This window comes from Bacillus sp. PK6-013, assembly GCF_054161445.1.
In genome coordinates, this window is the sequence record NZ_CP096417.1 from 4,055,504 (window position 1) to 4,113,174 (window position 57,671).

The window sequence follows — 57,671 nt, forward strand, 5'->3', positions numbered from 1 at the left end:
TCAGATCAAGCATTTCTGTTAAGTCCGCCATTGCCGCTTCGGAAATTTTCACCCTGTTGGATTGCTGGTACTCGCCAAGCTCAACCAAGTTTTCAAAGTGATCGCCGATTCTTTCAATGTCTCTGACTGTGTCCATTAACATATGATGTTCTTCAGATTCTTGTTCAGAAAGAGTGGTCGCTGACAGTTCGATCAAATAATCAGTAATCTTTCTGTCCAAATTGTTGATCGCATCTTCTATTTGAAAAGCGCTTTGCGCATGTTTTGCCTGTTTTGTATTAAAAAACTCTTTTGTTTCCTCAAGTCCCTTTACCGCAAATTCACCCATGCGCAATACTTCTTCTTTTACCTGACCCAGCGCAATTGAAGGAGACTGCTGAATGAACAGCGGATCCAGATGTGTTGCTTTATAGTCCACAACCGAATCTTTGCCCGGAATCAGCTTCGTAACGATCAAAGCCAATATGCCGACAAACGGAAGCTGAATCAGCGTATTCGACGTATTAAAGATCCCGTGGGCAAACGCAATCACCATCTTAGGGTCCAGCCCTAAAGAGGATTGAAGCGTTAAAATCAAAGCTGTGAACGGCTTCAGCAAGATCAGGAAGATAACTGTCCCAATCAGGTTGAATAATACGTGAACGGCCGCGGCCCGTTTGGCTGCAACGGAGGCGCCAAGAGATGCCAGTACGGCGGTAATCGTCGTACCGATATTGTCTCCAAATAATACAGGCAGAGCGCCGTTGAGATCTATTAATGAATCGGCAAACAGCCCTTGCAGGATCCCGATCGTTGCACTTGAGCTTTGGACGAGAACGGTGAAAAGGGTGCCGACAATCACACCGAGAACTGGATTCGCACTCATGCTGACTGTTAAATCATGAAAAGCTTCAACCGTCCGAAGCGGCTTCATCCCGCTGCTCATTAACTCCAAGCCATAGAAAAGTGCACCAAATCCAAACAGAATTTGTCCGATGTTCTGGAGCTTTTTGTTTTTAAAGAAAAACAGCAAAAATGAACCAATGGCGATGATCGGAAGCGCATATGCCCCAACGTCAAAGCCGATAATAAAGGCTGTGGCCGTCGTTCCGATGTTCGCACCCATAATGACGCCGATCGCCTGGCGGAGGGTCATAAAGCCGGCGCTGACAAGACCGACAGTAATAACGGTGGTGCCGGAACTGCTTTGAATTAAAACCGTGACAATCATACCTGCCAAAACACCCATCAGAGGGTTGCTTGTAAAACGATCTAAAATGTCTCTCAGCTTATCTCCGGCTGATTTTTGGAGTCCTTCTCCCATAAACTTAATACCGAGAAGAAAAATCCCGAGACCTCCAATGAATTCAAAAAGCAATTTCTGCACATCTATTTCCAAAGTCGTTGCCCCCCTAATTCGACATAAATCTACAAACCAAACACTATGATTATGATGGAGATTAAAGCCTATGTAAACGATTCAAATCGAAAATTTACAATAACTTAACATTGCCGGCTGATGATTTACATTCCCTTAACATTGCCTGTACTGATCGCAAATATACCCTATTCCAACAGGCAAAAATCCCGAACTTTTTCATGGGTTAAACCGTATTTAAAACTAAAGGAGAGATCACATATGCCAAACAGAGCTAACGGTACTCACATTAAAATTAAAAAGACAAAAGGGGAACGGGTTTGGAACGCATTTGGCTATTTCTTTTACCTGGGATCAATTATCTTTTTGGCCGCTGTCTGGGGAGCACTCCCCGAAAAAGTGCCTGCACATTACAACGCACTCGGTGAAGTCGATCGCTGGGGATCAAAATGGGAGCTTTTGATATTGCCGGGAATCGGATTACTTATCCTTCTGTTCATGCAATTCTTAGAAAAGCACCCTGAGATTCACAACCATCCAAAGCGTCTGAATGAATCAAATGCTGAAGACTTCTACCTGCTCAGCCGAAAGTTGATCAACCGCTTAAAAAATGCATGTTTAATCATTTTTTCTCTCATATTAATGGAATCTGTGTCAATTGCTTTAGATTGGGGAAGCGGATTTGGCGGATGGTTTCTTCCGGTTGCCTTACTCGGCACCGCCATGCTTGTGGCCGTAAGTTTAATACAGCAAAAAAAGATCAAATAACGGTCAAGGTGCATATTTGTAAAGATACAAAATGGTCGTCCCCGACGAATTTTTATTGTTAGTCGAAACGGAGGTATTCGATGTTCGAAGCAATTATTCTATTTATTTTAGGGGTCTCGGTTCTCGCAGCCGGCTTTTTATCTTTAAAAAGGGAGCTGTCAACTGAATCTGTTTCTATATCTTCCACTGATGAAGCTAAATCCGAATTTAAAAAAATGTTAGATGATCACGGCTGGTTTTACCTGACCGGTATCGCCCTTTTCATGCAATTTATATTTCGCGGATTTCACTTTACATTTGAACACTTTTTTTACGCCTTCATCATTAGCTCTGGAATCCAGTCGATTTTTACTTATTTAATAAAAAGAATTTGGGCTATAAGGTATGCGCGGTGATTGTGGTGAGTTTTTTAGTTATCTATCTTTAAAAAAAGAATGATGAACACTGGAATCTTGTTCATCACTCTTTCGAATGCCGTTAATTATTTCGCTTCTGAGATTTTTGCAACAATTTGAGCCAATCCTTCTTTAATTGGAGTGAGCGGACGGCCGAGCACTTTTTCAAAATCATCGCTTTCGACTTCAAGTGTGCCTTCACGAATGCCTTTTTGGATTTCGACAACCATCGGAATCAGAAAATCCGGCACACCCGCATTTTTCATGATATCGCGATAGGCAGCATCGTCAACATGCTGGACGGGTACTTCTTTGCCCAATACTTCTCCAAGGGCTGAAGCGATTTCTTCCTGAGTTAATAGTTTGCCTGAAAGTTCGTAGACGGTGTTTTCATGGCCTTCGCCGGACAGAACCGCCGCCGCTGCATCCGCGTAATCCTGCTGCAGCGCCCAGCCCACCTTGCCGTTCTCTGCTGACGTCACCCAAGGGGCTCCCGCCAAAACACCTTGAATACTCGACATTTCATTTTCCAAGTACCAGTTATTGCGCAAGAAGGAGTATGGAATCCCCGTTTTCAAAATCGCTTCTTCAGTTGCTTTGTGAGTCGGCGCAAGGAAGTTTTTGCTTTCGCGGGCATTCGCAATACTCGTATAAGCGATAAACCGAACTCCCGCGCGTTCTGCGGCGGCTACCGCATTGCCGTGCTGACGGATTCTCGTCTCATTGTCTCCATCGGCAGAGATGATCAGCAGACGGTCAACGCCTTGAAATGCGGATGCCAATGTTTCCGGGCGGTCAAAATCCCCTTGACGCACATCGACTCCTCGCGCCTGCAGCGCTTCCGCTTTTTCCGGATTGCGCACGCTGACCGCCAGCTGATCCGCCGGTACAGTTTCCAGCAGTTTTTTCACAACTTTCGATCCTAATTTTCCAGTTGCTCCTGTTACTAACATTTTCATAATCAAATTCCTCCTAATGTTTTAATGTCGAACTGTAACAAAAAACGTTACACTTGATGTAACTATCATAATTACAAATAGACTGATTGTCAACAGGAATGTCTTTCACTTGGCTAAAAAAATAAAAGTAGACGACATACGCCCTCCTGGCTCTCTTGTCAATATGGAAATAATAGAGTAAGATGTTATCATTGATTTTGGTCGACCAGATACCGTCGACCCTCAGATGATGCGAAATCAGTTATTCATAAAGGGGAAGAAGCAACATGTTGATTGTGTTGGTTATGTTTTTATTAGGTCTTGTGCTTGGCTTTGTCGGGGCCGGCGGAGCCGGATTCGTCATCGCACTGTTAACGATGATGTTTCACATTCCGATTCATACAGCATTGGGAACATCTCTGGCCGGTATGGCTTTTACGAGCTTATCAGGAACGTACAGCCACTTTCGCGAAGGAAATATCAAGCTGAAAATCGGCTTAACCGTCGGCTGTTTTGCTGCAATAGGATCCTTTGCAGGAGCTAAGCTGACTTCTCTGATACCTTCAAGTTCATTGCACTATATGACCGCAGGAATGTTATTCTTATCGGCCATTCTGATTTTAATCAGATTATTCTTTTTGCAAGAAAAAGAAGCTGACCAGGGAACGAACCTTGCCTTTTGGATCAAGGCCAGTTTATTGGGAATCGTAGCCGGCATCCTGTCCGGAACGTTCGGAATCGGCTCGGCGCCTTTTATTCAAATCGGGTTGATGATGATGCTGAATCTGTCTATTCGCCATTCCGTAGGAACGACGATGCTCGTCATTATTCCGCTCTCGTTAGGCGGTGGGGCGGGCTATATTTCAGAAGGCTTCGTCGATTATGTTCTGTTGGTCAAAATCTTGATCGGTACGATGTGCGGCGCATATGTCGGAGCTAAATTCACCAATGTCCTGCCGAAAGTCGTCTTGAAATCGGGTTTATTTTTAACTCCCGCCGTTTCAGGGTTCATTCTCTTATTTTAATTAACTTGGAATGGCTATAGCGGGAGATCACGAAGGAACCTGTGGTAAAATACGAAATGAAAACGAATACGAGGATGAGAAGCGTGATTGAAAAACCAAAACCGTTTTATGAACAATCCTACCATGCGATTAAGCGAATGATATTTGAAGGGAAATTAAAGCCCGGTGAACGAATCGCCGAAGCGAAGTTAGCTAAGGAGCTCGGCGTCAGCAAAAGCCCTTTAAGAGAAGCGATCAGAGTTCTGGAAAAAGAGGGGCTCATCGTCATCGACTCAAGAGTGAAGGTCTATCAGCCGACAATCAAGGACGTTGAAGAAATCTATTTTTGCAGAACGGCGCTTGAATCATTCGCTGCGGGATTGACGGCAAGAATTGCAACGGCAGAGGAACTGAAAACGATTGAAGACGTTTTGCAAAAAACGGAGGAAGCCATCCTTCAATCCAAGGATCAAAACACAATTATCCAATTAAATGATACATTTCACGACTTAATTATCCAATATACACGAAACAGTCTATTGCGGAAGCAGCTCAACGATTTGGAAGGATTAATTTATTATTTCCGCATTTTGAATTTTGAAGGAGAAAAACGGGCTGAAGCCATTTTGGAGCAGCATCGGGAAATTTTCCGCCATATGAAACAAAGAGACGACGAGCAGGCATCAAAAGCGATGATTCGCCACCTTAAGCTTGATCTTGACCACTTAGTCGAAGTACTGTCTCACCGCGGGGAAAAATGATAAAGAGGGCTGCCTGTCTTAAGGCGCCCTCTCCTTTTTTTAATAGAAAGAAACAAATTCATTAACCGGCTTGCGATATCCTCTCAAGCGTCGGCTGCTTTCTTTTTCTTTGCCGATCGTAATCATGAGGACGATTTCATGTGTATCCGGGATCTCTAGCAACTCGCGGACCTGATCGCTGTCAAATCCGATCATTGGGCATGTGTCCCACCCCCGGTTTTTGGCGGCAAGCATAAACATCATCGCAGAAAGAGAAGCATTGCGAATCGCTTCTTCCTTCATGAATGGCTCCCCGCGCGTCTCGTAAAATTGGGTATTGTTTTCAACCATTTCCTGCAGCTCAAAGTCCTTAATAATTCCTAAATCCCTCATGCCTTCGTTGATTTTTTCCGTTTGCCGGTAGGCGTAGCGGTCTCCCGTCACTAAAATCACGGCAGAGGCTGAATGCACTTTATATTGGCCGCTCGCAGCTTCCCTGATTTTTTCTTTTAAATCCTTCTCCAATACCACTTTATACTCTGCGTGCTGCAAATTGAACGCTGAAGGCGCTAGCTTGATATCCTCAAAGATAGGCTCCAAATCTTTCACCGTAATTTGAACATCTTCCAGAAAATTATTTGCAGAGTGACGCGTTTCGATAAGCTCGTTAAATTCCATTTTCAAAAAACTCCATTCATCTATCCTTTTGCATCAATATCCTTACTTTTATGATCGGCGATAAGCTACCTATTGTTTAGCGACGCTCACATGAACCAAAGAGAACGCGGCGTGGTGTCGGGCTTCTGTCGATAGACATGCTCAAATGTCTTGTGACCGGCGTCATAGCAGCTTCTGTCACCACATTATTTTTTTCCTTCGAACCTTCTATACTCAGCAATCAACCATGATACGCCAAAATCAAAATGCTATAATTGAGAAAAAATGTGAAAGAAAGCAGCGTGTGAACTATGAAACTATCCTTTTTGCCCAGTAACACTTTTATCGATCCGAACGGACAGAATATTAAGGAAATATCGATTCTTGTTGATCAAATCGTCAAATTTGTCATTGAGCACGCAAGCAACGCCGGAAATCACCGCACTTTGCCTTCTCCGGAATCATCACATTACTGCGATATACCCGAGACCGGAATCGAATTAGAAGAGCTCTTAAAAAAGTTGCAGGCGATTGTAAAAAACTCCATGAATCCTCTAGGCCCAAATTATATGGGGCATATGGATTCCATACCGACTCTAATGTCTTGTCTGGGCGAATTCGTCAGCACTTCAATCAATAACAATATGCTGAGCCTTGAAATGTCGCCTGTCTTTTCGAAGATGGAAGTACAGCTTTTGGGCACCATTGCCCGTATGTTTGGATATGACGACAACTCAGGGGGTGTGATGACAAGCGGCGGAAGCCTCGCGAATCTTCAAGCGCTCGCAGCAGCGCGAAACAATCAATTGAAGGTAAAGGAATCGGGGTTATTCGGTCTTTCCGGACAGCCGGTCATCTTTGCTTCAGACGTCAGCCATACTTCCCTGCATAAAGCAGCGATGCTGTTGGGACTGGGTACCTCCAGCGTAATCCCGGTGAAAAGCAGCAGCGATTCGAAAATGGATCTTGACGATTTAAGAAAGAAAATCAAGCAGGCAAAAAATGAAGGCAAGATTCCTTTTGCAATTGCAGCCACGGCCGGAACGACAGTCACAGGAAGCATCGATCCCATTCGATCGATCGCTGACATCGCAAAGGAAAACGGATTATGGCTGCATGTCGACGCGGCATACGGAGGAGCACTCATTTTTTCAGAAGCTTACCGCGATAAGCTGAACGGAATCGAAATGGCAGATTCCATCACATTCAATCCGCAAAAATGGATGTACATTGCGAAGACTTGTGCAATGGTTTTATTCAAAAATCACGGCGTTTTGGAAACCGATTTTCGCATTTCCGCCCCTTATATGAATGAAACAGCCTTTGCTAACTTGGGCGAAATCAGTGTTCAGGGCACGCGGCATGCGGATATCCTAAAGTTATATTTATCGCTTCAGCACATTGGATTAAAAGGCTACAGGGAGCTGTTGCATGAAAGCCTCGCATTAAAAGACGAGTTTACCAAGCAGGTGAAACAGCGCCATTATCTCGAACTGTCCAGCGAGCCGGATACAAACGTTATCTGCTTTAGAGGCATCCCGCATCACCTTGATGAAGCTCAATGGGATAACTGGAATCTCGAATTGCAGCAGTTTTTGTTGAATGAAGAAAACGTCTTCTTTTCATTGCCTGCATATAGGGGAAACCGCTGGCTCCGTGCCGTTTTGTTAAATCCTTTTATCTCTAATACCCTTATTCAAAGGGTCTTTGAAAAAATTGATCAGTTTTATGATCAGGAGATATCGTGTTAAATGAATAAACAGACTTTGAAAAGGAGGAGAAATATGACAAAGAAAATTGGCACAGAAGAAGCCATTCAAAGATGGAATCGATTTGCCGATGCTTATGCTGCCAATCATACCGAACTTGGAGACATCCACAAAGAAGTGTTTTTAAATCCTGCTATTTTTTCTCTCATTGAAACGGTAAAGAATCAACGTGTGCTCGATGCCGGGTGCGGTGAAGGGTATTTCAGCAGGCTGCTGGCCAAGGCCGGAGCCAATGTAACGGCTGTTGATTACTCAACGAGAATGATCAACATTGCCAAGGAAAGAACGCCGGATGATTTGCCGATTGAGTATCAGCACGGGAACTGTGAAGATCTGAATATGTTGGAAGACAAAAGCTTTGATTTAATTATATCGAATATGGTCATGCAAGACCTTGCGGATTATGAAAAAGCGTTTCAGGAAATGCATCGGCTGCTGACAGACCGCGGATTTTTTATTTTTTCAATTTTGCATCCCTGCTTCATTACGCCGGAAAGCGGCTGGGAAAAAACAAAAGACGGAAAAAAACTGCATTGGAATGTAGACCGGTATTTTTATGAAGGTACATACGAACAAAAGCTTGGCGATCGGGAGAATATGCTGTTCTTCCATAGAACCTTGACGAGCTATATTAACACTTTGATGAAAACGGGCTTCATGCTCGAAAGCATAGTAGAACCAAAGCCATCAGAAGAAATACTGAAAAAATATCCGTCATTTGCAGAAGATTTCAGATGTCCTGATTTTATCGTTTTTAAATTAAAAAAACGTTAAAAGCAAGAATTTGAAACAAGAACGATTATAAGGAAAAAGTATTTATTTATTTTTCTTTTGCAAACTTCAAAAACAAGAAAAATATAACGATTACGATGCAATAATTCAATGGATTTTTAAAAATATTCATATTTAATGATATTTGCAACAAAATCCACAATATAAAAATTACGATTATAGAAGGTAATATTAACTTATTCATATGGAATCACCTTTATATATATCAGATTAAAATAACGAGGGATTTCTCTTTCCCTCGTTATTTTTTTAAACAGTTAATCAAAGCAAGATGCTGCAGCACCAGTCAATCCTCCACCGACGCCACCAACAATAGTTCCTACAAGGCCTGCACTAACCGTTCCAACAATCGGTATCGTTACAGTACCAACAGCTGCTCCTGCTAATCCCCCTGTACCTGCGCCTGTAACAGCTCCTCCAGATGTTCCAAGTACACATTTTGCAACTGATTGTGTTCTGAACATATTGCTGCTATTTCTTTTTATCACCTTTACTAATAGTCCATTATCGTTTTTTTCATATTCTAAATCTACCGGATTATCATTTTTGTCGACAGTACGACTTGGCAATGTCTCTTTTTTGCCAGTGATACTATCAATTACGGTTACATCACCATTTGAATTCATAACAACTTCAGAATGATAAAATGTTAATTCAAGTTCACTGTCATTCATTTTTTTAATTGTTCCTAAACTTTTAGATTCTTCAGCATTAGCCTCAGAAACTGAATTCATAGATAAAATAAATAATAGAGTGAAAGCTGCTAAAAATGTTACCAATTTTTTCATAAAGAAGCTCCTTCCCAATGTCCAAAGCATAAATTAACGTAAAAATTAAATAGCTTCCATGGGATTTCAAAAGAAAACTACAAAAATGAACCCTTTTTATTACTATTTGGTGTTAAATTCCTCTAATGAAGTCTTTATTTCTATTTTTATAGAGGAGCCTATTCTCCCTTTGTTATACCAAAATTCCCCTCTATTAAAAATCAAAAATTCGCCATCTCGTCATATTCCATACATTTAAGGCAAGAACGGGATTCCGTTGACCAAGTCTGGAGCTTCTGTAACAGCTGTCGATGAGTTACCGGGAATAGAAAGGCACGCCAAATGATTTGCCGATTGAGTATCAGGATGGGCGCTGTGAAGACTTGAATATTAAAATAAGCATGACGAGCGATATCAACACTTTGATGAAACCAGGCTTCATGCTGTAAGGCTTAATAGAACCAAAGCCAGCAGAAGAGATGCTGAAAAAAATTCGTCATTTGCAGAAGATTTCAGATGTCCTGATTTTATCGTTTTTAAATTGCAAAAGAGCTGAAGCGGAGCTGTTGCCAGTTTCGGCAACGGCCCTCAAACATTTTTTGATGAGAAGGAATTCTAATTAAGGATGGCCTGCCGCGGTTTCATTAAATGTCTTTTCTAAGTGGATGCATTTTCTACAAAACAAAGAATCGCCCTTAGAAATTAAGGCTGTAGATGAAGAATTATGATTTGATGTAGTTATGCTCGTTTTCGCTGCTCGTATGAAAAACAGGGATTATTTTTGAAAAAATGTGTTAAGTTAAATATAAACTAATTATAGAAAGAAGGTGATCCCATGCCCACTAACAATAAACCCAATAGATTAATCGCTGAGAAATCTCCATATTTACTTCAACACGCTCACAATCCTGTGGACTGGTTCCCTTGGGGAGAAGAAGCATTTGATAAAGCGAAACGCGAGAACAAGCCTGTACTCGTATCTATTGGGTATAGCTAGTTTGGTTACTCTAATGCACATGTCATTGGTGCCATGTCATGGCTCATGAAAGCTTCGAAGATGAAGAAGTTGCGAAGCTCCTGAATGAAAAATTCGTCTCTATTAAAGTGGACCGCGAGGAGCGGCCTGATGTGGATTCAATTTATATGACGATCTGCCAGATGATGACGGGGCAGGGCGGCTGGCCGCTGAATGTGTTTTTAACGCCTGATCAGAAGCCGTTTTATGCGGGTACATATTTTCCGAAGACGAGCCGGTTTAACCGGCCGGGGTTTGTTGAGGTGGTGAAGCAGCTTTCCGATACCTTCGCGAAAAACCGGGAACATGTTGAGGATATTGCCGAAAAAGCCGCCAACAACCTGAGAATCAAAGCGAAAAGCGATGCCGGCGATTCGCTCGGCGAAGACATGTTGAGGCGGACGTATCAACAGCTGATCAACAGCTTCGATGCGGCATACGGCGGTTTCGGAAGCGCACCCAAATTTCCGATCCCCCATATGCTGGCATTTCTGCTTCGCTATCATCAATACAGCGGCGAGGAGAACGCGCTGTACAGCGTGACGAAAACGTTGGACAGCATGGCGAACGGCGGCATTTACGATCATGTCGGCTACGGGTTCGCCCGCTATTCGACAGACGACGAATGGCTCGTTCCCCACTTTGAAAAAATGCTTTACGATAATGCTTTATTGCTGATCGCATATACTGAAGCCTATCAAATCACGAAAAACGAACGGTATAAACAGATTTCCGAGCAGATCATCACATTTGTCCGCCGCGAAATGACCGATGACAAAGGCGCTTTTTATTCAGCGCTTGATGCCGACACAGAAGGCGTGGAAGGCAAATATTATGTGTGGTCAAAAGACGAAGTCCTCGAAACGCTCGGGGATGAACTAGGCGAATTGTATTGCGCTGTTTACAACATCACGCAAGAAGGGAATTTTGAAGGCCACAATATCCCAAACTTGATCTACACCAGGCTGGAAAACATCAAGGATGAATTCGCGCTGACAGATGAAGAGCTTCAGAACAAGCTTGAAGAAGCGAGAATAAAACTTTTTGAAAAACGGCAGGAAAGAACGTATCCCCATGTCGACGACAAAGTGCTGACATCTTGGAACGCTCTGATGATCGCGGCTCTTGCCAAAGCGGCGAAAGTCTACAATGCGCCCGAATACTTGGAGATGGCGCGAGCTGCAGTCGCGTTCATCGAGAATAAATTGATTCAAGACGGACGCGTCATGGTCCGCTACCGTGACGGCGAGGTGAAACATAAAGGGTTTATCGATGACTACGCCGTCCTGCTGTGGGCCTACATCGAATTGTATGAAGCATCACTTGATTTAACCGATTTGCGAAAAGCCAAAAAGCTCGCAGAGGACATGACGGGGCTGTTCTGGGATGAAGAGCACGGGGGTTTTTATTTTACGGGAAACGATGCCGAGGCTTTGATCGTGCGGGATAAAGAAGTATACGACGGCGCCCTCCCGTCCGGAAACGGCGTCCTGGCCGTGCAGCTGTCCCGGCTTGGTCGGTTGACCGGCGATTTAACGCTCCATGATCAAGCGGCAAAAATGTTTTCTGCATTCAATGGAGATGTCTCCGCTTATCCGAGCGGCCATACAAACTTTCTCCAAGGCCTGTTGAGCCATGTCATGCCGCAAAAAGAAATCGTTGTGCTCGGAAAGCGCCATGACCCGGACAGACAGAAGATCGTAAGCACTTTGCAGCAGGCTTTCCAGCCGAATTACGCCGTCCTCGCCGCAGAATCGCCTGACGATTTCAAAGGGATTGCCGATTTTGCGGCCGAATACAAAGCAGTCGATAACAAAACGACTGTCTATATTTGTGAAAACTTCGCCTGCAGACAGCCGACGACGAATATAGACGAAGCGCTCGATCAGTTGGTTTAAACGGATGCCATCATGGGAATAACATCTGCAAACACCTAATCAGAAAGGGGTTATGACCATGAAGCAAAAGAATCTGATCTCAGGTCTCGCCGTTGCCGCCGGAGTCACCGCATATATGCTCAAAGACGAAACAAGAAGACAAAAACTGAAATCGTACTTGCAAAGCGTCAAAGAAAAGATCCCTTACTTTTCGGAAAAACACAACGTAGATTCATTCCCGGTTGAAAAAGCAGGCCATCCGTCTCCGCATGATATCGAAGATAACAAAATGGTATCGGAAGGATCCATGTACCCTGTTCAATACTACGATGAAAAGAAAAAATAGCGATGCATGAGCTGTCATATTTATGGCAGCTTTTCTGCTGCCGTTGTAAAAACTGCAAGCGGATGATAGATATCAAAATCCAAAAATAAAAGCCGCCCGTCGGCAGCCTCTTCAAACCTTATATTTTATTTTCATAGCAATAATGATTGACAAGCTCTTCAATTAAATCATGTTCTGGAAACTCTCCGTGAAACTCAAAGGGAATCTCCTCGACAAACCGGCCGCGCCGGTATACATGGATGGCGCCGTTTTGTCTGGTCACGCTGTATTCCGGTTCAAACGTGTATCCGTTCCGCTCTATTGCACCCATTGTTCATGCCCGCCTTTCAAAACAACAGTTCATACACTTCGTTTAATTCTCTTGTTCGTTTATGGTCCTGTTCATTCAGCGCATATTTCATCTCATGTTCAAGCACTTGATTCAGAAATTCCATTTCCCGCTCCTCCAAGTGCTCGACAAACTCTTCTTCATTGGCATATCGCCCGGAAACGATTTTTCTGTAAATGTTTTGTCCTATGCCGTGTTCAAGGTGATTCGACAGTGACTCACGGAGGTAGCCCAATGTTGTGTCCATGATTCAATCTCCTTTTTTACCTTATAGGTTGGGTGAATTCTTGATGATTCATGCATGAGCGGCCTAAATTTTCAATAAGAAAAAGGCGATACACCATGATGCTGTGCAGATAAAAACTTTCTCCTTCCCAGATGGTAGGCACCTAGAGCGAAGAAGACTGAACACGCAGCAATGAGAAAGATGGCTTTTCCCCCGTACAAGGCAAGCATCATTCCCCCCAGCCAAGGCCCTAAAAATTCACCGATGTTGTATAAGTTTTGCATGCCGTAATACGCGCCCTTCATATGATCCGGAGCAAGCTCGTCCAAAAGGACATTCATTGAAGGAAAACATAAAATTTCGCCGATTGTCAGAACAAACATCGAAAGCATAAAAACAATCCAGCCATTTGCGACAGAAAAACCGACATTCCCCAACATGCAAAAAACGGTTCCAATTGATATTGTTGTTAAGGATTTATACTTCTCAAATAAACGGGTGAGCGGCACTTGTAAAAGGATGACCGTCACTGCGTTTAACGTAATTAAAGTCGAAAATATTTTAACTCCGTTTGCAAAGTCGTTATTTAAATACTGCAGCAAGGTACTTTCCATTTGCGAATAGCTGAATAAAAAAAGGATGCCGCCGGCTATGTAAAATCGAAGAGCCTTGTCTTGCTTTAACGTTTTTAAAACGGAACCTGCCTGAATTTTTTCAGAAGCGGTTTTTGTCTCTTTCACCGTGATCAGCCGAATCATCATCAAGCTTAAAAGTGCAGCATAGCCAAAATAGACAAGCCCTGTGATGATAAACGGCGTTCCGGTTTTGGCAAGACCGAAATAAGTGCCCAATAAAGGTCCGACAGCGGCTCCAATATTAATGGCCAAATACCGCAAAGAGAAAATGCGGAATCTCATCTCCCGTTCCGATAACTCAGCCATCAAAGCCTTTGACACAGGTTCAAAACACGAATGGCAAAGCCCGCTTAAAATATTTAGCAATAAAAACCACATGAAATCATGGACAAGTCCAAAAAGAATGAATACAAAGCTCCAAATGAAAATGGATGAAAGCATCACTTTTTTTCTGCCGATTTTATCTGAAAGCGCTCCCCCGACTACCCCTCCTACAGTGCTTGAAAAATAGCCGAAACCGATCACAAGCCCGATGGTTCCAAAATCGGATCCCGTTTTCATATGAAGATAGAGTGCCAAAAACGGGGTTGTCATCGACTTAGCCGCCTTTGTGACAAGCGTGCCTATCAGCAAAAATCGGATCAACGGGTGAAGGCGGCTGAATACTTTAAATTGCGCAAACATCCGAAGTCTTTTCCCATTCGGTATGATCATAAAACCACGTTGCAAGCCAGCTGATGCGGCCGCTTAATTCGGCTTCTGTGTGCCCGGTAATCAAACAGCCTGCAATTGCGTCTACACTGGAAGACGAGCCGTGGAACCTGTCTCCGGCTTGAGCGAAAATATTTTGTTGCGCTAGCCAGTCTGTAGCTGGTGCCGGCTTGATTTCTTTCAGCACGCCGTCTTTTGGTGGAATCAACAGCCAGCCGCTTAGGCGGCGCGGATTGTTGTTCACCGCCGGAATATGAAAGTCCAGGCCGCATTGCGCTTTAACACACGCTTCATTGATATCAAAGCCGAAAGTCTGCGCAGTAGCTTCACGGACCATAGCGCCGCCGGTTCTGCTGGCCACTTCACAAAACACCAGTTCATCATCCGGTGTATGAAACACTTCAGCATGGAATGTTGTAATATCCGGAACAGGAAGGGCAGCAAGCGCTTTTTGAACAAAATCAATCAACCGACGGGTGAGCGGATTTTCCCGTTCAAGCTGGAGGCTGCCTAAAAACTGTTGTTCCTGAAAAGCCAGACATCCGTTGATATAACGCGACGGCCAGCTGAGGACAGTCTCTCCATCAAGGATCAGACCGTCTATATGATACATATCCCCTTCGATAAACGACTCAACCTCCAGATGATCAGGAAGACCTTTCGAAAGAAAATTCCACACGTCCTGCCGATGCCTTAAAACGGTTGTATCAACAGACCCCGATCCGCAAATAGGCTTAACGACCACAGGAAAACCGAAAGTTTGAACAAACGTATATAAGTCGGCCGCCGAGTCGATTTTCTTAAAGTCCGGAACCTTTACACCGGATTTTCTGACCTGCTCTTTCATTAATATTTTGTTGCGGAACAACAGAGCGCTTTCGTAAGACTGCCCTTTTATACCCAAAAGCGACCTCAGCTTCCCCGCCCTCAACATATCAAATTCTGATGATGCAATAATCGTTTTAAAGTGATACGTTTCATTCAGCTCCAAAGCACGCATCTCGATGCATCCATTAACCGGATAATCGTCAAACGCTTCGATCACATCATAATTTCTGCATTCATCCGCACGATCGGTTGAAGTCAGCATGGCCACCGGTTCGTTCAATTCCTCCAGCCATACATCATACGGAGACTTGCAATAAGCTGTTTTATTTAGGATAAGCGTACTCATAGCCGTTTCTCCTTTCTTGTAAAACATGTTGTTCAACTTTATAATAGTAAAAGTATTTAGATAACTCTAATATATCTTTATTTGATATTGATAACTTTTATTTATAAATAGAGGTGTGAAATATGAATCTTCATGCACTGCGATTGTTCTATTCGGTCGCGGAAACAGGCAGCGTCACCCAAGCTGCCAAACAGCTAAACATCAGCCAGCCTGCCGTCACCTCCCAAATTAAGAAATTAGAACGCGAGATCGACTGTACCTTATTCGTTCCTAAAGGCAGGGGGATTCTGCTGACACAGTCCGGCGCAAAGCTTGCAAAACAGGCAAAGCGGCTGTTTTCACTTGAAAAAGAAATTGAATTGTACGTGGAACAGTTAAGGGAAGGGTCAATTGGAAAACTGCGTATTGCCGCCACCTTCCTCCCCGCCAATTATTTGCTGCCAAGATGGCTCAGCCGCTATAAACAGCAATTTCCCAAGACAGAAGTTGAAATCACGACAACGAACTTTCAAAAAGCTTGTGAACAGCTGATCAACTATGAAGCGGACATTGGCCTGATCGGCGGGACAACGGAATTCGATACTTTCATAAAAGGGACGCTGCTTTTAGAAGATGACATGCTGTTTGTCGTCAATAAAAATCATAGGCTTGCATCACAGTACACCACATTGGAAGAAGTGGTGAAAGAACCGTTTATCTTTCGTGAAGAAGGAAGTCTTTCCCGGGAGAAATTAATTTCTTTATGCACATTGCATCATGTCGACAAACCCAGAATAGGTATACAAATAAACGGATTGAATGAAACGATCAGAACGGTTATGGAAGGTTATGGAGTCGCTTTCACATCCTCTCTTGAAGTAAACGAATATATTGACCGGGGAGATATAGCGCGGGTTCATGTCGAACAAGTCGATTTAAAAAATCCTATTTCATTATGCATTAGAAGAGATGATCACCTTGCTCCTTCCGCCAGCAACTTTATTCAAATGATTCAAACGGCTTCGTATAGGCCTTAGCCGGCAAATGAAGAAACGGGTTAAAGCGCTTTAAAGGAGAGGATCATAAACAAAAAAAGCTCTCGCAAAAAGCGAGAGCTTTCTTTATGATTTGATCCAGTCAAGCATCACGTTCACGATCTCCTCCTGCTGTTTAACAGCTGGGATCTTCGCGGGACGATCCCCCCTTTGTTCGCCGTACATACCAAATTGGGCGTGGTTTCCCCCTTTGATTTCCTCAAACACTGTTGTATCAGGCAGGTTCTTTCTGGAGGCTGCTGTTTTTTCTTGAGTTGAAAGGCCATCGCGTTCACCTGATATAGAAAGAACACGGTACGGCGCACTTTTTATCGATTGTGAATCAGAAGGATAGGAGGCGAGAAAATAAAGCCCGTCAATCTTATCTGGATGCTTTTTGGCGTACATGGCTGCTGCCGCACCTCCTAAAGAATGTCCCCCGAGATACCAATGATCAATATTACTGTTATCTTTTATCATTCTTTCTGCTTGATTCGGATTGAATATGGCCAAAGAAAAAGGCATGCGCGGGATAAAGACACTGTAACCATTTTGTTTCAGCTTTTCGCCGATGTAAGCATAAGCAAGCGGTTCAACTTTTGCCCCAGGATATAAAATGATCCCGGTATTTGCCCCATCCGCTTGAAAAGTGTAAACACCGTTTTTACTTTCGACTTGATCAAGGTTGATCATCTTTTTGAGTTTGTTTGATGGTTCATATGTAAAACGGCTCCACACAAAAAACGCGCTGAATAACAGAACAAAAACTGCGACTAACGAAAAAACCGCAGTTTTCAAAACCTTTCTTCGTTGCATGTTTCACCAGTCTTCCTCTGCTTTGTTTTAATTTAGCTCCCGGAAAATCCACCGCAACTCGGCCGTCGGAAGTTCAGCTTCCGCATCCTCCCTGTTGCAGTTTGCATACAAAGGTAATGGAAAACCGATTTACTCGTATCGGCAGCAATCAGGCCGAAGGTACTTTTCCATGATTTAAAATGTGCTGGAGTTCATTAAGCCTTTGAATTTGATAAGTCGGCTCAATGTCCGTATGATTCGCTGACATGTCTGGATTCATCCAGCATGTATCCAATCCGGCCAGCCGCCCCCCTTTTATGTCCGCTGTCAATGAATCCCCGATGATCAGCCCTTGATCGGCAGAAAAATGAGGAATTCGTTCAAAAACGTAATCAAAGTATTCTTTCATCGGTTTTTGAAAACCGGTGTCCTCTGAAACAAAAATCCCTTTAAACATCGGGTATAATCCCGAAGCTTGCAGACGCTTATACTGCGTTTTTGAAATACCGTTCGTCACGATATATAAATCATATTGATCCTGCAGGCTTTCAATTAATTCAAAAGCACCGTCTATCAGTTGATGCCCTTCTTCAAGGAAGCTGCGATACTTCTCCTCAAGCAAAACGCCGTCAGCCTCTAGACCATATTCTTTGAATAAAAGGGAAAAACGCGTATTGACCACTTGGCCGCGGTCTATCTCCCCTTTTTCAAACGCCCTCCATAAACCTTGATTGATACGTCTATAATTCGCTTCTATTTCAGCTGTTAAAGGAATTTGCTGTTCCTGAAAAAGCTTCCGCAGTGCTGACTTTTCCGCTGCACCGAAGTCTAATAGTGTGTCATCCACATCAAAAAATAAAGTACGATAATTTTTCACAGATGTTCCTCCATTTAGCTTTTTAACAGTCGATCTTGCTGTCCTCTATGGCCTCAAGCTCGTTTTTCAGCAAGCTCATCGTCTCTGCCTTTTCATTTTCTGTCTTCACCGGGATCGTCTCGTCATATCGGTGCAGCTCCGCTATGATGCTGGCGAGCTTCTTCGCGCAGCCTTTGCCGAGCGGCCGGCCACCAATGGTTTCCCCGGCGATGTATTCATAAAGCACATAAACCGCATCATCATCTTCGCACTTGTATTCTCCATTTGTTGTTAAAAGCGGCACAGGCAGCTTCCCGCTGAGAGCGGTGCGGTCACTCAGCCACCTGAGAACAGGCATATAATCATCAATCAGAGCCGTCCATTTCGCTGTCGATGCCCTATTTTTATCATACACTTTTAGAAAGAAAGCGGCTTTTCCATCGGTTACTTGATAAGCGAGTGCTGTCCATCCCCCTTGCTCGGGAGAAATGTTCACACTGTCGATTCCATAATGCTCCTTCAATATTTTTTTAAGACTGAACATGGCGTTCACCTCCGCAAAAAACACACTCCCGGCTCACCTGCCGGGAGTGCGGCCATCATCTGATTAGTCAATTACCTTTGCATCAGGCTTCAGCTGCTGAACGCGTCTCACGTACTGTTTGACTTTCTCGGCTTCTGCGAAAAGATATTGTTCAGCCAGATGTTCAGCGACTGCTGCCGCTGTCTCTTCAAACAGATCCCACATCTTAAACAAACTGTTCCATACACGCTCATAATCAGCTGGCGGATACGTCTCCAAAAGCCTTTCCCACGTATTTCGATCAACATAGCGATCAAGAAACTTTGCATTCTTGCCTATGCTCAGCGAAAAGCCCGTTTCAAAACCGACCTTCCATTCGAGCATTTTCAGCAGCATGGCCCTGACGAGGTTTAAATGATCGAGTGCATAAAGAATTTCCTGCCGCCACAACCCTTTGGCCACATATGTCGACGTCCACCAAAATTCATTGCAGCAGTCGGCGAAGCATTGCGGGGACGGTTTTTGCACCCAATATTCCCGATCCGTCGGCGGCGGGATAACGGGCAGGTCCTGATCCTTATCGAGCAGGATCACGGTTAATCCGTCTTCCCGGCAGTATTCCAGCTTTTCTTCAAGAGGCACAAGAATCAAATCAATGCGGCTGCCGTCAGTAAATAACATCAAATAAGAAAAGCGGTTGCCAAGCTCATTCGGAAACAGCTCCATCGCTTCCGGCGTCTGCATGATGATCCGCTCCCCAAAAACGTCAACCCAGCCCGGCTCATCAAGAAAAGACTGCATATCTGTTACAACATAGACCATATCATAATCGCGAAAAGGGTCTTTCGGAACATTCGGATTCGTCCGCGAACCGTTCATACCGACCGCTCTAACGCGGTCGTCCTCCCGTGCGACCTTCAGCACCAAATCGATGATTTCCTGCTCTGTACGCATGTATATCAACCTCCTCTTTTTAATGGTTATAGAAAAACTTGATGAGGAGGTCCGCGATTACGCGGTTATATGAAATGCTCAGGAAACGTCGTCATCAATATACCCTCCCTCTTTTAACGAATGGCTTTCAGATCGTCTTCAAGGCGATCCAGCTGTGAAGAAAAGCCTTCGGCCATCCCTTTATCATGATTTGTTGAAGATCTTCCTCTCAAGAAACTGTGAACGCGTTACCAGTTTACCTTTGGAGTTCTTCATATTTCTCCTCAACCACCATCTCCGGTATCTCGGGAACAGGATTCCCTTCCTCATCTGCCGAACATATCTTTTCATGGATGTCCTGATAAACGCCTTTACCAAAAGTTAATACGTCCATGAAATTACCCTGGGTCTGACTTGTGCACTCCATGCAATAATCCCATTTACCATTGAAAACCAAAAAAACAGCTTTCAGTTTTCCTCCCTTTGGCCGCCACCAGCAATTTAATATAACGAAAAAGTTCTTTTCCCAACAAAAAATTCCTATAAGCAGAGATCTTCACCTTAGAGGTTATGCTTAACCCGTCAACATCCTATTCAACATTAACAACTGCTGGGGTTACTTTTTTAAAGAATAAAACTCCGTCATACTGTTGAACCGGCTTGAAAGAAATACGCAAGCCTCCTCCCTCAAAAGCCTTCCACTTTTTTTCCCCCCACTTTGAAGCACATGGTATAAAAAAATTGGGATGGGGTGAATTGCTGAGCAGCCACTCCATGTGCTTTTTGTTAACTTTTTTGATAGGATGATCGCCTCCTTGGTTGTCACCCATTCTTCCTTCTCCCGCGTAAAGACCAATAACAAAACTGTCCTCTTTCATAAATTCCGGAAGGTTTTCTACAAATGATCGATATGGTGAAAACCGATTGACGCTGCTTTGTTTTTTGATGTGAAGGTTGTGAGCCCAAATGATAAATTTCTCATCAGGATAAACATGCTGAGATAAAAATTCAAGATTCTTCGCCATTAATTCATCACGATATTCAAACAATTTTGAAAAAGCTTTTGTAAAATTCGCCTTAAAATAATTGAGTCTGTTTTTCATCGTCTGTAACACGACATCACGAAGCATAGCAGAGGGGAAAGTCTGTTTTTCAAGCTCCCTTATCAGTCCTTGGCCTATTCTTTCAATTTCTTCTACTGTTTTCCTAAAACGCCGCTTTAACATATAATCTTTATCGAGCATCTCATTTGTACGCGTATCAAATGTTACAAACGTTTTCCTGAGATCCCCTGTCAAATGCGAACGCATGTAGGAGGAAAAGTGCTTATCCATGCTCTGCTGAACATCAACGCCTGTTAAATGCAAAGGCTGCCGCTGTTGAGTTTCCTTCATATACTCAAACAAATCAAGCATAAATTCGTTTTGCCAAACTTTCCCGATGGAACCGGACATATTTTCTTTGGCACTAAGTTCTTCTGTAAGATAATTTCCTATGCTGCAATCTCCCAATTCACTTTCGAAAGCAAGAATACGAAATCCTAATTCCTGATGCAGATATTTGATCAAGCTTGCCTTCGCCTCAATATATTCTTTGACGCAATGGCTGCTTTCACCAAGAAATACAAATCTTTTATTTCGCAATATCTCTTTTAAGGAGCCGAATTTGTAACCATCAATCCCCCCAATATTAATCGACTCATCTCTTATTTCATCAAATAAATCATTCACTGTTTTAGCCTCCTCCCACAATCGCTTGGTCATTGTTTGAATTGTACAATTTGGTGTAAAACCCTTGGTTGCGAATCAATTGTAAATGGTTGCCCATCTCTTGAATCTCTCCGTCTTTTAGCACTAATATGAGATCTGCATCCTTAATCGTACTTAGCCTGTGAGCTATGACAATGCGCGTGCACTGATTGAACATCTAAATGAACCGGCCGAAAAAAGGTGTGAAAACCCTGCGCCAGCAAATGTTTTATTTACGAATCTTGACCAGCTGCCGCTCCTCAAAATAAAACATGCCTGCAATTTCATCGATGTATTTCTTTTTATCCAGCTTGACATGCTTGCCCAGCTGAAGAGCCTTTAGATCAATAAAAAAGTCTAAGCGGTCGTCTTTTTCTCTGTCTTCCTCACCGTCCCAGCAAGAGTAAACTTCAATATCTTCGCCATCGGCAATATTTGAATTGATATAGCTGAATAGCGCTCGTATACCATTTCCGGGTCTATGCAAACAGCCGGTTGCCTCATACACAAACGGCTTGCTGAATTTTGTTTTGATCATTTCGTACCCTTGATCAAGCTCATCGACGCTAATCAAACCTTCTTCTGTTTGATCCAGGAAACTCCCCAGCGGAAGCTCCTGATCGGCTGCAATAAAATGATGGAGTGTCAACTGTCTTCCCTCTTCTTTCCGGTATAAAAAAGAACCCTATTAAAGGGTTCTTCAAATCGCTCATTTTTCCTGCTCAGCAGTTATTTCCGTCAAGGTCGCACTGCAAGCCGTCAACAGGTTTTTGTTTGCTTTCTTTTTCGATCACCTGTTCAAACACTTCCCTCGCAGCGGCCCCGGCGATCCGTTCATTGCCAATGATAAATGTCGGAACGGCCGCAATGCCTGCTTCTTCGTAAGCGTGTTGGAGCGCCTTCCGCTGCACGTCCTGATATGTTCTGGAGCTTAAAGCTTCTTTAAAAGCCTGCTCATCCAGTCCGGCTTCTTTAGCCAGCGCTGTTAATACGTCGATGTCGCCAATATTTTGATCTTCCTGGAAAAAGGCTTGATAAACCCGGTCATTGTACGCTTTCGCTTTACCGTGTTCTTTTGCAAAGTGATAGCCTTCATGAGCCAAATCTGTATAAGGATGCGGTGAGACGTTTGGCAGCTTCATGTTGACGCCCCAAGCCTCGATTCGCGGCTTAATGGCGCCGTCCCACATTGCCAATTTTGATGGATCATTTAACGGATCAAGCTGCTCCGATGGGCGCGGCCTCAGTTCGAATGGCAGCCACTCGACTTCCACATCTTTGCCTTCGATCGCTTTTTCGAATTGGTCTTTTCCGAGAAAACAGAATGGACAGACATAATCGGAATATACTTTAATATTTATCGTCATGTTTTTCTTCCTTTCTTATCATTCAATCAACTTTATGTAACAATAATAGTAACAATAATAGTTACAATTATCTCTCCTGTCAATCTTTTTAGCATGAAGTTAAAATCGGCAATGATCGGGAACTTTCTGCTGTTTATATCGTAATATGATGAGTTACAGCTTGCGCCATCCACTTCTTTGACATTATATCGATAAGGAGTTTATCAAATGAAAACAGAAAGCAACAATAGCATGAAACCGTTTTTCACCATGATTCTCACATCCGGCGTCCCCAGGCTGGCTTTAACCGTCGGTTTGGCCGCAAGCCTCGTCACAACATTGGTCGGCCTGTCCATTCCACTGTTGACAAGGGAAATGGTTGACGGCTTTTCCGTCAATTCGATCAATCTGGCCTTAGCGGGAATCCTTGCGCTCGTTTTTATTGTTCAAGCGGTCTGCGACGGGTTTTCGACCTATTTTCTTTCCTATGCCGGGCAAAAAGTGGTCGCTTCCCTGCGCGAGCGCATGTGGTTCAAGCTGCTGCGCCTGCCTGTCCGCTACTTTGACGAAAAGACGAGCGGTGAAACCGTCAGCCGTGTTGTCAATGACACCGGCATTGTTGAAAGCTTGATTTCCGACCATTTTCCGCAGTTTGTTTCCGGCATCATCACCATTGTCGGATCGGTGATCATTTTGCTGATCATGGATTGGAAAATGACACTGCTCATGCTGATCTCCGTTCCGATCACGAGCTTCATCATGATCCCGCTCGGCATGAAAATGCAGCGCATCTCCAAAACGCTGCAGGATGAAACAGCTTCCTTCACCGGACATGTCCAGCAGACATTAAGCGAAATCAGATTAATGAAAGCATCAAACGCCGAGCATACAGAAAAAATGAAAGGGTTATCAGGCATTTCGAAGCTCTTTCAATACGGACTCAAGGAAGCCCGTATATTTGCGCTTGTCTCCCCGTTTATGCACCTTGTCATTATGATTGTGATCGTCGCCATCATCGGCTACGGCGGCATCCGCGTCTCTGAGGGGACGATGTCGGCAGGTTCACTGATCGCCTTTTTGCTTTATCTGTTTCAAATCATCTTCCCGATCACATCGTTCACAATGTTTTTCACTCAGCTGCAAAAAGCAAAAGGGGCAACAGAGCGGATCATCGAGATTTTGCATACTGAAGAGGAAGAGGGCCAGGAAGGACTTGAAATGGACATCTCCAATCTGCCGATACGCGTCGAGAATGTATCTTTCTCTTATGGCGATGACGAGCCTGTCTTGCGGGAGGTATCTTTTGACGTCGATCCCGGGCAGATGATTGCATTTGTCGGTCCGAGCGGCGGCGGAAAAACGACGATGTTCGGCCTCTTGGAACGATTTTACGAACCGGACTCAGGGGTCATTAATATCGGGGAAACACCGGTCAACAAGCTGTCGATGAAATCGTGGCGCAGCCAGATCGGCTACGTATCTCAAGACAGCCCGATGATGTCCGGCACCATCCGTGAGAACTTATGCTATGGCTTGGACTACGCCGACAGCATTGACGATCCAGAACTGTGGAAAGTCGCGGAAATGGCTTATGCCGACACATTTATTAAACAATTTCCAGAGCAGCTTGATACGGAAGTCGGCGAACGCGGCGTCAAGCTGTCCGGCGGACAAAGACAGCGGATCGCCATCGCTCGCGCCTTTCTGCGTGACCCAAAAATTTTAATGATGGACGAAGCGACAGCCAGCCTCGACAGCCAATCAGAAGCCATCGTCCAGCAGGCGCTTGCCCGCCTCATGGAAGGCCGTACCACCTTCGTCATCGCCCACCGGCTATCGACAATCGTGAACGCGGACCAAATTATATTTATCGAAAAAGGCGAGATCACAGGGCGGGGGCGGCACCACGAGCTGATTGCTTCGCATGCGCTGTATCGTGAGTTTGCTGAGCGGCAGCTGACATAGTCTCAAAAATATAAAAGGGTGTCCCGAACGAGGATTCGGGACACTTTAAAATTAAAATTTCACACAAAAACTGTCAAGTATTCTCTTTTAGTCATTAAAATGAACTTATCTTTTGTATTATCCCTTTCTCGATAGAATCGGTAATTCTACCAGTACCTCCCCAGAGTTGTTGGCATTATTTCTAAGCTTCATTCTTCCATTATGCTGCTTGATTACCTTTTCGGTAAACGTTAATCCTAATCCATAATGGCTGTTATTAGTCCGTCCAAAGTTTTCAGTGTAAAAAAGCTCAGTACCTTTTTTTAGAGCTTCTTCCGAAAAACCTGGTCCTTGATCGATGATAACAAATTGAATACGGTCTTTATCCTGCTTGACGATCATTTGCACTTTTTCATGCGGCGGCGTTCTTTCTATTCCGTTTAATACAATATTATTTATTGCTCGAATAAGCAGGATTACGTCTATATAAAGGCTAGTAGCCTCTTTATGTGTCCAATCTTCGACAATGATATTATTACCCAAGCTTTTAACTTCGGCTTCCAGCTTGCACAAGAAATCGGTTACAGATACTTCTTCCATATTCGTATTGTCTTGTTTGTTGTCCAGGTTGATATCGATAACTTCCTGAATGTATCCTTCAATCTGCTGTATAGAATTCATAATGTCGCTAAAATTTTCCTTAGCATCCTCATCTCCCATTGTCTCCAAAAGTTCTATATTCCCTTTTATCACAGTCAGTGGAATTTTTATATCGTGGATTAAATAACTGATCTGTTCTGACTTTGAATTGGTAATCTCAATTTCCTTCTGAATGGATTTAACAAGTGCTTCCGATAAACTCTCCATTGCGCCCATTACATCTTTGTACTCATTAAATCGAACTCGCGGAAATTCGATATTTAAGTCTCTTTCTTTTATTTTACGGGCTACTTGGATAAGCTTTTGGTTTTCTTGGACAATAATTCGAGAAAAACTTCTTATATTCCAAACTAAATAAACACAATAAATTAAAATTGAAAAAACTGATATCCATACGCCAGGGTTCGGAAATACCTTTCTTAATTCAATATTTGCAAACTGGATTTTCAAGCTATAATGAATCAAAATGCTTTCATATCGACTGTCATATCTTATAAAAGAGCTCATTCTATCCTTACTAGGATGCAGATAAGCTTCTATTGATCTTTGTTTATTTCTGGAACTCATATTACTCTTTACAATTTTGTTTGTTTGCTTATTAAAAATAGTATAATCCAGTTCTGGAGGAATGATGCTGGGATCAATATAATTGGCATTTTCAACTTTACTCTGTATTTTTTCCGCTTTTTTTATCGGTTCATTTGCCGGAAGGAAAAAATGATGATTAATTCCCCAAGTCACGAATCCAATATTCAGGGTCAAAATAAACAAACCTGCAAAACCTAATTTTGTAATCCATTTAATAAAATAAACCGATAACGTATTCTTTATTCCCATATATACCCTACACCCCAGACCGTACTGATAGGGGCTAAATTGAACTGGGCAATTTTTTTCCTTATCACTCTGATATGTTCAACAACCGTTGAAATTTGAGAATCGCTTTCTATTGAATAGACAGACTCATAAATATCTTCTTTGGAAAAGATTTTCCCCTTGTGTAATGCGAGCAGTTCACAAATTTTGTATTGAGTTTTAGTAAAGTTTACTTCCTCCCCTTTCACCATTACTTTTTTTGCTTCCAAATCAATAAGGATGTCACCATCGATAAATACACTTTTTGTATCCTTTTTCGGCCTTGCTTCCCGCCTTAAATGGGCCTCAATACGTGCATTCACTTCATGAATGCTGAATGGCTTTACAATATAATCATCTCCGCCAATGGATAAACCTTTAATTATTGAAGATTCATCACTTTTGGCAGTCATAAAGATGATCGGTATATCAATTAAAGATCTAATCTTCTCACATATTTTAAATCCATCTTCATCTGGCATCATGACATCTAATAAAATGAGATTATATTTATTTAACTCCTCTATCGTGATATCTTTAATACTTTGCAAAGTTGTAACCTCATGTTTTTTTATACTCAACATTTTCCTGACCAGTCTTAGAATTGCAGCGTCATCATCAACCGCCAAGATTTTGGCCAAATTGAACCACCCTTTAATCGTTTGTTTTTTTTCCGGACCACCTATTTATCCAAACGATACTTAGAAGAATTATTCCTGTTGTCATAATTAAAAAAGAATAACCTCCCATTACAAGTGTAGAATTTCCAACCGGTTTTACACCTGTCATTTTCAAATAATCCATTACATATTCACCGAATCGGTTCGCCCAAGCCCAAGGCAGGAGCCACCAGATTTTATCTCCTATTGTGGTCAAGCACAGAGCTGCGATAATCACTCCTCCAAACCCACATATACTGCACATTCCTATCCCATAATTATAACCAACGAATTGATAGAAGAAATATTGAAAGATGGAAGTTCCTGCAAAAATTATACCTGTTAAATAGTAGAGAGTAAAGTTAACTTCACCTACTCCAATCAGGTGCTTCAGAGCTAGGGTATAGATTGATATCGTTAAAAACATCGCAGCAAAATAAGAGAATATCATCATTGTTGTTTGACTTGTGAATGAAACGGTTCTGCTCTGAATTAATCCAAGTATATTTTGAAAATGGCCTGCCTCGTTTTCAGAATCGGCCACCAGACCACAAATAATCGAAATGATGACCGGTGTACCTACTCCTATTAATTCGAAAAAAATGATATAGCTTGCTTCCGGACCTACGGGTACATTCCTGAATAAGAAGTACATCACCAAAACACCAGATAAAACGAGCGGAATGCTTAAGTGTAATAATGAAAATATACTTCGCTTTCTTTTTTTACATTCGCCAAGAAAACATCTATAAAATTGCAGCATTATTTCACCTCAAGTTTATTAAAAGACCTAACAGTAATCAATGTCAGTATGAAAAAAAATGTAAGGCTTAAAACAAGAGCAGTCGGAATAACTGAATAGCTCAGAAGTTCATCATTTTGCGGCAAAGGGATTCCATTAGAGTGTAGCTTCGTTAAAGGCATTTGCACTCTTAAATGCCAGCTGTATGGAACAAACCACCAATCTCCCGTAGGAGCAAAAACTGAACCTAAATTTAAATTAAGCATGCTATTTAACAGTAAGGTGATAAAAAGATTCGTTTTTCTAGAAAGCCACAAGCAAAACGGGATCTGCCATAGTGAAGCTATAAACATTAAGGTAACCGCTAAAATACAAGAAGAAAGTGAAACCAAATATGGACTTGTATTAACCAGCAAACTTGTTAGGATTATAAAAATTATTAACAGAAGAGACCCTAGCCCCATTAATCCAGTTGTAAATAAAACTCTGCTTATTTCCTTTTTTTGAAGATCTATTGGTAAGCCAATAATCGTTTTAAAATTCGTCGATTTTTTTTCGAGATTATTTAAAAGCCCAGTGGAAAGGGCTACGAACACGGATAGCCATAATATTCCCCAATGATTAATGATCGTTTCTACACTCAGCCTTACGATATCCGGGCCGCCTAGAAAATTAAAACCTAGTGCAAGAATGGAACATATTAGGGGTATCACCAACAACATTTTTCTAATCATTGTTCTTTTTGTTTTTATCATTTCTGATTTTAAATATAAATACATTCGGTAACCTCCTATTGGGCTCTATGCTTTCGTACAACATCTGTAAATAGATTTTCTAAGTTATCATATGAATGATATTTACCTTCATAACCGAGTATTCCATTGCTGATAATGCCGATATCATCAGCTAAATGTTCAACTTCCGATAACAAGTGGCTGGATAAAAGAACGGTCATTCCCTGCTTCGGAAATGAAGCCATCAATTCTCTTAATTCTTGAATCCCAATAGGATCCAATCCATTAGTAGGCTCATCTAAAATTAATAGCTTGGGACGATTCAAAATGGCAAGGGCAATGCCAAGTCGTTGTTTCATTCCCATAGAAAAATTCATCACTTTTTTACTTCCCGTATTTGTTAACCCAACAACTTGAAGAACCTCCTGAATTCGCTCTTTTGGCAGGCCAAGAATCGTATTTATCACCTCAAGATTTTCTATAGCAGTTAAATTCCCATAAAGCGGAGCATTTTCAATTAAAGATCCGATATAAATCAAATCTTTCCTTGTCCACTGATTTCCATTGAAAATTACCTCTCCTGATGTTTGTTTGAGCAAACCGGATATTATTTTTAGCGTCGTTGACTTACCTGCCCCGTTGGGACCCAAAAGGCCGTAAACAGTGTTCTTTCTTACATTAATTGATACACCGTTTAAAATGGTCGATTTTTTGTATTTTTTGGTTAAGTGCCTCGTTTGCAAGATATACTCATTATTCATCTTCAAATAACTCCTTTTCGTCTTTATAAATGGAGTTTAGCAATTAAAAATCAAGACTCTTCCAACATTAAAAAAATGGTTAAACCAATTGTTCAACCATCTGTCTGAGTTGTTCTATTCGTCAGAAAAAAGCCGACTCTATGTTTCTGTTTTCCACACAATCAATTAAAATAAAATGTAATTCAAACCATACGCTTCATTACTCCAAAATCTTTTATTTTAAATTGTTTAAGGAGGTCATCCACATGAACTTTCAGCTTGATGAAGCAATCGAAATCCTCGAACGCACGCCGGAAACGCTGAGTCAGTTGCTGACTAGATTATCGCGTGAGTGGATCAGCAGTGATGAAGGCGAGGGTACCTGGAACGCCTTTGATGTCGTGGGACATTTAATCGAAGGTGAAAAAAACAATTGGATTCCGCGGATCGAGATGATCCTGACAAAAGGAGAAACGGAAACATTTCCGCCCTTCGACCGCGTCGGGCAGATGCAGCAAAACGCCGGGAAGACCATTGAGCAATTACTTGGCGAGTTTGCGGCGCTCCGCCGGGAGAACCTGAAGACATTACGGCAACTCGTTGATTCAGAAACCGACTTCGAACAAACGGGAGTGCACCCCGAATTTGGAATCGTCAAGCTTAGAGAACAGATCTCGACATGGGTGGCCCACGACCTCACTCACATCTCGCAAATCGCAAGGGTGCTGGCAAAGCGGTATCAGGACGATGTCGGACCTTGGAAGGCTTATTTGCGGATTTTGGCGGACTAACAAAAACATCCGCTCGCGTCTGTAACGAGCGGATGTCAGATTTTTCGATTTGTCGGGCTGCAAGAAGCAAATGAAACCATTGAATCTTCAGAAGCAAATCAAGGCAGAGTATTATTGATTGATTTCTTTTAAATGTGGCGCTTTCTGTTTAAAATGAGACGTCATCAAAGCAGCGACAATCGCGATCATAACCCCCAATGCACCAATCCAGGTGATCGAAGCCAATGATACGTTCTCTACAAAAATCCCCCCTGCTCCTGCACCTACAGCCATGGCAAATTGCATCATCGACTGATTGATGCCAAGCAATACACCTGATAATTCCGGTTCGATTGTAGCCAGATGATATTGCTGTGTCGGGCCGGTAGACCATGCGGCAAACGACCATAGAATGAGAATCACCAACACACCGATATAGGAATGGGTGACAAGCGACAGCAAAATCAGTGTGATGACATGTAATGTCATCCCGCCGACGAGTGTAAAGGGCACTCCCCACTTATCTGTGCTGTATCCTCCAAACTTCGATCCAACCAAGCTGGCGATGCCAAAAATCAGCAGAACGCCGCTCAGCAAATGGCTGCTTATCCCTAAAACGGTCAGGAGATATGGTGATAAATAAGTATAAGCAACGGAATACCCCCCGAGCCAGAAAAAAGTGATCGATAACCCCATCGCAACTTTTCGCTTCTTCAAAAGGGAAAGCTGTTGACGTATAGGTACGGGCTTATCTCCTTCCGTATGCGGAATCATAAAGGAAATAATGATCATTGCGATGAATCCCAATAGAGCAATTCCGCCAAATACAGATTTCCAGCCCAACGTCTCCGCTGTCATTCTTCCGAGTGGAACACCAATGATGAGGGAAGCGGTAAATCCCATGACGACAGTAGCAATCGCACTGCCCTGCTTACCTTCAGGCGCGATCTTGGCGGCAATCGTCAATGCGGTTACAACAACCATACCTGCCCCCATCGCCATTATGACCCGTGCTGCAATAAACCATCCATAACCAGGCAGGACAAAGGCGAGGATATTTCCAACCACAAATAAACCGAGTGCATAAATCATGATTTTCCGTCTATCCATGCTTGCGGTCAGCGCCATGAGAATCGGTGTGAAAATAGCATATACAAGTGAAAAGATCGTAATCAGCTGGCCCGCAGCAGCTAATGTGATCCCAAGTGTATGAGCAATCTGATCCAAAATACCGGAAATGATGTACTCTGAGGTTCCTACCAGGAAGCTCACAATGGCTAAAATATAAATTTTCCAGGTGTTAGACATCAATGTTCACTCCTTCATCATTACGAATCAACATATCGCGAAATATCGATATTTTGATTTAAAAAAATAAACACATCGCAATATGTCGATGTATAGGGCGTAAAAATAAACACCTTGAGATGTTTATTTTTATCATCATATCTCTGTTTTCAGAAAGTCAGCAAGTTTTTCAATGGCCTCTTCGTCTCTTTTGTAGTACGTATACTTTCCGATTCGTTCCGCCTTAATCAGGCCGGCTCTTAAAAGGATGGTAAGATATTGCGAAGCCGTTGATTGCGTCATTTTCAATTTGTCAGTGATTTGGCTGACACAGACCCCGATTGTGTTCATATCAATCCCTTCATGGGGTGTAAAATGACGATCAGGCTCCTTCAGCCATTGCAAAATCTGCAGCCTTGATTCATTTGATAACGCCTTGAAAATTTCAATTGGTTCCATATCAATCATTATATCTTCATATCGCAAATTGTCAATATGTTTTACGCCGAAGAATTCGGTTGTTCCTGGTGGTGGCCGCGAACACAAGGAAACAAGCCTTCACGCGCATTTTTTTATAAGTACAAGTTGTATATTCGCAGTTATGGGAATAACAGTATAGCTGGTTATGGTGTGCGTTCGGCTTCAATGATAAGTTCCACAGGCTTCGTGGAAAGACCCCATTTCGCCGTGCTAAACATAACACAGTATAGCATTATTTTTGTGTTACCTGGAGTTTAGCTGAGAAATTGGGCTTTTTACATCCTGTTGAAAGAGTTCTAAGTGAGTTGCTTAAACGAATCTCGGGACTTAAATCGTGTTGCACACCCGATATTTCTGTGGATTTACCGACTTCTCAACTCTATTCATTACAGCAGGTTGGCCTTTCCCTTTTCTACCTCCCACGTATTGTCTAGCATATAGCCTCCAGAAAACAAAAAATATCTATCTACCCATCCTTTCATGGGTAGATATTTTGCAAAAATTTTTGTTAACCTACAATAAAGTTGTTAATTTTTTTGTGACCGGTAATTGTATATTATATCATTTCTAATAAGCAAATCATTTATTATTAACCTTTTCTCTAAGAAAAGTCTCAAGAATTGTCGAACTAGGATGACTTGATAGGGATACTAACTTATTTGCCATAGCTACAGGGAAAAGAGCATTATCATACATATCACATTTAAGGTCAGGCAAATGCGATAATATATTATCAATATTTATATAAAAGTGTTTTTCTGGATTTATATATACTTCTGATGAGGTTGTAGGGATTGTTATAACAAACATTTGATCCAAATCCGTTCTGTATATAATTTTCCCACTATAATAAGAGGTTCCAGCATAAGGCTGATCATTATCTACAGAAGGTAAAATGTTCCCATAAATATAATCATTACCCAGAAGTAAACATTCTCCCTTACCAAGCTTTCCCCTTATTTGGTCTGCATGTTCCACAAAGACACCGCTTTTTTCAACACCAACAAGATTAATCGCTACTCCCTCATCTAACAAAAAGATAAATAAATCTCTGAATAGCTTATGCATCCTCGCTGTTTGTCCAAAAAAGCCTAAAGGACCATCTTTGATGAACATTGTTTCTCTTAACAGTAACTTATTTTTATAATAAATTGTTCGTATTAAGTCTATTATTACAAATTGTTCTAACAGATTAGTGACATAACCTAAAATTCCACCTGCACCTAACTCATTATCTATTGCTTCATGTAAACGGAAAACATCTACTAAATATATTTCTGCTCCGCAGTTACAAAGAAATGTATAATCTTTGCTCATATTTTCTTTTTTTAGTAAAATATTTTTTTCCCCACATTCAGGGCAACTAGATAAAGAATAACTTTTAAAGTGGGCATCACCTTTTTTGGTTTTATACTCTGAAAAAACTAACCAACTTAAGGTCTTCATAAAGTTACTAGTTTTTTCATTTTCCTCTTTAGGCTTTTTCATGAAAAAATCATACAATGTTTTCCTAATAGAGTTTATTAAATTCTTCTCTTTTTTATACGTTACATATCTTGTAGGTAAAGCTAATTTAATTCTCTCTATGTTTTTTAATTTTTGCATATCGGCTGGCTTTATAAATGCTTGTTGTTCGATTTGTTTTAAATCCTCAATTTTAAACATCAAGGCCCCAAATTGAAAAAATGAAACAGTAGCAGAAGGGAAATTTTTATTAGTAGAAACAGTGTCGTATCCTCCATCAACTGCTACAATATATTTAATAGTTGTCTCATTTAATGAAACTTTCAACATGTTTTCTTTAGGAAGTTCTATTACTGCTCCTTCTTTTGGAAAATTACAATCTGTTAAATATTCGTTCATCTCAGAGTCATTAATTAACATTGTATGTGCTGACTTACTTGCATACTCATTTGGTTTTCTACCATACCTACTTGAATAGCTCATCTAATTATTTCCCTTCCGCTGAAAATCTATCAATTTGAACTGGAACAACAAAGGAACTTGAATAGGTTTTTACTCTTACAAACCCTTTATCATTAGATGCACTAAATCGAACCAATGCATCTGAAAAATCCTCGAAATCGTAGTACTTTCGTAGTTCTTGTATTTCGTCTTTATTATTTAAATGAGCGATAAACCAGTTTTGGGTATTCTTTAAAATATTTGAGCTTATTGAACTTACTTCCTGAGTAGCATAAACTAAAGCTAAATTAAGTTTTGCACCTTCTTTTGCAATACGATTATATATTTGACTTAAATCTTTGTTTTCTTTTTTAGGGAATAAATTGTGTGCCTCTTCAAAGTAAAACTGAATAAAATTATTTGGTTTATTTTCTATAAACCTTCTCATTGAGTCTTGAAATACTTTTTGACATAGTCTCTCAGAATAAAGACGTTGTATGTCAGGATGTCCCTGAGACAAGTCTACAATAACTATTTTACCTTTTCTTAAACAATTCAATATATTTGATTCGAAAGCCTCTTCCTGTTGGTTAGTATGTAAATCTCGCATTGATCTTAATTTGATAAAACCACTTAAAGATGGTTGTTTTTGTGTTTCTTTGAATCTTGTTAACATTACTAACATAGCCTTTAAATCATCATCGGCCCACTCATGTCCCTTTTTCTTTTTATAATCGTCAAAAAATTCATTCGAGGAGTATTCCCTCCATATAGTGGTGAACCACTGTTTTGCCTGTTCTATAGTAATTCCTTTAGACGGATCAATACTTCCATCCTCTTTGACTAATTTATTTAATTCAACATGTCCTTGAAACTTTATTTTTCTCATAGTGTCTGAAGGTTCAAATCCTGCTGCAGATAAACAACATAAGTATGCTGCAAGAACACGTTCCGCTCTGGTTTTTCCTGATCTATCTAAATTGGTTATCTCTTCATTATCCATAAGTTCAACTGAAGTAAAATTTCGTACATAGTCACTGGTTTCCTCTATTAATCCTGCTTTAATTAATTCAAAGCCAGACTTAACTTCATTAAAAAAATTCACCTTTAACACTTTAAATTCAGGTTTTTCAAGAACACTATATCTTACTACATCTTTTTTGAATTTTTCGTATATAGCAGTTCCTTCATCCTGCATATTCAGATTTGCATACTCACCATTTATATCAAAAATTATTTGTCCTACAGGATATTGGGGTAAACCATTATCAGTAAATGGATCCTGAGCAATGAAAGTTTCTAGGGAGTGAGGTGCTTTGTTACTTAACTCCACGGTTGCTTCAATTATTTTTTTTACCGTATTTGACTTTCCGGTTCTTGTCATACCAAAAAGAGCTGTTCTTTTTCCTAAGAAGTCTTGAGAAGTTACATAAACTGGAACATCATCTTCATATTGTTGATATCTTGCACTTGAACTATAACGTACTTTCCCAAACTTAACATCAGTTTCATTTTTTGATAAATAACCATCAGATTTAAAATTAATTATTGCTTCTAAAATTTCAGAGGTAGGTTTAAATACACTATAATTATTAGGGGCAAAGAAATTTTCTACATCTGCTCCAAAACAAGTTCTCCCATCTTCATCCCTATAAAATGTCCCCAATATCCTACATTCAATACCGGAAAAACTAAACTCAAATCTAGTAAATTGGTCCAAACTATTATTAACACCTGATGTAGCCAAATCATCTTTATAATACTCGACCATAGAACTAACTATGTCATTGTCAGTTGGTAGTTTTATCGGATTTAAAACCCTTAACAATAATGCTTCTTGTACGCTTTTTTCATTTTCATAAAAAGCTAATAAAAAGGAACCTTGAGCAATTCCTTTTACATTTTGTTTCCATGCATCACATGTTAAAATTCCTATTTTTTCGTAATTTAAATAGAAAGGCCTACCTATATAATTATTTTTTTGTTTATTCAATACAAAGATATCGGTACTAGTTAACTGATCAAAAACATCCATACTCACGCAAATTTCACCCCTAATTTAATAAAAGTTAGTCCTGCTATTTTAAATGTAAAACTTAACTAAACATGGATAAACCCATGACTCTCTGAATAATATAGTGATGTAGATTCCCACTCTTTCTAACCACATGTCTCCACAAAATCTTCTTTCGTAGCTCTTTCTTCCATAAGACGCTCTTTTAATCTATACTCCCTCTATATATCCATTAGAGATAAATGGAGAAATTCAAAATCTTTTTTCAACGTTTGAATGCCTTCACTAACTTTTTGAACGCTAATAGACTCGCTCAAACCATTTATCAAGAGTTCATATACTTATGTTTTGCCCGATAATCAAACGAACACCCAATACACCTGATCAATAAGTAAAAGCGATCCACTACGATTCGTTTGAAGCTTCTTTCTACATATATCCCCTTTGAAATTCATCAGTTACGATCGCAAGAGAAAGCACTTTTCTTACAGGGTTGTTTGCATCATCAAACTACCAGTATCTGCAAATGCTTCTCTGAACTCAACGTCAAAGCATTAGTTGCAACATAACCGTATTGGCGTTGGTATCGATCAACAAATGAGAGCATCTCAAAAAAGGAATAAGCACCCATCGTACATCGTGATACCTTCTCATTCTTAACTTTATACGCACCTTGAATGGATTGTCAACCGTTTCCATGAATGCGTTTGGTTTTCATTTGACACTTTGGATAAGATGTTGTGTACGTTCCTTCGTATTAACTCAAACCAAAAGCTGTCCTAACTGATAGAATGAATTCATACCTTTATCCTCTTCTTCTGAGGGTCTTTTATATGGTACTCAAGGTTAATAAAGAGTGAGGAGGAGCCACGGCATTCAGTATATAGCCTAAAGCTCTTCTTTATTCTGAAAAATTATTAAATAGTGTACTTCCCTAATATTTCCTTCGATCTTAAACTAAATTTGAGATTTGGTCTATTACCTTTATACAGGATTAGAATTCTGTCTATTTTTGTTGCATTACCTTGAGTATTTCCCCATATTCTAGTTACCTTATCTTTAGAAGGTAAATGATCTTCCACTATCCCAAAAAGTTTCAAATCTGTTTTTTCTTTCACTTGTTCCCATACATATTCCGCTAATTTAAGAGGCTCTTTTTTCGGTTTAGCTACATCACCAATTACAAAACAAGCTACACCAGCATCACATAGTACTTTTGAACATTGATAGATAATATCATTCATAAAGTTAACATAACCATCCAAAGTATGGTTATCATCTAGTTTAAGATTTTTATCAATCTGCTTAATATTTTCGCCTAGTAACCATAAGCGTATCCAATTAAATGTTCCATAATTAACAACTTGAAGATATGGTGGAGATGTAAATACCATTTTCACATTTTTATTTGTAATATATTCATTATCTATTTGTGAAAAATATTTAGCATTCTCTAAGTATGCGTATCCACTTGTAGCTGGTTTTTGATCTTTAAACATTCTATTAACCTTGTTCAACAATTGATCAAAAACATTTACTCTTGGTTTTATTAAACCATTTTCCTCAATAAATTTCTTTACATAATTTGGCGACATCGAAAAAGTATTTGGCATGCTTATCGAAAGATAACTTGTACCCGACTTATTAAATTTTCCATGCATGATTCCCATAATTGTTGCTAAAATAAATCTATCTACGTCTGAAATATTTTCTTTCCAGTTAGCAAATTTATTCTTTAAGTATACCAACTGTGGTAATGTTATTTCTTCATGGTATAGCATTTTTATTTCGTCTGGTACATTTGTTATATCGGGTTCTGTATACTCTCGCCGAAGCTCTTCAATTCTGTTTATCACCTCTCCAAACGAAGGTGCCAATAATTTTGCACTTGTTAATAAATAAGCTAGCGGATTTAGGTCTACACCAATCCCAATTCTCCCTGAAACAATTGCCTCTAAAGGAGCCGTACCACGTCCAGAAAATGGATCAAGTACAACGTCTCCCTCATCTGTAAATTGCTCAATAAAATACCTAGGTACACCAGGCGGAAACATTGCCAAATAAGAACACATAGGATGAAAACTATGACCCCATCTTTTAGGCATATCACGCCAAGTATAGACCATTTTCTTTCTTTTTTTCTCTTCTTTCAATATTGCTGCCATTAAATCCACCTCATACTAGATATTTTGTACCTATTCAAGCTTACTGTCAATGTCGATTTTATTAAAAAAAGTAATCACATCCAATTTTTGTAGCTACTATTTTTCTTTTTGAGTTACCTAACAAAAGTAGCATGTGATTTATTTTTTTAACAGTTTGTTTGGATGAATAGTAATTATCCCTTTATTGTTTAACTCTTCTCTATTCCTTAATGCTTATCTCCGTTTTTAAAGCTATTTTATTTCATGTTTCCTTACTGCTTCCCACAAGCTTTATGTAAATTGAGTTTCTCTAATACAATATTTTTCTCTACATTAAAACCTTCAAATCCCCTGTCTGCCAGTAATAATTAAAGGTCGGATAATAAATGATGTTCACGTTTTATTTTGCCCGATATCTCGATGAGCTAGAAAATGTAACGTTACATCTTGGAACGTTACCCAAGACTTATTATTGCCTATTTCTCCTTGGCCATGACCTTCTTTATTATACCGAGGTTATTTTCTTTCAGTCCAACCTGTTTGGTGGCATAACTACTTTTCCGAATTTATCAATTGAATACTCAAAAATTAAATTCACATAAGATTTTTTCTTGATGTTATTCCCGGTGTCATGAATTCTTCTCCAGTTAATTCGGATGCTATTTCATCAATAAATTGCTTTGAGGCATTTTTAATAAACTCTGACAATAGCCAGTTATGTTGACTATTTAAATGTTTAGAAAGAATCACGGGTTCATACCTAGATAACTCACTTAATCTATGCATTGCTGCAAAATTTAAAATCATTGAATTTCGTGGAATAATTCCATCTATCCCGTCCCGTTTGATGTACCATAATCTTGATAGACCAGATATATAACTAAGTTGTTTTCTCAATTTATAATGATACGTAGATAATTTTTCCATTTTATTCAAGCCGTCATTTTTCCATCTAAATCTTGTTTTATATCTAACAACAAAAGCATCATTAAAATTAATATCTCTTTCGAAATTCTCTTTAAGTTTATTTAGAGTATGACCATTTGCATACTTTGGATCTACTACTGCAGAAAACCAGCTTTCTGATGAACCTCCCTTTTTAACAAAAAATGCTTTAAGGATAGGAATGTATAACTCTTTATTTGATTCCGAGGTATATGTTAGACAATAAGCTCTATGGATAAAAGAAAGGTTATAAAGTATGTTTTTTAGTGTGTATTGTTCACTATCTTGGACTGGTTCTCCTAAATAATTGCATAACGCTGAGAAAATCCCAGATGTTTTAAATTTGATATATTCATTACTTAGGGATACACGACTTTCTCTACTCCAACCCGATACTCCATGCAAATCTGAATAAGTGATTTTATTAACAATTAATAATGCCTTCACTGCATTTAAAAAACAGTAATATATCGTCAATGGGGAGGAAGTTAAAGGTAGCATGGTAGAAGCTTCATAAAACTGGCGCGATTGCTGCCAATAGAATAGAGCTTCATCATTATGATTATTTCTTTTAAGCCACATTTCAACATAATCCCATGGATCGTCTACTAAAACAGTTTTACCAAGAAAATTAGGATTTCTTATCGATTTGTGTATTGTTAGTTCTTTTCCTTTATATCTAATAATATCTGCCATTCTCCCACACCCTTATTTCGTTAATAGAAAAAACACACGTTCGATTACTTTAATTGTAATCGATATCGTGTGTTCTTTAAATAACTTTATTGTCACTCAATAACTTCATCTTAATTGAAGTGAACGCCTTACTCCACCGTCACACTCTTCGCCAAGTTTCTTGGCTTATCAACGTCACAGCCGCGGTGCAGTGCTGCATAGTATGCGATCAGCTGCAGCGGGATGACGGAGACGAGCGGTGCGAGCTCCGGATGCACTTCTGGCAGGACGAAGCGGTCGTCTGCTTCTTCCAGACCTTTCAGGGAGATCACGCAAGGGTTGGCGCCGCGGGCGGTCACTTCTTTAACGTTTCCGCGGATGCTTAAGTTGACGTGTGCCTGTGTCGCAAGAGCGATGACCGGTGTGCCTTCTTCGATCAAAGCGATCGTGCCGTGCTTCAGTTCGCCGCCGGCGAAGCCTTCAGCTTGAATGTAGGAAATCTCTTTCAGCTTCAGGGAGCCTTCAAGGCAGACGAAGTAGTCGAGTCCCCGGCCGATAAAGAAGGCATTGCGAGTAACGGTCAAGTATTCACGCGCGATCATTTCCATTTCATCCTTTTGGTCGCAAAGGGCTTCCATCGCGTTTCCGATGATGCCGAGCTCTTTAACAAGGTCAAAGCCGAGTTCATTGCCGCGGCTTTCCGCAGTGACGGCCGCCAGGATGGCCAAAACGGCGATTTGCGCTGTGTACGCCTTCGTTGATGCAACCGCGATTTCCGGTCCGGCATTCAGCAGAAGCGTATAGTCCGCTTCACGGGAAAGCGTGGATCCCGGTACGTTGGTCAATGTCAGCGCTTTGTGTCCGAGCTTTTTCACCTGTACGAGAACCGCGCGGCTGTCAGCCGTTTCTCCGCTTTGAGAAATAAAGATAAACAGCGGCTTCTCGGAAAGCAATGGCATATTGTAAGAGAATTCACTTGCGACATGGACTTCAGCCGGAACTTTCGCCCATGTTTCGATAAATTGCTTGCCGACAAGACCGGCATGATAGCTCGTTCCGCAGGCGATGATATAGACGCGATCCGCTTCTGCAACAGCATTTGCAATGTCTCCAGGAATGGAAAGCTTGCCGTTTTCATCTTGGTACGTCTGAATGATTTTCCGCATGACAAGCGGCTGTTCATCGATTTCTTTTAACATGTAGTGAGGGTATGTGCCTTTTTCGATATCGCTCGCATCAAGCTCTGCAATATATGAGGCACGTGACATCAATTCTCCGTCAAGGTTTTTGATCACAACTTTTTTGTCTGTGACAATCACCATTTCTTTATCCATAAGCTCCACGTATTCGTTTGTCACTTGAAGCATCGCCATCGCGTCAGACGCGATCACATTGAAATTGTCTCCAAGGCCGACAAGAAGCGGGCTTTTATTTTTCGCAACATAGATTGTTTCTTTGTTTTCATGATCGAATAATGCAATCGCATAAGAGCCTTTGAGCAGCATAAGCGTTTGGCGGAACGCTTCTTCCGTGTCAAGACCGTTATTGACGAATTGCTCGATCACTTGAACGACAACCTCTGTATCCGTATCACTTTTAAGGGTTACATCTTGTAAATATTCGCGCGTCAGCTGAACATAGTTTTCGATGACGCCGTTATGAACAAGTGTAAATCGGCCTGATGCGCTTTGATGCGGGTGAGCGTTTAGACGGCTCGGTTCCCCGTGAGTCGCCCAGCGTGTGTGTCCGATTCCCGCTTGCGATATCACATTTGCATCAACGACTTCGCGAAGATCGGCAATCCGTCCTTTTTCTTTAAACACGTGTACGCCGTCTTCGTTCGCTACAGCGATTCCAGCTGAATCGTAGCCGCGATACTCCAGCTTTTCTAAACCTTTAAGTAAAATTTCCTTTGCATCAAGCTGGCCAATATAACCTACAATACCACACATAATTTTCTTCCTCCTAAAGTCGTAGGCAGGAGACGAAGAAAGTCTGCTTATCAGGCGGGGACATTCTTCGTCCCCTCCTACATGTTTTTTATGGAAGATCATGCGATTTCCCTTTGTTCAAAGAGTCGCCTCTTTGGTTTGAGGAAATCCTTGCGGCTGTGATCTTGTGGTCAGCCGGGAGGCATCCGCCGAAAATTCGATAAACCTCCATCCTCGTCAACTAAGCTGTTTCATCCGCACGCTTAGTCCGGGCGCTATAACTATAAAAAATGGTTCTGCCCTGCCTTTCCTTTTAAATTAAACAAGACAAGCTGATTTTACTATACACTAAAGGAACCGTCAAACATTTTTCAAAATGGTTCACATTTTTTCCAAGATTGAACGGTTCCCTTTATCTTATGTCAAATCAGCATGTCTCGTTCGTCAGTCTTCTGCGGAAAATCACTCCGCTCCCATTTCAGCTTTCACGACATCTGCAATGCGGCCTACGTATTTCTCGCAAAGCTCCTTCGTTTTCGCCTCAGCCATAACACGGACAAGCGGCTCGGTGCCGGACGGGCGCACAAGGATGCGGCCGTCACCGTTCATTTCCTTCTCAACCTCTTCGATGACCGCTTTTACCTTTTCGTTCCCCGCTACTTTATGTTTATCGGTTACTTTCACGTTCAAGAGGAGCTGTGGAAACTTCTGCATCTCTGCCGCAAGCTCTGACAAAGACTTACCTGTCATTTTGATCGTGTTCATCAGCATGATCGCAGAAAGCAGGCCGTCGCCTGTCGTATTGTAATCAAGGAAAATCAGATGTCCCGACTGTTCTCCGCCGAAAGTAAACCCGTCCTTTTTCATCGCTTCCACTACATAGCGGTCGCCGACAGCTGTCTGAACGCTTTTAATGCCTTCCGCTTCAAGCGCTTTGTAAAAGCCGAGGTTGCTCATCACCGTAGAGACAACTGTATTGTCCGCCAGGCGCCCCTCGCTCTTCAAGTACTTCGAACATATGTACATGATTTGATCGCCGTCTACGATATTCCCCTTTTCGTCAACAGCGATCAAGCGGTCGCCATCCCCGTCAAACGCCATGCCGACGTCAGCTCCCTTTTCTTTCACAAATTCGGCCAGGGCTTCAGGGTGGGTCGAGCCGACTCCGTCATTGATGTTTAATCCGTTCGGAGAAGTCCCCATCGTTGATACATCTGCGTCAAGATCGGCAAACAGGTGGGTCGCCAGCGAAGATGTCGCCCCGTGCGCACAGTCAAGTGCGACATGAATGCCTGTGAAGTCTTCATCAGCAGACTGCTTAAGAAACTGCAAATATTTCTGTCCGCCTTCAAAGTAGTCGTTCACCATACCCAGATCAGCGCCTACAGGCCTTGGCAGGTGATCTTCAGGCTGATCCATCAGACGCTCGATTTCAAGCTCCTGCTCATCGGAAAGCTTAAATCCGTCGCCGCCGAAAAACTTAATTCCGTTGTCTTCGACAGGGTTGTGGGAAGCTGAAATCATTACACCAGCTTCCGCGTCCATAGCCTTCGTCAAATATGCGACGCCGGGCGTCGAAATCACACCGAGACGCATGACTTCTGCTCCTATCGAAAGAAGACCTGCAACAAGGGCACCTTCCAGCATATGCCCGGAAATGCGCGTATCACGGCCGATCAGCACCTTGGGGCGCTCCTTATCTTTTGTTAGGACATATCCGCCAAAGCGTCCGACTTTAAAGGCCAGCTCGGGTGTAAGTTCACTGTTTGCCACGCCTCTTACACCGTCTGTACCAAAATACTTGCCCATTAATATCGCTCCTTTTTGATTCATGAAGGTTGTGAATCCTTTTCAGAATGATTCTCTTCTTCTTCATTCTGACCATTATTTTTTTCGTTTTGGGTTGTTTGAGATGAGATTTTCACTCGAATGCTCTGCCGCGGCAGCGACCATGTCATGTTCTGCGGTCCGTTTACTTCCAGCTTCACGTTATGCTCGCCGTCATCGAGATCCGCCAGATTGACATAGAGCTCGACGTCGGAAGGCTGGAGTTTTTCGATCGCGGCTGTCGAGCCCTTTGCCGTGATATCCAGCTTGCCTGACTTCGGATCGAGAAATTCAAGATCCCGGCTGTCATTCAGCCCCGCGGTTTTAATTGAAACGTTCTTCAGTTTTTTCTCTTCTTCCTTGTCAACTTTCACCTTGATTTTCACTTTTTCGGGTGACACTTTTTTAGCGCCGTCCGGCACTTTAATGTTGGCTTCCAACTCAGTGTCATCTTTCATTTTACTTAAATCAACCTCATCGGCCTCGACAAATTCTAACGAATCAAGAACATTTTGCGGCCCGTAGACGGTTACCTCTCCCGGACTGATATCGAGGCTGGAAATGCTGATACCGTCCGGAAGGCTCCCTTTCCGGTCAACTTTGACGGGAATCTTTTTGCTAGGGCTTGTCACGGGAACGGTGATTTTAACGACGGATGGACTGACTTCAACCGGAAGAACATTTCCGTCCCTGTCGTACACTGTTAGCTTGGCTTCTTTTTCAACCGTCTGGTCGACGCCCTCTAAATTGATCGTCGCCTTGATGTTTTGGATTCTGTCGATCACGGCTTTTGAGCCGGTGACGCTGACGTTTTTCGGGTTGATAATCGGCAGCTCCGGCGTGTAGCCGTCTTTCATTTTGTTTTTATTATAAAAATCAACCTCGACCGGGAATTCCTTCGTCGTTTTTTCTTCGATGGTCACGGTTGTCACCGATGGATTGATGGTCAGAGTGAGGCCTTCGGCAACATTTCTGGCCTTCAGCTCGACTTTGTGCCTGCCTGTTTTCAGATGCTGCATATCGGCATAAATCTCAAAATCCTTCACTTGTCTGACCTTCTTGACGGTTCCTGTCGGGCCTTTAATCGTGACATTCACCGTCTGCGGCACGCCTGTTACGACGTAGTTTTCATCATCATAAAACGATTTGACCGGTATATCGGTGAGCGTCGCTTCGTCTGTCGTCGATGTCGGGAAAAACGATTCACCTGGTTTCTTCGGAGTCGGCGCTTGAGCGCTGTGGACCGCAAAGTAAAGAAGAAACGCGAATAATAATGCGACTACTTTGACAGCCCAGGGATTGTTTAAGAACTTATCCATTTTTCTTCGCCCTCCAATACCAGCGATTTGAGGAAGTTTCTCGCGAATTTTTCTTGAATTCCGCTTCAAGCATGTTTTTCAATGCCTCTTCCGATAAATCACGGTGAAGGTCTCCGTTTTTGGCGACGCTGATGCCGCCCGTTTCTTCGGATACGACAACCGTCAGACTGTCGGTCACTTCACTGATTCCCACTGCTGCTCTGTGCCTCGTCCCAAGCTCTTTTGAAATAAAAGGGCTTTCAGAAAGCGGAAGGTAGCAGGCGGCTGCAGCAACCTCATCATTTTTCATAATTACGGCGCCGTCATGAAGCGGTGTATTCGGAATAAAGATGTTGATCAATAGCTCAGAGCTGACCTTTGCATTTAAAGGGATCCCCGTTTCTATGTAATCGCCCATTCCCGTCTCCCGTTCAATCGTCAGAAGCGCGCCAATCCGGCGTTTCGCCATATATTTAATCGCTTTTGTAATCGCATCAATCGTTTTCTGCTGCTGCTCTTCCTCAGGTGTTCCGCTCCTCGAAAAAAAGCGCCCCCGCCCCAGCTGTTCCAGCGCTCTCCTCAATTCAGGCTGGAAGATGATAATGATCGCCAGGAACCCCCATGTGATCGCCTGGTCAACCAGCCACTGCAGGGTGCTTAATCCTAAATATTGACTGGCCAGCCTGACGAGAACAATGACCACGATTCCCTTTAAAAGCTGAACCGCCTTTGTCCCGCGGATGACCATCATTAATTTATATATTACGTACCAAACAAGGAGAATATCAACGGCATCGCCGAGGTACTGCAAGAAAGGGATATCCTCAAAAGCCATTTCCTCGTCCTCCAAGAATTCAGTCATTAGTAAGGTTAATATGTTTCAAAATGGTATGATCTATTATTTTTACATATACAGACGCTATTATAGCACAAATTGATTTTCCAAGTGAAATGGCGGCCCCTCATAAAAAAAGAGCAAAGCTCATTCGCCCGCTTTGCTCTACTCTTTAGACTCCTTCATGTCAAAAACCGATTTTCCGGTCGATTTAATCTTATACCACATCCAGTCGAACACTTCGTTGATCTCATGGATCTGACCAGTGACTTGTCCTGCTGAAGCCGTATATTTTTCGCCATTAACAATCGTGACATCGCCGTCGACTTTGCCTTCTATAATCAGCTTTCCGTTTTTCACGGTCACATCGCCTTTGACAACTTTGCCTTCAGGTACGATGACCGTGTTGTTTTTCACTACGAGATTGGGCTGGCTGGATACGCTGAAATCCTGATCGTTTTTCCAGCTGGAGAAAAAGCTGCCGCCCATCAAAATGATAAACAAAGCTGCCGCCACTAAAAACGGATGGGCTTTAAGCCACCTGTTGATCGATGCCGTTCGCTTTTCCTTCGGCAGATTCGCCAGCACATCGGCTGTAAAGTTCGCCGGAGCTGTAAGATGTGACGTGCTCTGGACAAGAGCGATGGATTTTTCCATTTCATGAAGGTGCTTTTTGCAGTCTTCGCATGATTGGAGGTGCTCTTTTAATTGCGATTCATCTTCCGGTAGTATGTCTCCGTCAAGGTATTTATGCATAAGCTGAACAATATGCTCCGGACAGCTCATTTCATCACCCCACTTAAAGATCCCTTAATTGTTTTCTGAGAGCCTCTCTGCCCCTGTGTATCCTCGTTTTCACCGTACCTACGGGAATATTAAGGATTTCACTGATCTCAATGAGTGAGAGCTCATCAATGTACTTTAATACGATGACCGTCCTGTATTTATCGGGAAGCCTTAAGATTTTTTCCTGGATGGTGCTGTGCAGCTCCAAAGAAACCACTTCATCCTCTGGAAGCGCAACATCCGCCGCAACCTGGGAATACATCGTCAGTCCTTCAGTCCCCGCCACCTCTGCATCCAAGTAATAGTCCGGCTTTTTTTTACGGATACGATCGATGGTCAAATTGGTTGCGATTCGATAAAGCCATGTGGAAAATTTCCGGTTGATATCAAAACTGTCGATATTCACGTATGCTCTGATAAACGCTTCCTGCGCAATATCTTCCGCCTCATGCGCATTGCCGAGCATACGGTAGCAAAGCTGATAAATTTTGTCTTTGTAAATATCCACGATGTCTGCAAATGCATTACGATCGCCTTTTTTCACCTGTTTGATTCTTTTTTTAATCATTGTTTCCATATTTATCTAACCTCTGCCTTCACCGGTCTTTATGTATACGAATTGATTTTTATAAGGTTTCATTAAATTCATAAAAATAGTTTATCAAATTTTTGGCAGGGTGTAGATGCTTTGACAGGGATCATGCGCTTAATATTAGCTTAAAATTATTATACAATCTAAATATTATGAAACTGAGACTTTTTTATAAAAAAAGCAGCCTAAGGCCGCTCTTCAACCGCACCTAAAGCAGCTTTTCGCCAAACAGCGACCCCATTAAGGCGACTGCCGCTTCAGCCGTCCTGTTTTTCTCATCCAATATCGGGTTGACTTCGACAAACTCAGCGGACGTAATCAGCTTCGATTCTTCCAGCATTTCCATCGCCAGGTGGCTTTCCCTGTAGCTGATGCCTCCCGCTACCGGGGTTCCGACACCCGGGGCATCGTTCGGATCAAGCGCGTCTAAATCGAGTGACAGATGGACACCGTCCGTTCTGCCGCGCAAATAGTCTATCGTTTCTTCCATCACCCTCGTCATACCGAGGCGGTCGATTTCATGCATTGTATACACTTTGATCCCTTTGTCGCGAATCAATTCTTTTTCCCCGTCATCAAGTGACCTCGCACCGATGATGACGATGTTCTCCGCTTTAATTTTCGTTTCTTTTCCATAGATGCCTGTCAGCCCTTCATGGCCGATCCCCAGGCTGATGGCGAGCGGCATGCCGTGAATATTGCCTGAAGGAGACGTTTCTTTCGTATTTAAATCAGCATGGGCATCATACCAGATCACACCCAGGTTTTGATAATGCTTCACAAGGCCGGCCAGCGTTCCGATCGCTATGCTGTGGTCACCGCCCAGCACGAGCGGAAAAGCACCTGAAGCCACGATCTTATCAACGGTCTCAGCAAGTTTTGCACTCGCTTTTGTAATCGCTTTCAAATTTCTCAGCTCTTCAGATGCCGGCTCCCCGCCTTCTTTCTCATCCTCTCTTTGCCCGATCGTCATATCGCCGAGGTCTTCAATATCCTGACAAAGGCTTTCCAACCGTTCATTAACACCGGCACAGCGAATCGCGCTCGGTCCCATATCGACTCCCCGCCTCAGCTGACCGAGATCCATCGGTACGCCGATCATTGAAATCTGCTGTTTTAACATATGATATCCCCCTTTCAGACCTTCATTGTACCTTCCAATTCGGAATTGACTCAACAAGACATTTTTTTGAATAGTTATACAAAAAAGACAAAATAAAAAGGACATCCTAACAGGATGTCCAAAAACTGGGCTAGCTGGATTCGAACCAGCGCATGACGGAGTCAAAGTCCGTTGCCTTACCGCTTGGCTATAGCCCAATAATGGTGGAGGGGGACGGATTCGAACCGCCGAACCCTGAGGGAGCGGATTTACAGTCCGCCGCGTTTAGCCACTTCGCTACCCCTCCAAAAACAGTGCCGGCCAGAGGACTTGAACCCCCAACCTACTGATTACAAGTCAGTTGCTCTACCAATTGAGCTAGACCGGCATGATACGGTATCTTATGCAGTTACCGGCGCGGTTGTGACAAAAACCGATCCAGAAAAATGGTGGAGGATGACGGGATCGAACCGCCGACCCTCTGCTTGTAAGGCAGATGCTCTCCCAGCTGAGCTAATCCTCCGCAGTACAGGACGTACAAGTGCATGCGTTGCAACAGGACGTTGCGATCTTAGCATGCCTTCCTTGCCTTTAAAGTACAAGTGCGCGTTGCAACAGGACGTTGCGACCTTAGCATGCCTTCCTTTTAAAAATTCCGGTATTCGCAGCGTGCTGTCCAAAAAAAATGGTGACCCGTACGGGATTCGAACCCGTGTTACCGCCGTGAAAGGGCGGTGTCTTAACCACTTGACCAACGGGCCATCATCGTGTTTCAAGCAGCTCTCGTAAAGCTGACAAAAGTTATTATATACAGGTTCCTCCCCATTTGTAAAGGGGTAAATTAAAATTTTTATTTTCAAATTTTTTATTCATAAACATTGAGAAAAACGCAGAAATTTTGTTTAAAATAGGGCTATCTGATGTGCAAGAGAGGGGACGCGAAAAATGATACTGGTAAGTTCATGTCTGGCCGGGGTGGAATGCCGCTATAACGGATCGCACAGCTATGTGGGGAAAATCAATAAGCTTGTTGAAGAAAAAAAAGCGGTGATTGCTTGTCCCGAGCTGCTCGGCGGATTTCAAACGCCAAGGGAACCGGCCGAAATTATAGGCGGGTCGGGAGAAGACGTTTTAGACGGCAGGGCGGTGATCAACACACAATCGGGAAAAGACGTAACAGACCTGTATATAAAAGGAGCTTATCTAACATTGGAGATGGCAAGGCAAATCAAGGCTGATACGATCGTGTTGAAGGAAAACAGCCCGTCTTGCGGCAGCGGCCATATATACGATGGAAGTTTCTCAAGCCAAAAAATAGCCGGCAACGGTGTTACAGCAGCGCTTCTGAAAAAAGAAGGCTTCCGTGTGATTTCCGAACACCAAATAGACGAGCTGTAATACCTGAACATAAGCGCAGTTCATCTGCGCTTTATTTTATGTCGGCAATCCGTTGTTTAGAACTTCATTGAAATAAAATTTTAATATTTACCTTTTTTTATTGAAATAATATTCCACCCTTAATATACTGAAAATTAAGAAATATATGCACTTCATCATCAGGAGGAGTTGTCGATGGAAAACAGCCATTTAGGTTCATTAACGACCGAACGCCGGAATGAAAGATCCAGGCGCATTCACCAGTCAAAGACGATTGATATTTTGAAAATCATCAATGATGAAGACAAAACTGTGGCCGAAGCTGTACAAGAAGTCTTACCAGAAGTTAAGACCGCCGTTGACTTCGCCGTCGGGTCGTTAAAGAAAGGGGGACGGATCATCTACATCGGTGCCGGTACAAGCGGGAGACTCGGCGTACTCGATGCAGCTGAATGCCCGCCGACGTTCAGCATATCTCCCGAGTCGGTCATTGGCATCATTGCAGGAGGAGAAAAAGCTCTGTACAAAGCCGTCGAAGGCGCTGAAGATCACGAGGCATTCGGCAGACGGGATTTATCAGCCGTTAACCTCTCAAACAATGATACCGTAATCGGAATCGCCGCCAGTGGTCGGACTCCATACGTTCTCGGCGCTTTGAAGTATGCCAGGGAAAGTGGCGCCAAGACCGTCTCACTGACATGCAACAAAAACTCGGCGATCAGCCAGGTGTCAGATCACAGCATAGAAGTGGTCGTCGGCCCTGAAGTTATTGCCGGATCGACGAGAATGAAAGCAGCAACCGCTCATAAAATGATTTTAAACATGATTTCAACGGCGGCCATGATCAAAATGGGAAAAGTCTATGAAAACCTCATGGTAGACGTAAAAGTAAGCAATGACAAATTAAAGGAGCGGGCGATTCGCATCATCCAAACGGTCACAGGTGTTCCAAAAGAAGCGGCGGCACTAGCGTTAGAAAAATCCCATAACCAGGTCAAAACCGCCATCATCATGCTGAAAACAAACGAAGATGCGGCCGCTTCCGAAAACCTGCTTGAGAAATCAGAAGGCGATATCGAAAAAGCTCTATCCATTTATGAAGACCAAGTTTAAAGAAGAAAGGAAGAAACAATGGCTGCAGGAGGATTGGAAATCATTCAGAATATGCTTCACAGATTGCCGCAATCTGAACGAAAGCTTGCCGAATACATTTTGAAAAACCCACACGAGGTCGTAAACGGCACCATTCAAGAGGTGAGCTCTTCGGCTAAGACAAGCGGGGCGGCGGCAATACGGCTCTGCAAATCTCTGGGGCTGAAAGGCTTTCAAGATTTAAAAATGAGGGTCGCCGGCGATTTAATGAAACCGTCTGATCAGGGATACCGGGATATCGAACCGCAAGAGCCGCTCCATTCAATCGTTCAAAAAACAACCAGCAATTCGATTCAGGCGATTCGCGATACCTTTGAAAACATTGACCACGAAGATCTTCAAAAAGCGATTCAAATACTGATCAACGCAGAAACGGTTCATTTTTGCGGGATCGGGGCTTCAGGAATCGTCGCACAAGATGCCCAGCAGAAATTTTTGCGCATCAATAAAAAAGCCACCGCTTTTAGTGATATGCATCTTGTCGCGACATTAATCGCCAATGCCGGCGAGAATGACGTTCTGTTTGCCATATCCCATTCAGGAGAAACGCATGAAATCGCCAATGCAGTCAGACTCGCCAAAAAACATGGCATTAAAACCATTGGACTGACGCGGTTTGGACAGTCTGCTGTCTCTTCATTAAGCGATATCGCCCTGTATACGTCATGCTCAAACGAAGCGCCGTTTCGCAGCGCCGCCACCTCCTCTCGTTTAACTCAGCTTTACATGATTGACATTCTGTTTTTAGGCATAGCCGCGGAGCGCTATCAGGACATCATTCAGTATATTGATCAAACAAAAGCGGCCATCCGCATGATGGGAATGAGCGAATTGTAAAAAAGGGGGATATAAAATGAGCGATGAGAAAAAATATGCCGGCCTGGCAAAACTGATTTTACAACACATCGGCGGCCCGTCTAACGTCGCGGATTATACCCATTGTATGACGCGCCTGCGCATCACGCCTGTCAACAGTCAAAAAACCGACATCGGCTCAATCAAAGCGCTTGAAGGCGTGATTGGCGTCGTTGAGGAGGAAACGCTTCAGATTATCCTCGGCACCGGCGTCGTACAGCACGTATCAGACGAATTCGGGAAGTTGCTTCAATCCGCGGAAGACGTTGACTTAAAACAATCCGCAGCCAAACATAAAGCTGAGATTTCCAAGAAAAACGCGACGCCTTTTAAATTGTTTCTTCGGCGGATCGCAAGCATTTTTATACCGCTGATCCCCGCTTTGGTCGCCTCAGGCTTGATTACCGGAATCACCAAAGCCGTTATCCAAGCAGGCTGGCTCGCTGAAACATCACAAACCGCCATTATTTTAACGGTAATAGGTTCAGGTTTATTTACGTATTTGGGCATCCTGGTCGGGGTCAATACGGCGAAAGAATTCGGCGGCTCCCCCGCACTCGGCGGATTAGCCGGTATTTTAATCATTAACCCGGCCGTTGGTGATATTTCGCTTTTCGGTGAAGCGCTTTTGCCGGGACGCGGAGGTTTAATCGGTATTTTATTCGCAGCTGCATTTATCGCTTTTCTCGAAAAACGGGTCAGGCGCCTTGTACCTCATTCACTCGACATCATCATCACACCTACAGTCTCCCTTCTCATCACAGGAATCGTCACTTACGTTGTCTTCATGCCTGTCGGCGGCTTGATATCTGACGCCATTACGTCAGGACTTCTCGCCATCTTAGATCTCGGCGGCATTATCGCCGGCTTTGTACTGGGGGCCACCTTCCTTCCGCTCGTCGTAACCGGACTGCACCAGGGATTGACACCCGTTCATATGGAATTAATCAATTCAATCGGCGATGACCCGTTGCTGCCGATTCTGGCTATGGGGGGCGCAGGTCAAGTAGGCGCCGCTTTTGCGATCTATTTCAAAACAAAAAAAGCAAAGCTCAAAAGAGCCATTGCCGGCGGACTGCCGTCAGGCCTGCTCGGAATCGGTGAACCGCTCATATTCGGTGTGACTCTTCCACTCGGACGTCCGTTTTTAACCGCGTGCCTCGGCGCCGGAGTAGGTGGAGCCTTTCAAGCGTATTTCAAAATCGCGACCGAATCGATAGGCGTATCAGGTCTTCCTTTGTCATTTTTAGTCCATACCCACCAAGTTCTTTTGTATATTCTCGGTTTGTTTATTTCCTATGCTGCCGGCTTTGCCTTAACATATCTCTTTGGTTTTAAAGACGATATGGCAGTTGAATTTGATTAAACGTTTGTTTAAAATTCCCACTATACATTTTTTGACAGAAAGGAGTGAAGCAAGCTGAAAAAGTTTATGATCAGCGCTGCCACATCGTCCCTATTGTTGCTGACATGCTTTTTCCCGCTTCCGTCATCAGCACAGACTGCTATTGCGAACGAGACAACAGGTCAGCTGACATATCCCGTATTAACGAAGGCGAAAACACCTGAAGAAGCCGGTTTTTCTTCGGAAAAGCTTAAAGCCGTGGACCGTCTGATCGAACAGGATGTCAAAGCGGGCTTTCCCGGGGCTGCCTTGATTTTGATAAAAGACGGAAAAATCGTCAAAAAAGAAGCATACGGCTACAAGCAGAAATACAACGGCCTCTCGACGCTCAAACATCCAAAAAAAATGAAAGCAAACACGATGTTTGACCTCGCCTCCAATACAAAAATGTATGCCGTCAATTTTGCCTTGCAGCATTTAGTGAGCACCGGAAAGCTTGACTTGAACAAAAACATTTCACATTATCTTCCTGATTTCAAAGATCACCCGGAAGACGATGTAAAGGGAAAAAACCGGCTCCGCGTCATTGATTTGCTCCACCATAACGCAGGCTTCCCTGCAAGCTGGAACTATTACGACCCGAAAGCAGCCGGACACCTCTACTCTCAGTCACGGAGCAAAACGCTTGAATATCTTGTCAAAACCCCCTTGTCATATGAACCCGGCACAAAACAAATTTACAGTGACATCGACTATATGCTCCTCGGGCTGATCATAGAAAAAGTCACAAACGAGCGTTTAGATACCTTTGTTGAAAACCAATTTTACCGGCCTCTCGGGTTGCGGCATACTTTGTTTAATCCGCTCCAAAAGGGCTTTAAACCGCCGCATTTTGCAGCTACGGAACGAAAGGGAAACACCAGAGATGGCACCATCTTGTTTCCAAATATCAGAACTTACACGCTTCAAGGGGAAGTCCACGATGAAAAAGCGTTCTATTCAATGGAAGGCGTCTCTGGGCATGCCGGCCTTTTTTCCACCGTTGACGACGCAGCAGTGCTCCTTCAAGTCATGCTGAACGGCGGCGGTTACGGGAAACAACATCTATTCAGCCGTTCGGTCATTTCACAATTTACTGAGCCGTCAAAAACAAATCCCACATATGGACTAGGATGGCGGCTTAACGGCAATACCGATATGGAGTGGATGTTCGGCAAGCACGCCAGCAACAAGGCATACGGCCATACCGGCTGGACGGGAACCGTCACTATCATCGATCCCGTGTATCAAATCGGCATTGTGTTGTTAACCAATAAAAAGCACTCTCCTGTCATCAACCCTAAAGAAAACCCGAATCAATTTGAAGGTGACGCATTTGCAACCGGAAAGTACGGCAGCGTCATTACAGCTATTTACGAGGCGTTACATCACCAATAGGAGGCGACCCTTATATGAAAAGATTTCTTCAATGCGCGTTGATTGCATTGCTGTTATCGTCTCTCGCTTTGCAGCCCGCCGCTCGCGAAGCAGAAGCGAAACAGCAGCCGGAACAACACCTCAAACAAATGGTCAGCAGCATGTCGCTTGAAGAGAAAATCGGACAAATGCTGATGCCTGACTTTAGAAACTGGAAGAAAAAAGGGGAATCGAACGCCAAAGGATTAACAAAAATGAATGACGAAGTCGCGGGAATCATTCAAAAATACCGGCTCGGCGGTGTCATTCTTTTTGCTGAAAATGTCACAGGCACAGAGCAGACTGTACGGTTAACGGACGGCTTGCAAAAAGCGAGTCCTGACATTCCGCTCTTTATCACGATCGATCAGGAAGGCGGGATTGTCACCAGACTTGAATCAGGCACAAACCTGCCCGGCAATATGGCAGTCGGTGCATCGCGAAGCAGCAAAAATGCCTTCAAATCAGGAAAAATCATCGGAAAAGAATTAGCATCGCTGGGCATCAACGTGAACTTCAGTCCTGTACTTGATGTCAACAACAATCCCGGCAACCCGGTCATCGGCGTTCGTTCTTTCAGTTCCAAGCCTGAGCTGACTTCAAAGCTCGGCATCCAGATGATGAAGGGCCTGCAGGACGAGCAAATGATCGCTACAGCAAAGCACTTTCCCGGACACGGCGATACAGCGGTTGACAGTCATTACGGATTGCCGCTTGTTCCGCATGATGAAAAAAGGCTGAGAAGCATTGAACTTGCGCCATTTCAAAAAGCGATCGATGCAGGGATTGACATGATCATGACAGCGCATGTCCAGTTCCCCGCCTTTGACAATACAACCTATAAAAGCAAAAAAGACGGCGAGGACATCATGGTGCCTGCAACACTTTCCAAAAAAGTCATGACAGACCTTCTCCGCAAAGACCTCGGCTTTAAGGGCGTTGTCGTAACAGACGCTTTAAATATGAAAGCCATTTCTGATAATTTCGGACAGGAGGAAGCCGTCGTCATGGCTGTCAAAGCAGGAGTCGACATCGCCCTCATGCCCGCACAAGTCACATCGCTTGAGACCGAAAAAAATCTAGCGCGTGTATTCGAAGCTCTTCTGACAGCCGTTAAAAAAGGTGAGATCCCTATCGAACAAATCGATCAGTCGGTGGAGCGAATCCTTCAATTAAAAATAAACCGCGGTATCATCGATCACACCGGCTCCGAACCGCTTCAGAAAAAAATCAAATACGCCTTGAAAACGGTCGGCAGCAACAAACACATGAAATCCGAAAGGAAAATGGCAAGAGAAAGCGTCACCATTCTTAAAAATGAAAAAAGCACCTTGCCATTCAAACCGAAAAAAGGGGATACCGTCCTCATTCTCGCCCCATACGAAGAGCAAACAGCAGCAATCGCCAAAACCATCAGCAAAATAAAGAAAAACATCAAGGTCGTCGAATATCGATTTGCAGAAAAAACGTTTGATGAAGAGATTCAAAAGAAAATTGACGAGGCCGATTATGTCATCACAGGATCATATGTAGTCAAAAACGATCCTGTTGTGAACGACGGTGTCATTGATGACAGCATTCAAGACTCAAGCAAGTGGGCAACTGCTTTTCCGCGCGCCGCCATGAAATACGCTCAGGCAAACGGGAAAAAATTTGTCTTAATGAGCTTACGAAACCCTTATGACACGGCAAATTTTGAAGAAGCCGCTGCCGTGATCGCAGTATACGGCTTTAAAGGCTATGCAAACGGGCGCTTCAGGCAGCCGAATATTCCGGCCGGAGTGGAAGTTATCTTCGGAAAGGCAAAGCCTAAAGGAACATTGCCCGTAGACATTCCTTCGGTCACACGCCCCGGAGAAACCCTTTACCCGTTCGGCTACGGGTTGAATATTAAAAACGGCAAGCCGCTTCACAAAGGAGGGTCATAATGAGAAAAAAAGCGATCTGGCTGCTTGCGGGAATGTTTGTTTTCAGTACATTAACCGCAGCAGCGGCCTTTCCGGACAAAGAAAAGAAAGCAAAGGTCTCACCGGGTATTGAAGTGATCATGAACAAGAAAAGCATATTAAAAGGAAAAAGGGTCGGTCTCATCACAAATCCAACCGGTGTCAATTCAGCATTAACAAGCAGCATCGATTTGCTTCACCAAGCCCCCGGTATTGAGCTGACCGCTCTCTATGGTCCAGAGCACGGTGTAAGGGGAGACGCTCAAGCCGGCGATAAGGTTGACTCTTATATTGATGAAAAAACCGGTCTCCCCGTCTACAGCCTTTACGGAGATACGAGAAAACCGACACCGGAGATGTTGAAAAACGTTGACGTCCTGCTATTTGACATCCAAGATGTCGGAACGCGGTTTTACACTTACATTTACACAATGGCATATGCGATGGAGGCGGCAAAAGAAAACGGCATTCCATTCATTGTTCTTGACCGGCCAAACCCGCAAAGCGGCTTAAAAGTTGAAGGACCTGTCCTTGATCCAGATTATTCTTCATTTGTCGGAATGTATCCCATCCCTTTAAAGCACGGAATGACCGCAGGAGAACTGGCAAAGCTGTTTAATGACGAATTTAACATCGGCGCCGATTTAACCATCATCAAAATGAAAGGGTGGAAGCGACAGATGTTCTTTGAAGACACTGGTCTTCCTTTCGTCCTGCCTTCCCCGAACATGCCGACGCCGGATACGGGCATCGTCTACCCGGGCACAGGTTTAATTGAAGGAACCAATATGTCAGAAGGAAGGGGCACGACAAAGCCTTTTGAATTAATTGGTGCGCCCTACATGAAAAGTACGGAACTCGCCGAAAAATTAAACGGTCTGAAGCTTCCTGGCGTCCGATTCAGAGCCGCCTCGTTCACTCCGACATTTTCAAAGCATCAAAATAAACTGTGCCACGGGGTGGAGCTTTACGTGACAAACAGGTCCGCTTTTAAGCCTGTAAATACCGGTATCGCGATCATCAAAACCGTCCATAACCTCTACCCGGACGACTTTGAGTTCCTCCCTTCAGGCAATTTCAACCGTCTGATCGGGAATGGATGGGTCAAAGCTATGATTGAACAAGGCGCTTCAATTGATGAAATCGTCAAAAAATACGAAGCAGATCAAAAACGGTTTATGAATATCAGAAAGAAGTATTTGCTTTATTAGGAAGAGCGGGATCCGCTCTTCTTTATTTTTTTAGACTGTTCAATGATTCTCATCTCATGTAAGATATGTAAAACTGCCTTTAGGGCAGGAAGGTCATTTTAAAGGGGAGAGATATCGGATGGAATTTTACCTTGTGGACGTGTTTGCAGAAACAAAATATACAGGAAACCAGCTCGCCGTTTTTAAAGCAGAAAAGAACCTATCAAGTGATAAAATGCAAAAAATAGCTAGGGAAATTAATTTTTCCGAAACAACATTTATATTAGGGAAACAGGAAAACAGCGGGTATGATGTCCGAATCTTCACCCCGGAAAAAGAAATTCCGTTTGCAGGACATCCGACGCTGGGCACAGCGTTTATCATAAAGAATGAAATCGAAACTGAACCATCTTCAAGCGTCATTTTAAATGTTCGAGCAGGCGCAATACCGGTATCGTTTGACAAAGGTGAAGATCAGATCATTTGGATGAAGCAAAATCCGCCTGTATTTAATCGAACTTTTGATAAAGAAATGATGGCAGAAGTACTCGGTATCGACACATGTGATATGGATTTGGATTTCCCGATACAAGAGGTTTCCACAGGTCTGCCAGCAGTTATCGTCCCGTTAAATTCGCTAAGTGCAGTTAAAAAATGCAAAATCAACAAGGATCGGTTTGAAGCTTTTATGAAAGAAACAGAAGCCAGTCTGC

Annotated in this window: 54 protein-coding genes, 5 tRNA genes and 1 pseudogene (2 of these 60 running past the window's edge); 19 read left to right on the top strand and 41 right to left on the bottom strand. The window is 42.7% G+C overall.

Annotated features, from left to right (window positions below; genetic code table 11):
- Positions 1-1,378 carry the 5' portion of a Na/Pi cotransporter family protein gene (locus M1E03_RS20325; RefSeq protein ID WP_023857728.1) on the bottom strand. It extends 257 nt beyond the left edge of the window, so only the first 1,378 of its 1,635 coding nucleotides appear in the window; the start codon lies at positions 1,376-1,378; the stop codon falls past the left edge of the window.
- A 240-nt stretch (positions 1,379-1,618) separates the two neighbouring features.
- Between M1E03_RS20325 and M1E03_RS20330 the strand changes: the two genes are divergently transcribed.
- Positions 1,619-2,125, top strand: coding sequence for a DUF1648 domain-containing protein (locus M1E03_RS20330; RefSeq protein WP_023857727.1), 507 nt, complete (start codon positions 1,619-1,621; stop codon positions 2,123-2,125).
- A 481-nt stretch (positions 2,126-2,606) separates the two neighbouring features.
- On the opposite strand, the gene M1E03_RS20335 is transcribed toward M1E03_RS20330, so the two are convergent.
- A complete protein-coding gene (locus M1E03_RS20335) occupies positions 2,607-3,479 on the bottom strand; it encodes an SDR family oxidoreductase (protein WP_023857726.1) in 873 nt (290 codons plus the stop codon).
- Positions 3,480-3,745: 266 nt separating this feature from the next.
- Here M1E03_RS20335 and M1E03_RS20340 point away from each other — a divergent pair, with 266 nt between their 5' ends.
- Both M1E03_RS20340 and M1E03_RS20345 read left to right on the top strand, forming a co-directional pair.
- Complete coding sequence (locus M1E03_RS20340) at positions 3,746-4,483, top strand: sulfite exporter TauE/SafE family protein (RefSeq protein WP_035337405.1); 738 nt, start codon at positions 3,746-3,748, stop codon at positions 4,481-4,483.
- 74 nt (positions 4,484-4,557) lie between these two features.
- Positions 4,558-5,223, top strand: a complete 666-nt coding sequence (locus tag M1E03_RS20345; protein ID WP_039073258.1) for a GntR family transcriptional regulator — start codon at positions 4,558-4,560, stop codon at positions 5,221-5,223.
- Positions 5,224-5,262: 39 nt separating this feature from the next.
- Here the strand turns inward: M1E03_RS20345 and M1E03_RS20350 are convergent, their stop codons facing one another.
- Positions 5,263-5,880 carry a nitroreductase family protein gene (locus M1E03_RS20350; protein ID WP_020449953.1) on the bottom strand — a complete coding sequence of 206 codons (618 nt, stop codon included), beginning with the start codon at positions 5,878-5,880 and terminating at the stop codon, positions 5,263-5,265.
- A gap of 290 nt (positions 5,881-6,170) precedes the next feature.
- On the opposite strand from M1E03_RS20350, the gene M1E03_RS20355 reads away from it, so the two are divergent.
- Together M1E03_RS20355 and M1E03_RS20360 are read left to right on the top strand one after the other, a co-directional pair.
- Positions 6,171-7,610: a pyridoxal phosphate-dependent decarboxylase family protein gene (locus M1E03_RS20355; RefSeq protein WP_035337409.1), complete on the top strand. Its 1,440-nt coding sequence runs from the start codon at positions 6,171-6,173 to the stop codon at positions 7,608-7,610.
- A 33-nt stretch (positions 7,611-7,643) separates the two neighbouring features.
- Complete coding sequence (locus tag M1E03_RS20360) at positions 7,644-8,402, top strand: class I SAM-dependent methyltransferase (RefSeq protein WP_103750365.1); 759 nt, start codon at positions 7,644-7,646, stop codon at positions 8,400-8,402.
- Between the two features lie 46 nt (positions 8,403-8,448).
- Here M1E03_RS20360 and M1E03_RS20365 read toward each other — a convergent pair whose 3' ends face one another.
- Both M1E03_RS20365 and M1E03_RS20370 read right to left on the bottom strand, forming a co-directional pair.
- The gene (locus M1E03_RS20365) at positions 8,449-8,604 is read right to left on the bottom strand and encodes a hypothetical protein (protein WP_026580436.1); all 156 of its coding nucleotides are present in this window, start codon (positions 8,602-8,604) and stop codon (positions 8,449-8,451) included.
- Positions 8,605-8,677: 73 nt separating this feature from the next.
- Complete coding sequence (locus tag M1E03_RS20370; RefSeq protein WP_043054026.1) at positions 8,678-9,208, bottom strand: hypothetical protein; 531 nt, start codon at positions 9,206-9,208, stop codon at positions 8,678-8,680.
- 814 nt (positions 9,209-10,022) lie between these two features.
- Here M1E03_RS20370 and M1E03_RS20375 point away from each other — a divergent pair.
- Genes M1E03_RS20375 through M1E03_RS20385 form a run of 3 tightly spaced genes read left to right on the top strand, consistent with a single transcriptional unit; the run spans position 10,023 to position 12,425 of the window.
- Positions 10,023-10,184 carry a DUF255 domain-containing protein gene (locus M1E03_RS20375; protein WP_023857722.1) on the top strand — a complete coding sequence of 54 codons (162 nt, stop codon included), beginning with the start codon at positions 10,023-10,025 and terminating at the stop codon, positions 10,182-10,184.
- A gap of 38 nt (positions 10,185-10,222) precedes the next feature.
- Positions 10,223-12,100, top strand: coding sequence for a thioredoxin domain-containing protein (locus M1E03_RS20380; protein WP_197407024.1), 1,878 nt, complete (start codon positions 10,223-10,225; stop codon positions 12,098-12,100).
- 58 nt (positions 12,101-12,158) lie between these two features.
- Positions 12,159-12,425 (top strand): hypothetical protein, encoded by a 267-nt coding sequence (locus M1E03_RS20385; protein WP_020449946.1) that lies wholly within the window; start codon positions 12,159-12,161, stop codon positions 12,423-12,425.
- 118 nt (positions 12,426-12,543) lie between these two features.
- On the opposite strand, the gene M1E03_RS20390 is transcribed toward M1E03_RS20385, so the two are convergent.
- The 4 genes from M1E03_RS20390 to M1E03_RS20405 form a co-directional block, all read right to left on the bottom strand.
- The gene (locus M1E03_RS20390) at positions 12,544-12,735 is read right to left on the bottom strand and encodes a YbxH family protein (RefSeq protein WP_003178500.1); all 192 of its coding nucleotides are present in this window, start codon (positions 12,733-12,735) and stop codon (positions 12,544-12,546) included.
- A 16-nt stretch (positions 12,736-12,751) separates the two neighbouring features.
- On the bottom strand, positions 12,752-13,000 hold the full coding sequence (locus M1E03_RS20395) for a sigma-G-dependent sporulation-specific acid-soluble spore protein CsgA (protein WP_003178498.1): 249 nt from the start codon (positions 12,998-13,000) through the stop codon (positions 12,752-12,754).
- A 71-nt stretch (positions 13,001-13,071) separates the two neighbouring features.
- Positions 13,072-14,298 (bottom strand): MDR family MFS transporter, encoded by a 1,227-nt coding sequence (locus tag M1E03_RS20400; protein WP_103750368.1) that lies wholly within the window; start codon positions 14,296-14,298, stop codon positions 13,072-13,074.
- Entirely contained in the window at positions 14,282-15,499 is a 1,218-nt protein-coding gene (locus M1E03_RS20405) for an ATP-grasp domain-containing protein (protein ID WP_197407023.1), read from the bottom strand. The genes M1E03_RS20400 and M1E03_RS20405 overlap by 17 nt, the downstream gene beginning before the upstream one ends.
- Positions 15,500-15,621: 122 nt before the next feature.
- Here M1E03_RS20405 and M1E03_RS20410 point away from each other — a divergent pair, with 122 nt between their 5' ends.
- A complete protein-coding gene (locus tag M1E03_RS20410; protein WP_458110586.1) occupies positions 15,622-16,515 on the top strand; it encodes a LysR family transcriptional regulator in 894 nt (297 codons plus the stop codon).
- An 84-nt stretch (positions 16,516-16,599) separates the two neighbouring features.
- Here the strand turns inward: M1E03_RS20410 and M1E03_RS20415 are convergent, their stop codons facing one another.
- The 9 genes and pseudogenes from M1E03_RS20415 to M1E03_RS20455 form a co-directional block, all read right to left on the bottom strand.
- Positions 16,600-17,328, bottom strand: a complete 729-nt coding sequence (locus M1E03_RS20415) for an alpha/beta fold hydrolase (RefSeq protein ID WP_039073121.1) — start codon at positions 17,326-17,328, stop codon at positions 16,600-16,602.
- Positions 17,329-17,476: 148 nt separating this feature from the next.
- A complete protein-coding gene (locus M1E03_RS20420; protein WP_020449940.1) occupies positions 17,477-18,184 on the bottom strand; it encodes a YjjG family noncanonical pyrimidine nucleotidase in 708 nt (235 codons plus the stop codon).
- Positions 18,185-18,206: 22 nt separating this feature from the next.
- Entirely contained in the window at positions 18,207-18,707 is a 501-nt protein-coding gene (locus M1E03_RS20425) for a phosphotransferase (RefSeq protein ID WP_458110587.1), read from the bottom strand.
- Positions 18,708-18,770: 63 nt separating this feature from the next.
- Positions 18,771-19,640, bottom strand: coding sequence for an aminoglycoside 6-adenylyltransferase (locus M1E03_RS20430; RefSeq protein ID WP_039073120.1), 870 nt, complete (start codon positions 19,638-19,640; stop codon positions 18,771-18,773).
- Positions 19,641-19,875: 235 nt separating this feature from the next.
- Positions 19,876-20,013: a hypothetical protein gene (locus tag M1E03_RS20435; protein WP_186440099.1), complete on the bottom strand. Its 138-nt coding sequence runs from the start codon at positions 20,011-20,013 to the stop codon at positions 19,876-19,878.
- Positions 20,014-20,209: 196 nt separating this feature from the next.
- Positions 20,210-21,349 (bottom strand): erythromycin esterase family protein, encoded by a 1,140-nt coding sequence (locus M1E03_RS20440; protein WP_103750373.1) that lies wholly within the window; start codon positions 21,347-21,349, stop codon positions 20,210-20,212.
- A 4-nt stretch (positions 21,350-21,353) separates the two neighbouring features.
- Positions 21,354-21,530, bottom strand: a pseudogene (locus M1E03_RS20445) (hypothetical protein); the annotation flags it as partial.
- Positions 21,531-21,596: 66 nt separating this feature from the next.
- On the bottom strand, positions 21,597-22,016 hold the full coding sequence (locus tag M1E03_RS20450) for a hypothetical protein (RefSeq protein ID WP_458110588.1): 420 nt from the start codon (positions 22,014-22,016) through the stop codon (positions 21,597-21,599).
- A gap of 73 nt (positions 22,017-22,089) precedes the next feature.
- On the bottom strand, positions 22,090-22,734 hold the full coding sequence (locus M1E03_RS20455) for a DsbA family oxidoreductase (protein WP_328031629.1): 645 nt from the start codon (positions 22,732-22,734) through the stop codon (positions 22,090-22,092).
- 207 nt (positions 22,735-22,941) lie between these two features.
- On the opposite strand from M1E03_RS20455, the gene M1E03_RS20460 reads away from it, so the two are divergent.
- Positions 22,942-24,678: an ABC transporter ATP-binding protein gene (locus tag M1E03_RS20460; protein ID WP_328031631.1), complete on the top strand. Its 1,737-nt coding sequence runs from the start codon at positions 22,942-22,944 to the stop codon at positions 24,676-24,678.
- Between the two features lie 117 nt (positions 24,679-24,795).
- On the opposite strand, the gene M1E03_RS20465 is transcribed toward M1E03_RS20460, so the two are convergent.
- The 5 genes from M1E03_RS20465 to M1E03_RS20485 are packed head-to-tail and all read right to left on the bottom strand — an operon-like array spanning position 24,796 to position 29,068.
- A complete protein-coding gene (locus tag M1E03_RS20465; protein ID WP_023857703.1) occupies positions 24,796-26,154 on the bottom strand; it encodes a sensor histidine kinase in 1,359 nt (452 codons plus the stop codon).
- Positions 26,145-26,813 carry a response regulator transcription factor gene (locus M1E03_RS20470; RefSeq protein ID WP_023857702.1) on the bottom strand — a complete coding sequence of 223 codons (669 nt, stop codon included), beginning with the start codon at positions 26,811-26,813 and terminating at the stop codon, positions 26,145-26,147. Before M1E03_RS20470 ends, M1E03_RS20465 begins: the two co-directional genes overlap by 10 nt.
- Before the next feature lie 13 nt (positions 26,814-26,826).
- A complete protein-coding gene (locus tag M1E03_RS20475) occupies positions 26,827-27,594 on the bottom strand; it encodes a lantibiotic immunity ABC transporter MutG family permease subunit (protein WP_023857701.1) in 768 nt (255 codons plus the stop codon).
- Positions 27,594-28,352, bottom strand: a complete 759-nt coding sequence (locus M1E03_RS20480; protein WP_026580431.1) for a lantibiotic immunity ABC transporter MutE/EpiE family permease subunit — start codon at positions 28,350-28,352, stop codon at positions 27,594-27,596. The genes M1E03_RS20475 and M1E03_RS20480 overlap by 1 nt, the downstream gene beginning before the upstream one ends.
- 11 nt (positions 28,353-28,363) lie before the next feature.
- The gene (locus M1E03_RS20485) at positions 28,364-29,068 is read right to left on the bottom strand and encodes a lantibiotic protection ABC transporter ATP-binding protein (RefSeq protein WP_023857699.1); all 705 of its coding nucleotides are present in this window, start codon (positions 29,066-29,068) and stop codon (positions 28,364-28,366) included.
- A 245-nt stretch (positions 29,069-29,313) separates the two neighbouring features.
- Between M1E03_RS20485 and M1E03_RS20490 the strand changes: the two genes are divergently transcribed.
- Positions 29,314-29,838: a DinB family protein gene (locus tag M1E03_RS20490; protein ID WP_145608037.1), complete on the top strand. Its 525-nt coding sequence runs from the start codon at positions 29,314-29,316 to the stop codon at positions 29,836-29,838.
- A gap of 111 nt (positions 29,839-29,949) precedes the next feature.
- On the opposite strand, the gene M1E03_RS20495 is transcribed toward M1E03_RS20490, so the two are convergent.
- The 18 genes from M1E03_RS20495 to M1E03_RS20580 all read right to left on the bottom strand — a co-directional run bounded on the left by M1E03_RS20495 (position 29,950) and on the right by M1E03_RS20580 (position 48,399).
- Entirely contained in the window at positions 29,950-31,125 is a 1,176-nt protein-coding gene (locus tag M1E03_RS20495) for an MFS transporter (protein WP_458110589.1), read from the bottom strand.
- A 135-nt stretch (positions 31,126-31,260) separates the two neighbouring features.
- On the bottom strand, positions 31,261-31,563 hold the full coding sequence (locus tag M1E03_RS20500; protein ID WP_026585626.1) for an ArsR/SmtB family transcription factor: 303 nt from the start codon (positions 31,561-31,563) through the stop codon (positions 31,261-31,263).
- A gap of 600 nt (positions 31,564-32,163) precedes the next feature.
- Complete coding sequence (locus M1E03_RS20505) at positions 32,164-33,531, bottom strand: DNA double-strand break repair nuclease NurA (RefSeq protein WP_145608039.1); 1,368 nt, start codon at positions 33,529-33,531, stop codon at positions 32,164-32,166.
- A gap of 4 nt (positions 33,532-33,535) precedes the next feature.
- Positions 33,536-35,524 (bottom strand): ATP-binding protein, encoded by a 1,989-nt coding sequence (locus tag M1E03_RS20510; protein ID WP_145608044.1) that lies wholly within the window; start codon positions 35,522-35,524, stop codon positions 33,536-33,538.
- Positions 35,525-36,420: 896 nt separating this feature from the next.
- A complete protein-coding gene (locus M1E03_RS20515) occupies positions 36,421-37,668 on the bottom strand; it encodes a DNA methyltransferase (RefSeq protein ID WP_145608040.1) in 1,248 nt (415 codons plus the stop codon).
- A gap of 573 nt (positions 37,669-38,241) precedes the next feature.
- Positions 38,242-39,288 carry a YaaC family protein gene (locus M1E03_RS20520; RefSeq protein ID WP_145608041.1) on the bottom strand — a complete coding sequence of 349 codons (1,047 nt, stop codon included), beginning with the start codon at positions 39,286-39,288 and terminating at the stop codon, positions 38,242-38,244.
- Between the two features lie 128 nt (positions 39,289-39,416).
- Positions 39,417-41,219: a glutamine--fructose-6-phosphate transaminase (isomerizing) gene (gene glmS, locus M1E03_RS20525; RefSeq protein ID WP_458110590.1), complete on the bottom strand. Its 1,803-nt coding sequence runs from the start codon at positions 41,217-41,219 to the stop codon at positions 39,417-39,419.
- 441 nt (positions 41,220-41,660) lie between these two features.
- Positions 41,661-43,007, bottom strand: coding sequence for a phosphoglucosamine mutase (glmM, locus tag M1E03_RS20530; RefSeq protein WP_458110814.1), 1,347 nt, complete (start codon positions 43,005-43,007; stop codon positions 41,661-41,663).
- Between the two features lie 20 nt (positions 43,008-43,027).
- Positions 43,028-44,344, bottom strand: a complete 1,317-nt coding sequence (locus M1E03_RS20535) for a CdaR family protein (RefSeq protein WP_458110591.1) — start codon at positions 44,342-44,344, stop codon at positions 43,028-43,030.
- Positions 44,337-45,158, bottom strand: a complete 822-nt coding sequence (gene cdaA / locus M1E03_RS20540) for a diadenylate cyclase CdaA (protein WP_003178443.1) — start codon at positions 45,156-45,158, stop codon at positions 44,337-44,339. The genes M1E03_RS20535 and cdaA overlap by 8 nt, the downstream gene beginning before the upstream one ends.
- Before the next feature lie 165 nt (positions 45,159-45,323).
- Positions 45,324-45,944, bottom strand: coding sequence for an anti-sigma-W factor RsiW (gene rsiW, locus M1E03_RS20545; protein ID WP_023857683.1), 621 nt, complete (start codon positions 45,942-45,944; stop codon positions 45,324-45,326).
- 13 nt (positions 45,945-45,957) lie between these two features.
- Complete coding sequence (sigW, locus tag M1E03_RS20550) at positions 45,958-46,521, bottom strand: RNA polymerase sigma factor SigW (protein ID WP_003178438.1); 564 nt, start codon at positions 46,519-46,521, stop codon at positions 45,958-45,960.
- A 223-nt stretch (positions 46,522-46,744) separates the two neighbouring features.
- Positions 46,745-47,659: an arginase gene (gene rocF / locus M1E03_RS20555; protein WP_025810878.1), complete on the bottom strand. Its 915-nt coding sequence runs from the start codon at positions 47,657-47,659 to the stop codon at positions 46,745-46,747.
- 125 nt (positions 47,660-47,784) lie between these two features.
- Positions 47,785-47,856: transfer RNA gene (locus M1E03_RS20560), tRNA-Gln, on the bottom strand.
- Positions 47,857-47,860: 4 nt separating this feature from the next.
- Positions 47,861-47,945, bottom strand: a tRNA-Tyr gene (locus M1E03_RS20565).
- Positions 47,946-47,953: 8 nt separating this feature from the next.
- Positions 47,954-48,026 (bottom strand) — tRNA-Thr (locus M1E03_RS20570).
- A 59-nt stretch (positions 48,027-48,085) separates the two neighbouring features.
- Positions 48,086-48,161 (bottom strand) — tRNA-Val (locus M1E03_RS20575).
- Positions 48,162-48,324: 163 nt separating this feature from the next.
- Positions 48,325-48,399 (bottom strand) — tRNA-Glu (locus M1E03_RS20580).
- A 184-nt stretch (positions 48,400-48,583) separates the two neighbouring features.
- Here M1E03_RS20580 and M1E03_RS20585 point away from each other — a divergent pair.
- The 8 genes from M1E03_RS20585 to M1E03_RS20620 form a co-directional block, all read left to right on the top strand.
- Complete coding sequence (locus M1E03_RS20585) at positions 48,584-49,036, top strand: 2-thiouracil desulfurase family protein (protein WP_025810879.1); 453 nt, start codon at positions 48,584-48,586, stop codon at positions 49,034-49,036.
- A gap of 174 nt (positions 49,037-49,210) precedes the next feature.
- Positions 49,211-50,128 (top strand): N-acetylmuramic acid 6-phosphate etherase, encoded by a 918-nt coding sequence (murQ, locus tag M1E03_RS20590; protein WP_245117834.1) that lies wholly within the window; start codon positions 49,211-49,213, stop codon positions 50,126-50,128.
- Positions 50,129-50,146: 18 nt separating this feature from the next.
- Positions 50,147-51,004 carry a MurR/RpiR family transcriptional regulator gene (locus tag M1E03_RS20595; protein ID WP_458110592.1) on the top strand — a complete coding sequence of 286 codons (858 nt, stop codon included), beginning with the start codon at positions 50,147-50,149 and terminating at the stop codon, positions 51,002-51,004.
- Between the two features lie 16 nt (positions 51,005-51,020).
- Positions 51,021-52,388: a PTS transporter subunit EIIC gene (locus tag M1E03_RS20600; protein ID WP_020449915.1), complete on the top strand. Its 1,368-nt coding sequence runs from the start codon at positions 51,021-51,023 to the stop codon at positions 52,386-52,388.
- 66 nt (positions 52,389-52,454) lie between these two features.
- The gene (pbp4b, locus tag M1E03_RS20605; protein WP_101561684.1) at positions 52,455-53,804 is read left to right on the top strand and encodes a penicillin binding protein PBP4B; all 1,350 of its coding nucleotides are present in this window, start codon (positions 52,455-52,457) and stop codon (positions 53,802-53,804) included.
- A gap of 14 nt (positions 53,805-53,818) precedes the next feature.
- Positions 53,819-55,750 (top strand): glycoside hydrolase family 3 protein, encoded by a 1,932-nt coding sequence (locus M1E03_RS20610; protein ID WP_271725806.1) that lies wholly within the window; start codon positions 53,819-53,821, stop codon positions 55,748-55,750.
- Positions 55,750-56,979, top strand: coding sequence for an exo-beta-N-acetylmuramidase NamZ family protein (locus M1E03_RS20615; protein WP_458110593.1), 1,230 nt, complete (start codon positions 55,750-55,752; stop codon positions 56,977-56,979). The genes M1E03_RS20610 and M1E03_RS20615 overlap by 1 nt, the downstream gene beginning before the upstream one ends.
- 118 nt (positions 56,980-57,097) lie before the next feature.
- Positions 57,098-57,671, top strand: the 5' portion of a protein-coding gene (locus M1E03_RS20620) for a PhzF family phenazine biosynthesis protein (protein ID WP_023857676.1). It continues 296 nt past the right edge of the window; the window shows 574 of its 870 coding nt (coding positions 1-574); the start codon lies at positions 57,098-57,100; the stop codon falls past the right edge of the window.

Coding starts and splice junctions, on each gene's coding strand:
- M1E03_RS20330 (WP_023857727.1), top strand. CDS start 1,619: ATGCCAAACAGAGCTAACGGTACTCACATTAAAATTAAAAAGACAAAA.
- M1E03_RS20335 (WP_023857726.1), bottom strand. CDS start 3,479: ATGAAAATGTTAGTAACAGGAGCAACTGGAAAATTAGGATCGAAAGTT.
- M1E03_RS20340 (WP_035337405.1), top strand. CDS start 3,746: ATGTTGATTGTGTTGGTTATGTTTTTATTAGGTCTTGTGCTTGGCTTT.
- M1E03_RS20345 (WP_039073258.1), top strand. CDS start 4,558: ATGAGAAGCGTGATTGAAAAACCAAAACCGTTTTATGAACAATCCTAC.
- M1E03_RS20350 (WP_020449953.1), bottom strand. CDS start 5,880: ATGGAATTTAACGAGCTTATCGAAACGCGTCACTCTGCAAATAATTTT.
- M1E03_RS20355 (WP_035337409.1), top strand. CDS start 6,171: ATGAAACTATCCTTTTTGCCCAGTAACACTTTTATCGATCCGAACGGA.
- M1E03_RS20360 (WP_103750365.1), top strand. CDS start 7,644: ATGACAAAGAAAATTGGCACAGAAGAAGCCATTCAAAGATGGAATCGA.
- M1E03_RS20365 (WP_026580436.1), bottom strand. CDS start 8,604: ATGAATAAGTTAATATTACCTTCTATAATCGTAATTTTTATATTGTGG.
- M1E03_RS20370 (WP_043054026.1), bottom strand. CDS start 9,208: ATGAAAAAATTGGTAACATTTTTAGCAGCTTTCACTCTATTATTTATT.
- M1E03_RS20375 (WP_023857722.1), top strand. CDS start 10,023: ATGCCCACTAACAATAAACCCAATAGATTAATCGCTGAGAAATCTCCA.
- M1E03_RS20380 (WP_197407024.1), top strand. CDS start 10,223: ATGGCTCATGAAAGCTTCGAAGATGAAGAAGTTGCGAAGCTCCTGAAT.
- M1E03_RS20385 (WP_020449946.1), top strand. CDS start 12,159: ATGAAGCAAAAGAATCTGATCTCAGGTCTCGCCGTTGCCGCCGGAGTC.
- M1E03_RS20390 (WP_003178500.1), bottom strand. CDS start 12,735: ATGGGTGCAATAGAGCGGAACGGATACACGTTTGAACCGGAATACAGC.
- M1E03_RS20395 (WP_003178498.1), bottom strand. CDS start 13,000: ATGGACACAACATTGGGCTACCTCCGTGAGTCACTGTCGAATCACCTT.
- M1E03_RS20400 (WP_103750368.1), bottom strand. CDS start 14,298: ATGTTTGCGCAATTTAAAGTATTCAGCCGCCTTCACCCGTTGATCCGA.
- M1E03_RS20405 (WP_197407023.1), bottom strand. CDS start 15,499: ATGAGTACGCTTATCCTAAATAAAACAGCTTATTGCAAGTCTCCGTAT.
- M1E03_RS20410 (WP_458110586.1), top strand. CDS start 15,622: ATGAATCTTCATGCACTGCGATTGTTCTATTCGGTCGCGGAAACAGGC.
- M1E03_RS20415 (WP_039073121.1), bottom strand. CDS start 17,328: ATGCAACGAAGAAAGGTTTTGAAAACTGCGGTTTTTTCGTTAGTCGCA.
- M1E03_RS20425 (WP_458110587.1), bottom strand. CDS start 18,707: ATGTTCAGTCTTAAAAAAATATTGAAGGAGCATTATGGAATCGACAGT.
- M1E03_RS20430 (WP_039073120.1), bottom strand. CDS start 19,640: ATGCGTACAGAGCAGGAAATCATCGATTTGGTGCTGAAGGTCGCACGG.
- M1E03_RS20435 (WP_186440099.1), bottom strand. CDS start 20,013: ATGGACGTATTAACTTTTGGTAAAGGCGTTTATCAGGACATCCATGAA.
- M1E03_RS20455 (WP_328031629.1), bottom strand. CDS start 22,734: ATGACGATAAATATTAAAGTATATTCCGATTATGTCTGTCCATTCTGT.
- M1E03_RS20460 (WP_328031631.1), top strand. CDS start 22,942: ATGAAAACAGAAAGCAACAATAGCATGAAACCGTTTTTCACCATGATT.
- M1E03_RS20465 (WP_023857703.1), bottom strand. CDS start 26,154: ATGGGAATAAAGAATACGTTATCGGTTTATTTTATTAAATGGATTACA.
- M1E03_RS20475 (WP_023857701.1), bottom strand. CDS start 27,594: ATGCTGCAATTTTATAGATGTTTTCTTGGCGAATGTAAAAAAAGAAAG.
- M1E03_RS20480 (WP_026580431.1), bottom strand. CDS start 28,352: ATGTATTTATATTTAAAATCAGAAATGATAAAAACAAAAAGAACAATG.
- M1E03_RS20485 (WP_023857699.1), bottom strand. CDS start 29,068: ATGAATAATGAGTATATCTTGCAAACGAGGCACTTAACCAAAAAATAC.
- M1E03_RS20490 (WP_145608037.1), top strand. CDS start 29,314: ATGAACTTTCAGCTTGATGAAGCAATCGAAATCCTCGAACGCACGCCG.
- M1E03_RS20495 (WP_458110589.1), bottom strand. CDS start 31,125: ATGTCTAACACCTGGAAAATTTATATTTTAGCCATTGTGAGCTTCCTG.
- M1E03_RS20500 (WP_026585626.1), bottom strand. CDS start 31,563: ATGGAACCAATTGAAATTTTCAAGGCGTTATCAAATGAATCAAGGCTG.
- M1E03_RS20505 (WP_145608039.1), bottom strand. CDS start 33,531: ATGAGCTATTCAAGTAGGTATGGTAGAAAACCAAATGAGTATGCAAGT.
- M1E03_RS20510 (WP_145608044.1), bottom strand. CDS start 35,524: ATGGATGTTTTTGATCAGTTAACTAGTACCGATATCTTTGTATTGAAT.
- M1E03_RS20515 (WP_145608040.1), bottom strand. CDS start 37,668: ATGGCAGCAATATTGAAAGAAGAGAAAAAAAGAAAGAAAATGGTCTAT.
- M1E03_RS20520 (WP_145608041.1), bottom strand. CDS start 39,288: ATGGCAGATATTATTAGATATAAAGGAAAAGAACTAACAATACACAAA.
- glmS (WP_458110590.1), bottom strand. CDS start 41,219: ATGTGTGGTATTGTAGGTTATATTGGCCAGCTTGATGCAAAGGAAATT.
- glmM (WP_458110814.1), bottom strand. CDS start 43,007: ATGGGCAAGTATTTTGGTACAGACGGTGTAAGAGGCGTGGCAAACAGT.
- M1E03_RS20535 (WP_458110591.1), bottom strand. CDS start 44,344: ATGGATAAGTTCTTAAACAATCCCTGGGCTGTCAAAGTAGTCGCATTA.
- cdaA (WP_003178443.1), bottom strand. CDS start 45,158: ATGGCTTTTGAGGATATCCCTTTCTTGCAGTACCTCGGCGATGCCGTT.
- rsiW (WP_023857683.1), bottom strand. CDS start 45,944: ATGAGCTGTCCGGAGCATATTGTTCAGCTTATGCATAAATACCTTGAC.
- sigW (WP_003178438.1), bottom strand. CDS start 46,521: ATGGAAACAATGATTAAAAAAAGAATCAAACAGGTGAAAAAAGGCGAT.
- rocF (WP_025810878.1), bottom strand. CDS start 47,659: ATGTTAAAACAGCAGATTTCAATGATCGGCGTACCGATGGATCTCGGT.
- M1E03_RS20585 (WP_025810879.1), top strand. CDS start 48,584: ATGATACTGGTAAGTTCATGTCTGGCCGGGGTGGAATGCCGCTATAAC.
- murQ (WP_245117834.1), top strand. CDS start 49,211: ATGGAAAACAGCCATTTAGGTTCATTAACGACCGAACGCCGGAATGAA.
- M1E03_RS20595 (WP_458110592.1), top strand. CDS start 50,147: ATGGCTGCAGGAGGATTGGAAATCATTCAGAATATGCTTCACAGATTG.
- M1E03_RS20600 (WP_020449915.1), top strand. CDS start 51,021: ATGAGCGATGAGAAAAAATATGCCGGCCTGGCAAAACTGATTTTACAA.
- pbp4b (WP_101561684.1), top strand. CDS start 52,455: ATGATCAGCGCTGCCACATCGTCCCTATTGTTGCTGACATGCTTTTTC.
- M1E03_RS20610 (WP_271725806.1), top strand. CDS start 53,819: ATGAAAAGATTTCTTCAATGCGCGTTGATTGCATTGCTGTTATCGTCT.
- M1E03_RS20615 (WP_458110593.1), top strand. CDS start 55,750: ATGAGAAAAAAAGCGATCTGGCTGCTTGCGGGAATGTTTGTTTTCAGT.